The 57,427-nt window shown below is 53.8% G+C and carries 55 protein-coding genes (2 of these 55 cut by a window edge); 26 read left to right on the plus strand and 29 right to left on the minus strand.

Features of this window, described 5'->3' with window-relative positions; genetic code table 11:
• The 4 genes from ACLJR2_RS10765 to ACLJR2_RS10780 form a co-directional block, all read right to left on the minus strand.
• Positions 1-359, minus strand: partial view of a PTS sugar transporter subunit IIA gene (locus ACLJR2_RS10765; RefSeq protein ID WP_001216659.1) — the 5' portion only. Its footprint begins 91 nt before the window's first position; 359 of the gene's 450 nt are visible here — the first part of the coding sequence; its start codon is at positions 357-359; its stop codon lies off the left edge, out of view.
• Positions 360-558: 199 nt separating this feature from the next.
• Positions 559-1,212, minus strand: a complete 654-nt coding sequence (nfsB, locus tag ACLJR2_RS10770; protein WP_000355877.1) for an oxygen-insensitive NAD(P)H nitroreductase — start codon at positions 1,210-1,212, stop codon at positions 559-561.
• A gap of 96 nt (positions 1,213-1,308) precedes the next feature.
• Complete coding sequence (locus tag ACLJR2_RS10775) at positions 1,309-1,677, minus strand: MmcQ/YjbR family DNA-binding protein (RefSeq protein ID WP_000348993.1); 369 nt, start codon at positions 1,675-1,677, stop codon at positions 1,309-1,311.
• Positions 1,677-2,258 carry a TetR/AcrR family transcriptional regulator gene (locus ACLJR2_RS10780; protein ID WP_000113609.1) on the minus strand — a complete coding sequence of 194 codons (582 nt, stop codon included), beginning with the start codon at positions 2,256-2,258 and terminating at the stop codon, positions 1,677-1,679. Before ACLJR2_RS10780 ends, ACLJR2_RS10775 begins: the two co-directional genes overlap by 1 nt.
• Positions 2,259-2,546: 288 nt before the next feature.
• Here ACLJR2_RS10780 and ACLJR2_RS10785 point away from each other — a divergent pair, with 288 nt between their 5' ends.
• Positions 2,547-2,888, plus strand: coding sequence for a RamA family antibiotic efflux transcriptional regulator (locus ACLJR2_RS10785; RefSeq protein ID WP_000155633.1), 342 nt, complete (start codon positions 2,547-2,549; stop codon positions 2,886-2,888).
• A 5-nt stretch (positions 2,889-2,893) separates the two neighbouring features.
• Here ACLJR2_RS10785 and ACLJR2_RS10790 read toward each other — a convergent pair whose 3' ends face one another.
• The 4 genes from ACLJR2_RS10790 to ACLJR2_RS10805 form a co-directional block, all read right to left on the minus strand.
• Positions 2,894-3,142, minus strand: a complete 249-nt coding sequence (locus ACLJR2_RS10790) for a DUF1158 family protein (protein WP_000682497.1) — start codon at positions 3,140-3,142, stop codon at positions 2,894-2,896.
• Positions 3,143-3,208: 66 nt separating this feature from the next.
• On the minus strand, positions 3,209-4,327 hold the full coding sequence (locus ACLJR2_RS10795; protein ID WP_001196916.1) for a YbdK family carboxylate-amine ligase: 1,119 nt from the start codon (positions 4,325-4,327) through the stop codon (positions 3,209-3,211).
• 11 nt (positions 4,328-4,338) lie between these two features.
• A complete protein-coding gene (gene entD, locus ACLJR2_RS10800) occupies positions 4,339-5,043 on the minus strand; it encodes an enterobactin synthase subunit EntD (protein WP_001260563.1) in 705 nt (234 codons plus the stop codon).
• Positions 5,044-5,089: 46 nt separating this feature from the next.
• Positions 5,090-7,345: a TonB-dependent siderophore receptor gene (locus tag ACLJR2_RS10805; protein ID WP_001034966.1), complete on the minus strand. Its 2,256-nt coding sequence runs from the start codon at positions 7,343-7,345 to the stop codon at positions 5,090-5,092.
• 188 nt (positions 7,346-7,533) lie between these two features.
• Here ACLJR2_RS10805 and fes point away from each other — a divergent pair, with 188 nt between their 5' ends.
• The 4 genes from fes to wzz(fepE) all read left to right on the plus strand — a co-directional run bounded on the left by fes (position 7,534) and on the right by wzz(fepE) (position 14,264).
• Positions 7,534-8,748: an enterochelin esterase gene (gene fes / locus ACLJR2_RS10810; protein ID WP_000656600.1), complete on the plus strand. Its 1,215-nt coding sequence runs from the start codon at positions 7,534-7,536 to the stop codon at positions 8,746-8,748.
• A gap of 30 nt (positions 8,749-8,778) precedes the next feature.
• Entirely contained in the window at positions 8,779-8,997 is a 219-nt protein-coding gene (locus tag ACLJR2_RS10815; RefSeq protein WP_000396006.1) for an MbtH family protein, read from the plus strand.
• Positions 8,994-12,878, plus strand: a complete 3,885-nt coding sequence (entF, locus tag ACLJR2_RS10820) for an enterobactin non-ribosomal peptide synthetase EntF (RefSeq protein ID WP_001534006.1) — start codon at positions 8,994-8,996, stop codon at positions 12,876-12,878. The genes ACLJR2_RS10815 and entF overlap by 4 nt, the downstream gene beginning before the upstream one ends.
• 249 nt (positions 12,879-13,127) lie before the next feature.
• Positions 13,128-14,264 (plus strand): LPS O-antigen length regulator Wzz(fepE), encoded by a 1,137-nt coding sequence (gene wzz(fepE), locus ACLJR2_RS10825; protein WP_001139579.1) that lies wholly within the window; start codon positions 13,128-13,130, stop codon positions 14,262-14,264.
• A 51-nt stretch (positions 14,265-14,315) separates the two neighbouring features.
• Here wzz(fepE) and fepC read toward each other — a convergent pair whose 3' ends face one another.
• From fepC to fepD, 3 genes are read right to left on the minus strand one after another with little or no spacing between them, the layout of a single operon-like run.
• On the minus strand, positions 14,316-15,110 hold the full coding sequence (fepC, locus tag ACLJR2_RS10830) for an iron-enterobactin ABC transporter ATP-binding protein (RefSeq protein WP_000140620.1): 795 nt from the start codon (positions 15,108-15,110) through the stop codon (positions 14,316-14,318).
• Positions 15,107-16,096 carry an iron-enterobactin ABC transporter permease gene (gene fepG / locus ACLJR2_RS10835; protein WP_000480053.1) on the minus strand — a complete coding sequence of 330 codons (990 nt, stop codon included), beginning with the start codon at positions 16,094-16,096 and terminating at the stop codon, positions 15,107-15,109. The genes fepC and fepG overlap by 4 nt, the downstream gene beginning before the upstream one ends.
• Positions 16,096-17,103, minus strand: coding sequence for a Fe(3+)-siderophore ABC transporter permease (gene fepD, locus ACLJR2_RS10840; RefSeq protein WP_001277869.1), 1,008 nt, complete (start codon positions 17,101-17,103; stop codon positions 16,096-16,098). Before fepD ends, fepG begins: the two co-directional genes overlap by 1 nt.
• A gap of 110 nt (positions 17,104-17,213) precedes the next feature.
• On the opposite strand from fepD, the gene entS reads away from it, so the two are divergent.
• Positions 17,214-18,458, plus strand: coding sequence for an enterobactin transporter EntS (gene entS / locus ACLJR2_RS10845; RefSeq protein ID WP_001081666.1), 1,245 nt, complete (start codon positions 17,214-17,216; stop codon positions 18,456-18,458).
• A 62-nt stretch (positions 18,459-18,520) separates the two neighbouring features.
• Here entS and fepB read toward each other — a convergent pair whose 3' ends face one another.
• Positions 18,521-19,477, minus strand: a complete 957-nt coding sequence (fepB, locus tag ACLJR2_RS10850) for a Fe2+-enterobactin ABC transporter substrate-binding protein (RefSeq protein ID WP_001238985.1) — start codon at positions 19,475-19,477, stop codon at positions 18,521-18,523.
• 308 nt (positions 19,478-19,785) lie between these two features.
• Here fepB and entC point away from each other — a divergent pair, with 308 nt between their 5' ends.
• From entC to ACLJR2_RS10885, 7 genes are all read left to right on the plus strand, one after another.
• Positions 19,786-20,961: an isochorismate synthase EntC gene (gene entC, locus ACLJR2_RS10855; protein WP_000367596.1), complete on the plus strand. Its 1,176-nt coding sequence runs from the start codon at positions 19,786-19,788 to the stop codon at positions 20,959-20,961.
• A gap of 9 nt (positions 20,962-20,970) precedes the next feature.
• Positions 20,971-22,581, plus strand: coding sequence for a (2,3-dihydroxybenzoyl)adenylate synthase EntE (entE, locus tag ACLJR2_RS10860; protein ID WP_001222447.1), 1,611 nt, complete (start codon positions 20,971-20,973; stop codon positions 22,579-22,581).
• A 13-nt stretch (positions 22,582-22,594) separates the two neighbouring features.
• On the plus strand, positions 22,595-23,452 hold the full coding sequence (locus ACLJR2_RS10865; RefSeq protein ID WP_001007166.1) for an isochorismatase: 858 nt from the start codon (positions 22,595-22,597) through the stop codon (positions 23,450-23,452).
• A complete protein-coding gene (entA, locus tag ACLJR2_RS10870; protein WP_000145521.1) occupies positions 23,452-24,207 on the plus strand; it encodes a 2,3-dihydro-2,3-dihydroxybenzoate dehydrogenase EntA in 756 nt (251 codons plus the stop codon). Before ACLJR2_RS10865 ends, entA begins: the two co-directional genes overlap by 1 nt.
• A 2-nt stretch (positions 24,208-24,209) precedes the next feature.
• Complete coding sequence (entH, locus tag ACLJR2_RS10875) at positions 24,210-24,623, plus strand: proofreading thioesterase EntH (RefSeq protein ID WP_000637966.1); 414 nt, start codon at positions 24,210-24,212, stop codon at positions 24,621-24,623.
• 181 nt (positions 24,624-24,804) lie between these two features.
• Positions 24,805-26,910 (plus strand): pyruvate/proton symporter CstA, encoded by a 2,106-nt coding sequence (gene cstA / locus ACLJR2_RS10880; RefSeq protein WP_001043108.1) that lies wholly within the window; start codon positions 24,805-24,807, stop codon positions 26,908-26,910.
• A gap of 63 nt (positions 26,911-26,973) precedes the next feature.
• Positions 26,974-27,171 (plus strand): YbdD/YjiX family protein, encoded by a 198-nt coding sequence (locus ACLJR2_RS10885; protein ID WP_000460619.1) that lies wholly within the window; start codon positions 26,974-26,976, stop codon positions 27,169-27,171.
• A 35-nt stretch (positions 27,172-27,206) separates the two neighbouring features.
• On the opposite strand, the gene ACLJR2_RS10890 is transcribed toward ACLJR2_RS10885, so the two are convergent.
• A complete protein-coding gene (locus ACLJR2_RS10890) occupies positions 27,207-28,295 on the minus strand; it encodes an oxidoreductase (RefSeq protein ID WP_001016868.1) in 1,089 nt (362 codons plus the stop codon).
• Between the two features lie 126 nt (positions 28,296-28,421).
• On the opposite strand from ACLJR2_RS10890, the gene ACLJR2_RS10895 reads away from it, so the two are divergent.
• Positions 28,422-29,582: a pyridoxal phosphate-dependent aminotransferase gene (locus ACLJR2_RS10895; RefSeq protein ID WP_001533997.1), complete on the plus strand. Its 1,161-nt coding sequence runs from the start codon at positions 28,422-28,424 to the stop codon at positions 29,580-29,582.
• On the opposite strand, the gene ACLJR2_RS10900 is transcribed toward ACLJR2_RS10895, so the two are convergent.
• The 4 genes from ACLJR2_RS10900 to dsbG all read right to left on the minus strand — a co-directional run bounded on the left by ACLJR2_RS10900 (position 29,583) and on the right by dsbG (position 33,538).
• Positions 29,583-30,200, minus strand: coding sequence for an IbrB-like domain-containing protein (locus tag ACLJR2_RS10900; RefSeq protein ID WP_001164755.1), 618 nt, complete (start codon positions 30,198-30,200; stop codon positions 29,583-29,585).
• A complete protein-coding gene (locus ACLJR2_RS10905; protein ID WP_000118142.1) occupies positions 30,173-31,408 on the minus strand; it encodes a phosphoadenosine phosphosulfate reductase in 1,236 nt (411 codons plus the stop codon). Before ACLJR2_RS10905 ends, ACLJR2_RS10900 begins: the two co-directional genes overlap by 28 nt.
• Positions 31,409-31,572: 164 nt before the next feature.
• The gene (gene citR, locus ACLJR2_RS10910; RefSeq protein WP_000002503.1) at positions 31,573-32,475 is read right to left on the minus strand and encodes a DNA-binding transcriptional repressor CitR; all 903 of its coding nucleotides are present in this window, start codon (positions 32,473-32,475) and stop codon (positions 31,573-31,575) included.
• A 316-nt stretch (positions 32,476-32,791) separates the two neighbouring features.
• A complete protein-coding gene (gene dsbG, locus ACLJR2_RS10915) occupies positions 32,792-33,538 on the minus strand; it encodes a thiol:disulfide interchange protein DsbG (RefSeq protein ID WP_000597127.1) in 747 nt (248 codons plus the stop codon).
• A gap of 440 nt (positions 33,539-33,978) precedes the next feature.
• Here dsbG and ahpC point away from each other — a divergent pair, with 440 nt between their 5' ends.
• The 6 genes from ahpC to ACLJR2_RS10945 all read left to right on the plus strand — a co-directional run bounded on the left by ahpC (position 33,979) and on the right by ACLJR2_RS10945 (position 40,835).
• A complete protein-coding gene (gene ahpC, locus ACLJR2_RS10920; RefSeq protein WP_000052802.1) occupies positions 33,979-34,542 on the plus strand; it encodes an alkyl hydroperoxide reductase subunit C in 564 nt (187 codons plus the stop codon).
• Between the two features lie 241 nt (positions 34,543-34,783).
• Positions 34,784-36,349 carry an alkyl hydroperoxide reductase subunit F gene (gene ahpF / locus ACLJR2_RS10925; protein ID WP_000887644.1) on the plus strand — a complete coding sequence of 522 codons (1,566 nt, stop codon included), beginning with the start codon at positions 34,784-34,786 and terminating at the stop codon, positions 36,347-36,349.
• A 332-nt stretch (positions 36,350-36,681) separates the two neighbouring features.
• A complete protein-coding gene (locus ACLJR2_RS10930; RefSeq protein WP_000377441.1) occupies positions 36,682-37,242 on the plus strand; it encodes a molecular chaperone in 561 nt (186 codons plus the stop codon).
• The gene (locus ACLJR2_RS10935; RefSeq protein WP_000064329.1) at positions 37,235-39,514 is read left to right on the plus strand and encodes a molybdopterin-dependent oxidoreductase; all 2,280 of its coding nucleotides are present in this window, start codon (positions 37,235-37,237) and stop codon (positions 39,512-39,514) included. The genes ACLJR2_RS10930 and ACLJR2_RS10935 overlap by 8 nt, the downstream gene beginning before the upstream one ends.
• Positions 39,511-40,068: a 4Fe-4S dicluster domain-containing protein gene (locus ACLJR2_RS10940; RefSeq protein WP_001250381.1), complete on the plus strand. Its 558-nt coding sequence runs from the start codon at positions 39,511-39,513 to the stop codon at positions 40,066-40,068. Before ACLJR2_RS10935 ends, ACLJR2_RS10940 begins: the two co-directional genes overlap by 4 nt.
• Positions 40,068-40,835: a dimethyl sulfoxide reductase anchor subunit family protein gene (locus ACLJR2_RS10945; protein ID WP_000417104.1), complete on the plus strand. Its 768-nt coding sequence runs from the start codon at positions 40,068-40,070 to the stop codon at positions 40,833-40,835. Before ACLJR2_RS10940 ends, ACLJR2_RS10945 begins: the two co-directional genes overlap by 1 nt.
• Positions 40,836-40,902: 67 nt before the next feature.
• On the opposite strand, the gene uspG is transcribed toward ACLJR2_RS10945, so the two are convergent.
• Entirely contained in the window at positions 40,903-41,331 is a 429-nt protein-coding gene (uspG, locus tag ACLJR2_RS10950) for a universal stress protein UspG (protein WP_000278499.1), read from the minus strand.
• Between the two features lie 222 nt (positions 41,332-41,553).
• Here uspG and ACLJR2_RS10955 point away from each other — a divergent pair, with 222 nt between their 5' ends.
• Positions 41,554-42,792, plus strand: a complete 1,239-nt coding sequence (locus ACLJR2_RS10955; protein WP_000646117.1) for a zinc-dependent alcohol dehydrogenase — start codon at positions 41,554-41,556, stop codon at positions 42,790-42,792.
• An 82-nt stretch (positions 42,793-42,874) separates the two neighbouring features.
• Here the strand turns inward: ACLJR2_RS10955 and rnk are convergent, their stop codons facing one another.
• The 9 genes from rnk to citC form a co-directional block, all read right to left on the minus strand.
• On the minus strand, positions 42,875-43,285 hold the full coding sequence (gene rnk / locus ACLJR2_RS10960) for a nucleoside diphosphate kinase regulator (protein WP_000089748.1): 411 nt from the start codon (positions 43,283-43,285) through the stop codon (positions 42,875-42,877).
• A 234-nt stretch (positions 43,286-43,519) separates the two neighbouring features.
• Positions 43,520-44,326 (minus strand): ribonuclease I, encoded by an 807-nt coding sequence (gene rna / locus ACLJR2_RS10965; protein ID WP_001092585.1) that lies wholly within the window; start codon positions 44,324-44,326, stop codon positions 43,520-43,522.
• 109 nt (positions 44,327-44,435) lie between these two features.
• Positions 44,436-45,899, minus strand: coding sequence for a citrate/succinate antiporter CitT (gene citT, locus ACLJR2_RS10970; protein WP_000059040.1), 1,464 nt, complete (start codon positions 45,897-45,899; stop codon positions 44,436-44,438).
• 37 nt (positions 45,900-45,936) lie between these two features.
• Positions 45,937-46,833: a triphosphoribosyl-dephospho-CoA synthase CitG gene (gene citG / locus ACLJR2_RS10975; protein ID WP_000982656.1), complete on the minus strand. Its 897-nt coding sequence runs from the start codon at positions 46,831-46,833 to the stop codon at positions 45,937-45,939.
• Positions 46,814-47,356 (minus strand): citrate lyase holo-[acyl-carrier protein] synthase, encoded by a 543-nt coding sequence (gene citX, locus ACLJR2_RS10980; protein ID WP_001238274.1) that lies wholly within the window; start codon positions 47,354-47,356, stop codon positions 46,814-46,816. The genes citG and citX overlap by 20 nt, the downstream gene beginning before the upstream one ends.
• A 3-nt stretch (positions 47,357-47,359) precedes the next feature.
• Entirely contained in the window at positions 47,360-48,889 is a 1,530-nt protein-coding gene (gene citF, locus ACLJR2_RS10985; RefSeq protein WP_000192323.1) for a citrate lyase subunit alpha, read from the minus strand.
• 9 nt (positions 48,890-48,898) lie between these two features.
• Entirely contained in the window at positions 48,899-49,807 is a 909-nt protein-coding gene (gene citE, locus ACLJR2_RS10990; RefSeq protein ID WP_000622345.1) for a citrate (pro-3S)-lyase subunit beta, read from the minus strand.
• The gene (citD, locus tag ACLJR2_RS10995) at positions 49,804-50,100 is read right to left on the minus strand and encodes a citrate lyase acyl carrier protein (protein ID WP_000700679.1); all 297 of its coding nucleotides are present in this window, start codon (positions 50,098-50,100) and stop codon (positions 49,804-49,806) included. The genes citE and citD overlap by 4 nt, the downstream gene beginning before the upstream one ends.
• Entirely contained in the window at positions 50,097-51,173 is a 1,077-nt protein-coding gene (gene citC / locus ACLJR2_RS11000; RefSeq protein WP_000467878.1) for a [citrate (pro-3S)-lyase] ligase, read from the minus strand. Before citC ends, citD begins: the two co-directional genes overlap by 4 nt.
• Positions 51,174-51,557: 384 nt before the next feature.
• On the opposite strand from citC, the gene dpiB reads away from it, so the two are divergent.
• Positions 51,558-53,219, plus strand: coding sequence for a sensor histidine kinase DpiB (gene dpiB / locus ACLJR2_RS11005; protein WP_001146826.1), 1,662 nt, complete (start codon positions 51,558-51,560; stop codon positions 53,217-53,219).
• On the plus strand, positions 53,188-53,868 hold the full coding sequence (gene dpiA, locus ACLJR2_RS11010) for a two-component response regulator DpiA (RefSeq protein WP_000138781.1): 681 nt from the start codon (positions 53,188-53,190) through the stop codon (positions 53,866-53,868). Before dpiB ends, dpiA begins: the two co-directional genes overlap by 32 nt.
• A gap of 53 nt (positions 53,869-53,921) precedes the next feature.
• On the opposite strand, the gene dcuC is transcribed toward dpiA, so the two are convergent.
• A complete protein-coding gene (gene dcuC / locus ACLJR2_RS11015; protein ID WP_000958619.1) occupies positions 53,922-55,307 on the minus strand; it encodes an anaerobic C4-dicarboxylate transporter DcuC in 1,386 nt (461 codons plus the stop codon).
• A 379-nt stretch (positions 55,308-55,686) separates the two neighbouring features.
• Between dcuC and pagP the strand changes: the two genes are divergently transcribed.
• On the plus strand, positions 55,687-56,259 hold the full coding sequence (gene pagP, locus ACLJR2_RS11020; protein WP_015632833.1) for a lipid IV(A) palmitoyltransferase PagP: 573 nt from the start codon (positions 55,687-55,689) through the stop codon (positions 56,257-56,259).
• 187 nt (positions 56,260-56,446) lie between these two features.
• Positions 56,447-56,656: a transcription antiterminator/RNA stability regulator CspE gene (cspE, locus tag ACLJR2_RS11025; protein WP_000034826.1), complete on the plus strand. Its 210-nt coding sequence runs from the start codon at positions 56,447-56,449 to the stop codon at positions 56,654-56,656.
• Between the two features lie 57 nt (positions 56,657-56,713).
• Here cspE and crcB read toward each other — a convergent pair whose 3' ends face one another.
• Complete coding sequence (gene crcB, locus ACLJR2_RS11030; RefSeq protein WP_000939753.1) at positions 56,714-57,097, minus strand: fluoride efflux transporter CrcB; 384 nt, start codon at positions 57,095-57,097, stop codon at positions 56,714-56,716.
• Between the two features lie 90 nt (positions 57,098-57,187).
• Here crcB and ACLJR2_RS11035 point away from each other — a divergent pair, with 90 nt between their 5' ends.
• Positions 57,188-57,427, plus strand: partial view of a deaminated glutathione amidase gene (locus ACLJR2_RS11035; RefSeq protein WP_000495788.1) — the 5' end (the start) only. It continues 549 nt past the right edge of the window; 240 of the gene's 789 nt are visible here — the first part of the coding sequence; the start codon lies at positions 57,188-57,190; its stop codon lies beyond the right edge, outside the window.

Genomic DNA, 57,427 nt, shown 5'->3' on the forward strand with positions numbered 1-57,427 from the left:
GCCGCATTGGTGGCGTAGGTAATGGCCGCGTCTGTGCTTTCTTCTTCACAGAGTAAAAACTCCAGCAGCAGGGTCATGTTGACGCCAGCCACCACAAAAACGTGACGGTGACGCATCAGCACTTTCGCGGCGCTATTGTTGATGCTGCCGCCGAGCAGATCGGTAAACACCACCACTTCTTCGCCGTTGGCCTGCGCGATCAGATTTTCGAGGGTTTGTTCAAGCTGCTCCGTGGTGACAATATCGCCATCGTAGGCGCAAACCGGTGTCACGCCGTGTTCGTCGCCAATCAGCAGCGATAGACTGTTAATAAGTCCGCGGGCAAAAGGGCCATGGCTGGCTACATAAACATGTCTCACCCGTTTTCTCCTTCATCCAGATAGGGGGTATCCAGATATGGCAAACGGCGTGCCAGTTTTAAATATTATTTATTTTCAATAGGTTGAAAGAGGAAGTTAACACTAGCGATGTAAAACCTGGCACTTCGCGCCATTGATCATTGAGGAACCTGGCAGAAAGGTGAAAAAAGCCGGACGGGCGTCCGGCTTAGGCAGGGGATTAAACTTCCGTCAGTGTGGTTTCAAGCGGCAGACGTGATTTCGGCAGCCCGGCGTTGAAATCCTCGACGCTATGATGGCCGACCGGCACCACGACCAGACTGGTATAGCCTTTTTCTTTCAGACCAAATTCAGCGTCGAGCACCTCGGCGTCGAAACCTTCAATGGGGACGGCGTCGAGACCCATCGCGGCGACGCCCAGCAGAAAGTTGCCGACGTTCAGATAAACCTGCTTCGCCATCCACTGGTGGTCATCTTTCAGCGAGACGCGGTGCATATCGGCGAAAAAGCGGCGACCTTTATCATTTGCCGCTTTAGCTTCCGGCGTAGCGAAACGGCCATCGGCATCTTCCTGATCGACCACCCGTTGCAGCCAGGCGTCGTCCATCGCGGTTTTCGCGCAGAACACGACGACATGGGAGGCGTCCAGCATTTTGCGTTCGTTGAACGTGTAGTTTCCGGCAGCGGATTTTGCTACGCGCGCTTTGCCCTCTTCCGTACTGGCGACAATAAAGTGCCACGGCTGGGAATTGGTGCTGGAGGGGCTGTACAGTAGTAGTGTTTTTATTTTATCCGCTTCTTCGGCGGTCAGTTTTTTGCTGGGATCGAACGCCTTGGTGGAGTAGCGCTGTAAGGCGACAGAAACGATATCCATAAATGCTCCTGGTTGGTTTAGTACCCTTTTGTATCAGCAGGGTACCGGGTTATCGGTAAAAAGATAAGGGAGGAAAATGCGGAAACGGTTATTGCATCAGCGCGGCCGCAGGCGCAGTTGCTCTCTTTTAGGCAGCCCGTCTACGACCAGATTCCATGAGTCATTTATCAAATCGTTGAGTAGCGAGACGGTGATATCCTCGCCCGCATAGACTGAAATCCAGTGTTTCTTATTCATGTGATAGCCAGGCGCAATGCTGGGGTAAATTTGTTGATTTACCAGGGATTTTTGGGGATCCGACTTCAGGTTCACTACTGGGCGACAGTGATGTTCAGTGAACAGCATGAATATTTTGCCGCCGACTTTAAACACATCGTACTGTGGGCCGAAAGGCCAGCAGTGTTCGGTAAAAGACAGTTCCAGCGCAAAGCGTTTTGCACAGGCGTGCAGTGTTTGACCGTCCATTATTGCTCCTCGCGAGTCAGCGCGCGCCACATGGCTTCGAATCCCAGCGCAATATATTCGCCAGCGCGAGCGGGATCGCGCGCGGCGAAATCCATTGTTGTTTCAGCCAGCGCCAGAAAAAGGCCGTCGCCGAAGGCGCGGTACTCATCCGACATAAATACCATCAAAACGGAACGATGACATAAATCGCGCAATTCGGGGAACATATCGTCGGCCCGTTGTTCCGTCTCTTTGGTGAGCTTTTCGCTGACGGCCAGTTGACGGATCGCCCGATGGCGCGCGGGATGGTTCAGACCCCAACTGATGTAACTGTTCCAGATAAAACGGGTCATCATTTTGGCATCGGTAATGGATCGATCCAGCTCCATTATCATTGACTGGCAGAGATCCTGCTTTAAATGCAAATACAACGTGTTAATCAGCTCATCTTTGGTCGCGAAATAGCGAAACAATGTTCCTTCTGCAACACCTGCGTTACGCGCAATCACCGCCGTTGAGGCGGCGATACCGGATTGCGCTATCGCCTGGGTTGCCGCTTCCAGTAATGCTTGTTTTTTGTCTTCACTCTTCGGACGAGCCACTACACGTTACCCTTATGTCTGGAAAAACATGATTGAATCATGCCCGTTGTCGCGTCGCAACGGTGAATGTCAACCTTTGAAAAGTACCTTGACGGCGTATCTTTGCTTTCTATAATGAGTGCTTACTCACTCATAATCAAGGGCTGCCGCATGAAGTGGTAGAAAAGCATATTGCAGGCCATGCGATAAGCTGTCTCACAATTTGTGTGGTTATTACTATGCTTATTGCTGTTGCCGTAAATGTGCGGTGCGGGAGCCGCTGACGAGTTTGATAGAGGGGAGAGCACGATGACCATTTCCGCTCAGGTTATCGACACGATTGTCGAGTGGATTGATGATAATTTGAATCAGCCGTTACGTATTGATGATATTGCCCGTCATGCGGGGTATTCCAAGTGGCACCTGCAGCGCCTTTTTATGCAGTACAAAGGGGAGAGTCTGGGGCGCTACGTGCGTGAACGGAAGCTAAAACTGGCGGCGCGCGACCTGCGCGACACCGACCAGAAGGTGTATGATATTTGTCTCAAGTATGGTTTTGATTCGCAGCAAACCTTTACGCGCATTTTTACCCGCACGTTCAACCTGCCGCCAGGCGCTTATCGTAAAGAAAAGCATGGCCGTACGCATTGAAATGTTTAATCGGCCAGCGAAAACCAGCGCCGCCAGATAAAGCGAATAACATAATATTCCAGCGCGCCGAGCAACAGAAACCATAAACAAAACAACAAAGTATAAAGCTGGTTGAGATCCATAAGATGAAAGATCCCGACCAGTTTTTGCGCCAGCGCAAGGCCGAGCGAAGGGGCGGGCAGCAGCAGGCTGGAGAGCAACGCCATCAGCAAAATACCGGCAGCGGTCATCAATGATTCAAGCGGGTGTTTCATGGCTTTGTTAAACGTAAGTTAAAACGCCATTGTCCGGGATATCGCCTGGTAAGGCAAATATGCTGTCTACTGTCCCGCCCAGATTTCACAATGTTTTTGTACCAGACCTATCAGCGATCCGCCGTCGGCAATAAACTCCCGCATATATTGCGCTTCGTTACCGCCTTTTTTCACCTGCAGACGTAGCGCGTCAATGGCGCTGTCGGCGCCCAGCTTGCGCGCAGAGGGGGTAACGTTGTCCAGCAGACGCAGCGTATCATCTGCCAGGCGACGGCGGTCGCCGGTATAGACATCGGTTAGCACGCCCTCCAGACCATAGCGGCAAGCCTGAAAACGGTTGAATTTATATAACAGATAGTCTTGTTCCTGCGGTTTAAAGGGATGCTCGGTCAGCAGCCAGTGCGCGGTCGCCTGAATCAACCCTGCCATATTGATGGCATGATCAAGGGTGAGCGGCGTATCCATCACCCGAACTTCTACCGTGCCAAAGGCCGGGCTGGGGCGGATATCCCAGTGCAAATCTTTGATGCTGTCGATCATCGTGGTGTAAGACAGACGGCGAAATAGTCCGGCAAACTCTTGCCAGTTACTGACCCACGGCATGGGACCGTTATCGGGAAAAGCGGAAAAAATATTCAGGCGCGCGCAGGCAAAACGGGTGTCAGATCCTTGCATATAGGGGGACGCGGCGGAGAGCGCAATAAAGTGCGGCACAAAATGCGACAGCCCGTGTAAAAGATAAATCGCATCGTCGCCGTTCGCGCAGCCGACGTGGACATGCTGGCCGAAAACCGTCGCCTGTTGAATTAAGTAGCCGAAATTTTCCAGCGTGCGTTGATAGCGCTCATTATCACAGACCTCCTGACGCTGCCATTTTTGAAAAGGGTGCGTACCGCCGCCGCAAATGCCGAGATGGTGTTCCGACGCCGCCTGTAAAATAACGTGCTGCATGGCAGAAAGTTGGGCCGCCGCCTGGTCAATATCGCGGCAGACGCCCGTGGCCATCTCCAGCATACTTTCGGTGATATCGTGCTTAATTTCTCCCGCAGTAAGTTGGGGCTTAACGGTGTCGATCAGCGTAGAAGAGTCCTGACTTAAATCGTAGCCAGGTGGATTGATCACCTGCATCTCCAGCTCAATACCAAGCGTATAAGGTTCAGAAACGTGAAAATCATTCAGCGCCATAGCGATCTCATTTATCGGGGGATTGCGCTAAGTATAGAAGCGGGAGCGCTCCTGTCGTGGGGAAAGCGCGTTATTGCAGAAACAAGAGTAATAACGCTATTGCCACGTTGAAACCATTCTGTACGGACGGTACGTTCAGCCATCGTGGCGGCAAAGGCTGGCAGCAGATATAACGAGATGTGCGTGGCGGTAAGCGAGGTAACTTTTGCGCTATCGAATCCCGGGAGCGTGACGCAGTCTGAAAAGGCTTTATAAACGCTCTCTTTGGCGGAGAAAGCCAGCGTCAGGGCAAGCGGAAAAGGGAGCGAGCTCGCCTGGAGAATTTGGCGCTCATCGCTATCAATAATGGACGGCGCCAGCTCTGTCGCCGTGTGCTGACTCATGATTTTTTCTATATCAATGCCGATACGCTGTCGGGATATGACGGCCAGCGCTGTTGACGCACAGTGGCTGATGCTGCCAAATAGGCCGTCCGGCCATAGCGGCTGTCGCTTGTCGCCAATACCGGGCACTGTCCTGACGCCCACCTCGCGTAGCGCATGAACGGCGGCGATGCGGCCTGCCAGATGTTCAGCTTTACGCTTGCGTCCGGCAGACCGGAGCCGATCGTGATGAGGCAGCCATAACAGATCGTGTTCGTGAAAGCTGCTCGCATCAAAGTCGACGATATGCAGCCTGTGTCCGGCAAAGGGAAGGGGAAAATGAGATGTCCGCATCGTTTTTTGCTAATTCCCTCCCCGAATGAGGGAGGGAAGGTTGCCATCAGAAATGGGTATTAATGCTCATATACCACGTACGTCCCGGTTCGTTATAGGTGTACGCGCCAGCACCCGCCATATAAGCGCCAGTTTGAGTATCCCTGACGGTTTGCGCGTTACCTTCACGCCACAGACGTTTGTCAAAGAGGTTATCCACGCCACCGGTCAGGCTGACATTTTTGGTCACGTCCCAGGTCGCGCTCAGGCCAACAATACTGTATGGGCTGACCGCTTGCTTATCTGTCCCGGTAACGGGGTTACCTTGATAATCATATTTCTTCGGCTCTTGTTTGCCGTACCAGGTGAAGGTCGATTGCAGAGAAACGTCCTGACGTACCTGCCAGCTCAGGGTTGAGTTAAGCGTGTACTGTGGAATAATCGACAGGCGTTCGCCGGTCTCTTTGTTTTTGCTCTGCAGCATATACGTAACGTTATTCGTCCAGTTGACGGTGTCGCTAACCGGTACGTTTAACGTGCCTTCCAGACCTTCAACGACCGCTTTCGGCACGTTCTCCCACTGATAAACATCCGTTTTGCCGTTGTTGATACGCTGCAACGGCACCGTACCCGCTTCAATCTTATTGCGGTAATCATTGCGGAACCAGGTGATGCCGGCCAGCCAGCCATCGCGTTTAAATTCCAGACCGATCTCTTTATTGATGCTGGTTTCGGCTTTCAGATCATCGTTACCCATCATATAGCAGCCGATGCCGGTACCCGCGCCAGTCGCGTAGCAACCCTGACCTTTACTGTACAAAATATAGTTTGGGTTAGTCTGGTACAGACTCGGGGCTTTATAAGCGCGGGCGATTCCCATTTTCAGGGTAAAGTCATCCCCCAGACCTTGCGACAGGTTCAGCGATGGGCTCCAGTTATCCCCCACAATACTGTGATGATCGAAACGTAGCCCCGGCGTCAGCATGGTGCTATCGGTCAGTTCCATGTTGTTTTCAGCAAACAGAGAGAAAATTTCCGCTTTTGAATAGGGGCTACGATTGGTACTGCTGTAACCCGGGATATTTCCCCCCATAAAGGTTTGCGAGTTGGAGAGCTCGTCTTTCATACGCTGTTGGGCCCATTCGGTACCCAGCGTCAGGTTTTGATTTACCAGCAGATCGAAAGGAAGGCTCACTTCGCTGTGTAGGGTGACGTCATTCAAATCGGCATCGGCATATTTTTGCGATGCTTTGGGATCGAAAATTCCTTCGGTGCCGCCTGCCAGGCCTTCCGGCATCCGGGAGTTACGGGTATGTTCGTATTGCACCCAGTTACTGGTGGTTACGCCATTATCCCAGCCGCCGTTCCAGGTCAGAGAGTAGTTCTGCCGATAGAGGCGGTTCGTCTCTTTTCCGTAATTATCTTTCACCAGCTGGTTCGTATTGGTGTTCTGAGTATCGCCGGCATAGAGGTTGCCCTGGCGACTGTAACCGGCCTCCAGTTCCAGAGACTGAAGCGGAGCAAAATCCCAACGAACCACGCCGTTGATATCTTTGTTAATGACCCCCTCGCGTCCTGCCGGTAGCGTGTCGGCGTAACTCCCGGTACGTTCAGACTGATGCCCCTGGTTAATATTACGCGCATCAGCCTGCGTTTTGTCGAGGTTGCCATACAGACGGAAGCTGAAATCCCCGCCCAGCGGGCCGTTCAGGCTAAAGTTAGTGCGTTTGGTCGCGCCTTCGTCTTTATGTTCCGGCGCGTTGAAATAGGTATTCCAGGAACCGTGCCACTCGCTACCGCCTTTTTTGGTAATGATATTGACCACGCCACCCGCCGCGCCGTTACCGTAGCGTGCGGCGGCAGGGCCACGCAGCACTTCAATGCGTTCGATCATCTCCGGCGGCACCCACGCGGTATCGCCGCGGGTATCGCGTTCGCCGCGCCAGCCCAGGCGCACCGAGTTACGGCTGGTGACGGGTTTACCGTCTATCAGGATGAGGGTGTTTTCCGGCCCCATGCCGCGAATATCGATTTGGCGGTTATTCCCGCGCTGACCGCTGGTGGAGTTGCCGGTCAGGTTTACGCCTGGCATGGTGCGGATGATTTCTGACACGTCGCGCGCGGGCGGATTTTTGCGGATCTCATCGGCGGTGATGGTGGATACGCCTGGCGCCTGTAGGTTTTGCTGGGCAGCGGTCACCACGATGGTGTCTTCATTGGTGAGCGCAGCGCTATCGGTTTTTTCTTCCGCCATCACGGGCAGAGCGGCCCCGTAAATCCCTAAATTGACCAGTAAGGTCAGGGAATGAATCTTCTTGTTCATTGTATATCCTGCTTTTCTTTAGCCACATAAGCCAAAGCGCCCGTCAAAGGCATTGGCCGGGTGGTGAAATTGTGTTCGCGCGTCCCATAGCGCGACAATACGCTATTGCAAATGCAAATAGTTATCAATAATATTATCAATATATTTCACCTTTTATATACAAAATTCATAATAAACACAGGGTTATAATGAAAGAGGCGCTGGCAACGGGAAGTGAGGCCTGGTGGAGGACGAAAACCGGGCCGGAATGGATACGGGAAAAAGACGGAAATTATCGGGTCACTTTTTGGTGGCGCGACCCGCAGGGAAACGAAACACACTCCCCGATACGGCGTGTCTGGGTCTACATCACTGGCGTAACCGATCATCATCAAAACGCGCAGCCTCAGACGATGGCGCGTATTGCCGGAACGGATGTCTGGCGCTGGAGCACGGCGCTTAGCGCTAACTGGCGCGGCAGCTACTGTTTTATTCCTACCGAGCGCGATGACGTTTTTGCTGCTTTTGCGCCGGGCGAAACGCCCGATCGGAACGTGCTGCGTGAAGGCTGGCGACAGCTATTACCGCAGGCGATTGCCGACCCGCTTAATTCCCAAAGCTGGCGGGGAGGACGTGGTCATGCGGTTTCAGCGCTGGAAATGCCGGATGCGCCCCTTCAGCCGGGGTGGGATCGTCCTGAAACGCCGTACTCGCCGCCTTTGATGATGCAGTGGCATAGCGAACGTCTGGGTAACTCCCGCCGCGTATGGATATTGACGACCGGAGACGAGGCGCCGGAGGAAAGACCGTTGGCTATTCTGCTGGACGGTCAATTCTGGGCGGAAAATATGCCCGTCTGGCCCGCGCTCGCCTCGCTGACTCATCAACGCCTGCTTCCTGGTGCCGTCTACCTGCTGATTGACGCGATTGATACTCAACACCGCAGCCAGGAGTTGCCCTGCAATGCCGACTTCTGGCTGGCGGTGCAGCAGGAACTGTTGCCGCAAGTCAGAGCCGTGACGCCTTTTAGCGATGATGCCGGGCGAACGGTGGTCGCCGGACAGAGTTTTGGCGGCCTGTCGGCGCTGTATGCCGGCCTGAACTGGCCGACGCGTTTTGGCTGTGTACTAAGCCAGTCCGGATCGTTCTGGTGGCCTCATCGCATCACCCCGCCGGAGGGGGAAGTCATTACCCGGCTGAAAACCGGCGCATTATGCGCGCGCGGACTGCGTATCGTACTGGAAGCCGGCGTGCGTGAGCCGATCGTGTTTCAGGCAAATCAGGCGCTTTATGCCCAACTGAACACCTCGCAGCAGTCCATTTTCTGGCGTCAGGTTGACGGCGGACACGATGCGCTTTGCTGGCGCGGCGGGCTAACGCAAGGGCTGATGCTGCTTTGGCAGCCGCTTATCGACACGCTTTAACCGGGCACATGTCCATGACAGGAGTTGAGTATGGAGTTCAGTAATCCCTTCGATAATCCGCAGGGACAGTTTTACATCCTGCAAAATGCGCAGCGTCAATTCAGCCTTTGGCCAGCGGCATGTGCGCTTCCCGCAGGCTGGGACGTGGTATGCGAACCGCAATCGCAGGACGCGTGCCAGCAGTGGCTTAATACGCGCTGGACAACACTGAATCCGGCGCATTATGCCGATAAGCAGGAGGCGAAATGACGCAGCGTTTACCGTTAGTCGCCGCCCAGCCGGGGATCTGGATGGCGGAAAAACTCTCTGATTTACCCTCCGCCTGGAGCGTGGCGCACTATGTGGAACTGAACGGCGAGCTGGATGCCGCCTTGCTGGCAAAAGCGGTAGCAGTAGGGATGCAACAGGCGGATACGCTACGGATGCGTTTTACCGAAGAGAACGGCGAGGTCTGGCAATGGATAGATCCTGAGCACACCTTCGGCGAGCCCCCGATTGCCGATTTACGCGACCAGCCCGATCCGCGTTACGCGGCGCAGGCGTTAATGCAGGCGGATTTACGGCAAAACCTGCGCGCAGATAGCGGTAAGCCGCTGGCGTTTCACCAGTTAATCCGCATTGATGATACCCGCTGGTATTGGTATCAGCGCTATCACCATTTGCTGGTGGATGGCTTTAGCTTCCCGGCGATAACCCGCCAGATTGCGGCGATTTATCGCGCCTGGCAGAGCGACGCCCCTACGCCGGAGTCGCCTTTTACCCCCTTTGCGGATGTGGTCGAGGAATATCAGCGCTATCGCCAGAGCGAGGCCTGGCAGCGTGACGGCGCCTTCTGGGCGCAGCAGCGCCGCGAGCTGCCGCCGCCGGCGTCAATTTCTGCCGCGCCGTTGCCGGGACGGTCGGCGAGCGCGGATATTCTGCGTATGAAATTGAGCGCGCCGGAGGGGGCGTTTCGCCAACTGGCGGCGCACATGCCTGAGATACCGCGAGCGGATCTTGCCCTGGCGCTGGTGACGTTGTGGCTGGGACGATTATGCGGGCGAATGGATTATGCCGCCGGATTTATCTTTATGCGGCGGATGGGATCGGCGGCGTTAACGGCGACCGGGCCTGTCCTTAACGTGTTGCCGCTGGCGGTTAACCTTCATGCGACGGAAGATCTGCCAACGCTGGCGAAGCGTCTTGCGGCGCAGTTAAAGAAGATGCGCCGCCACCAGCGTTACGACGCCGAACAGATTGTACGCGATAGCGGGCGAGCCGCAGGGGAGACGCCGCTATTTGGCCCGGTGCTCAACATAAAAGTATTTGATTATTATCTGGATCTTCCTGGCATACAGGCGCAAACCCATACCCTGGCGACGGGGCCGGTTAACGATCTTGAACTGGCGCTTTTTCCGGATGAAAACGGCGGTCTGGATATTGAATTGCTGGCGAATGCACAGCGTTACGATGACGCCACGCTCTCCCGCCATGCCTTACGATTGATGGCGCTTATCACTCAGTTTGCGGATAACCCGGCGCTGCGCTGCGGCGATGCGCAAATGCTGCTGGCGGAAGAACAAACGCAATTAACACACCTTAATAATACGGCGGTAACGATTCCCGCCGCCACGCTTAGCGATTTGGTGGCGCAGCAGGCGCAAAAAACGCCAGAGGCTTTCGCGTTGGCAGATGCGCATTATCGCTTTACCTACCGTGAAATGCGTGAACAGGTTGTGGCGCTGGCGTACGCGCTGCGGGAACGCGGCGTTCAGCCTGGCGATAGCGTGGCGGTGGCGTTGCCGCGGTCGGTTTTCCTGACCTTAGCGCTGCATGGCATTGTCGAGGCGGGCGCCGCCTGGCTGCCGCTGGATACCGGTTATCCTGACGATCGGCTGCGAATGATGCTGGAAGATGCGCAGCCGAAACTGTTAATTACGACTCAGGCGCAGCTGGCGCGCTTTCACGATATTCCGGGGATGGAATATTTGTGTTATAGCCAACCGCTACCGGTCAGTGACGCCACTCCGCTGGGGCTGTCGTTACCGCATCATACCGCTTACATCATTTTCACCTCTGGCTCGACGGGCAGGCCGAAAGGGGTGATGGTGGGACAAACGGCGATAGTCAACCGGCTGCTGTGGATGCAGGATCACTATCCGTTGACGGCGGATGATGTAGTAGCGCAAAAAACGCCGTGCAGTTTTGACGTCTCAGTATGGGAGTTTTTCTGGCCGTTTATCGCCGGGGCGAAACTGGTGATGGCCGAGCCGGAAGCGCACCGCGACCCGCTCGCGATGCAGCGGTTCTTTGCGCAATACGGCGTCACGACCACTCATTTTGTGCCGTCGATGCTGGCGGCCTTTATTGCCTCGCTCACGCCAGCGTCGGCTGGGAAAAGCTGCGCTTCCTTAAAGCGCGTTTTCTGTAGCGGCGAGGCCCTGCCGACGGCGCTGTGCCGCGAATGGGAGACGTTAACCAACGCGCCGCTACACAATCTGTACGGGCCAACGGAGGCCGCGGTGGATGTGAGCTGGTATCCGGCCTGTGGCGATGAGCTGGCGGCTGTTGACGGCAACAGTATCCCGATTGGTTATCCCGTCTGGAATACCGGTTTACGTATTCTCGATGCGCATATGCAGCCGGTGCCGCCGGGCGTGGCTGGCGATCTCTATCTTACCGGTATCCAACTGGCGCAGGGCTATCTGGGGCGTCCGGATCTTACCGCCAGCCGTTTTATCGCCGATCCTTTTGCGCCAGGCGAACGGATGTACCGTACCGGAGATGTGGCGCGCTGGCTGGATTCCGGCGCGGTAGAATACCTGGGGCGCAGCGACGATCAGCTCAAAATTCGGGGGCAACGTATTGAACTGGGCGAGATTGACCGCGTCATGCAAACGCTGCCGGATGTTGAACAGGCGGTAGCACATGCCTGCGTCTTTAATCAGGCGGCGGCGACGGGCGGGGATGCCCGGCAACTGGTCGGCTATCTGGTGTCGCACTCCGGTTTGCCGCTGGATTTACCGGCGCTGCAGGAAAAATTACGCCAAAAACTTCCCGCGCATATGGTGCCGGTTGTGTTGTTGCAACTTGCCAGCTTGCCGCTTAGCGCTAATGGCAAGCTGGATCGTAAAGCCCTGCCGCTGCCGGACCTGACGCCGCGCGTGAAAGGGCGTGCGCCGCAGTCCGCAACGGAGATTGCTGTCGCCGCGGCGTTTTCCCGCCTGCTGGGCTGTGAGATTAACGACGTTGAAAGTGATTTCTTTGCGCTGGGCGGACATTCGCTGCTGGCGATGAAACTGGCCGCGCAGCTAAGTCAGACGTTTAACCGCCAGGTGACGCCGGGGCAGGTGATGGTGGCGTCTGACGTGGCGCAGTTAAGTAAGCTGCTCGATACTGACGATGACGAACGCTCGCGCAATCTGGGGTTCGGGCCGCTGTTGCCGCTGCGTGAAAGCGATGGTCCAACGTTATTTTGTTTCCATCCGGCGTCGGGGTTCGCCTGGCAATTTAGCGTATTATCACGCTATCTCAGCCCGTCGTGGTCGATTATGGGGATTCAGTCGCCGCGCCCCGCTGGCCCTATGCAAACCGCAACTACTCTTGATGAGGTATGTGAACATCATCTGGCGACATTGCTCGCCCGGCAGCCGCATGGCCCTTATTATTTATTAGGCTATTCGCTGGGCGGGACGCTGGCGCAAGGGATCGCCGCCCGGTTGCGCGCACGCGGCGAAACGGTGGCGTTTTTGGGGTTACTGGACACCTGGCCGCCGGAAACGCAAAACTGGCGGGAAAAAGAGGCGAATGGCCTCAATCCGGACGTATTGGCGGAAATTGAACGTGAACGCGCTGCGTTTGTCGCCGCGCAGCAGGGAAATGCCTCCGAAGCCTTATTTACCGCCATTGAAGGCAATTATGCGGATGCCGTCCGTTTGCTGACGACGGCGCATAGCGTACCGTTTGATGGACATGCTACGCTCTTTGTGGCGGATAAAACGGTGCCGGAAGGCGTATCGCCTGAACAGAGCTGGTCGCCGTGGATAGCGTCTTTGGCTATTTATCGCCAGCCGTGCGCGCATGTAGATATTATTTCTCCCTCCGCTTTTGAAACTATCGGGCCCATCATCAGCGAACTTATTAATAAATAACGGGCGTTGTTTCTGCCTTTAACAAATTAAATCCTGAAACCCATAATAATTACTAATTATTATGGGTTTTTTATTGCAACTATTAATTCTTTTAACATAAGTGATACATGCTACAGGCAAGTTTAATTCCGAATATTTAGCTTTTCGGGCACTGGCGCGTAAAGATTGTTTCGGATAATTCTGACTTGCTGTTAGAATCTCTGACAGGAATGTGTTCTTTCATTGGATAAAGTTTTCAGGTCATACGGCATGCCATCTCTTAATGTAAAACAAGAAAAAAATCAGTCATTTGCAGGTTATTCACTGCCGCCCGCCAACAGTCATGAAATCGATTTGTTTAGCCTTATAGAGGTGTTATGGCAGGCGAAACGTCGTATTCTTGCTACCGTTTTCGCCTTTGCGTGCGTGGGGTTGCTTCTGTCCTTTCTGCTGCCGCAAAAATGGACCAGCCAGGCGATTGTCACACCGGCGGAGTCGGTACAGTGGCAGGGGCTGGAGAGAACGTTGACCGCGCTGCGCGTGTTGGATATGGAGGTAAGCGTTGATCGGGCCAGCGTATTTAATCTGTTTATTAAAAAGTTTAGCTCGCCCTCGCTGCTGGAAGAATATCTTCGTTCTTCTCCGTATGTCATGGATCAATTAAAAGGCGCGCAAATAGACGAGCAGGATCTTCACCGGGCGATTGTCCTGCTGAGCGAAAAAATGAAAGCGGTGGACAGCAATGCCGGCAAGAAAAATGAAACGTCGTTATTCACGTCGTGGACATTGAGTTTTACCGCGCCGACGCGGGAAGAAGCGCAAAAAGTGCTGGCTGGCTATATTCAGTACATCTCTGATATCGTCGTGAAAGAGACGCTGGAAAATATTCGTAACCAGCTGGAAATCAAAACCCGCTATGAGCAGGAAAAGCTGGCGATGGATCGGGTGCGTCTCAAAAACCAGCTTGATGCCAATATTCAACGTCTCCATTATTCGCTGGAAATCGCCAACGCCGCTGGCATTAAGAGACCGGTTTACAGCAATGGTCAGGCGGTAAAAGATGATCCGGATTTTTCTATTTCCCTCGGCGCGGATGGTATTTCCCGCAAACTGGAAATTGAAAAAGGGGTAACGGACGTGGCCGAGATTGACGGTGATTTGCGTAACCGTCAATACCATGTTGAACAACTGGCGGCAATGAATGTGAGCGACGTGAAGTTTACCCCGTTTAAATATCAACTGTCGCCGTCTCTGCCAGTGAAAAAAGATGGCCCGGGTAAAGCGGTCATTATTATCCTGGCGGCGTTGATTGGCGGTATGATGGCCTGCGGCGGCGTATTACTGCGTCACGCGATGGTCTCGCGTAAAATGGAAAACGCGTTGGCGATAGATGAACGGTTAGTCTGATTTACCCAAAAGCCGGATAGCGATATCCGGCTTTGTCATCTGTGTGGACGACTATCGCCGTCCCAGCGGTACCACCAGCGGCGTACCGGCAACCGGATCGTCGATAATCATACAGCGCAGCCCATAGATTTTTTCGATAAGCTCAGCGGTAACAATCTCTTTCGGCGCGCCCTGTGCGACAATGTTACCTTCGCGTAATGCAATCAAATGCGTGGCGTATCGGCAGGCCTGATTCAGGTCATGCAGGACGGCGGCGAGCGTATAGCCTTTTTCGCGGTTGAGATCGCTTAACAACTCCAGCAAATCAATTTGATGGCTAATATCCAGCCACGTTGTCGGCTCATCCAGCAGCATGATGGACGTTTCCTGCGCCAGCACCATGGCTATCCACGCCCGCTGACGTTGGCCGCCGGACAGAGTGTCTACACTTTGCGCCGCCAGTGAGGTGATACCTGTTGCACGCATGGCACTGGCGACGGCATCGGCATCTTCCTTACGCCAGCGGGTAAATAACGGCTGATGCGGATAACGCCCTCTGGCGACCAGCTCTTGTACGGTGATATCGCCCGGCGTAGTGGCGTTTTGCGCCAGCAATCCGATGCGCCGCGCCACCTCTTTACTGGCGTAACGCTGTATCTGTTCGCCATCCAGCCAGACATGGCCGTCAACAGGCGTCATCAGACGGCTTAGCGTGCGTAGCAACGTTGACTTGCCGCAGCCGTTAGGGCCGATGATGGCGGTAAAATGGCCGTCCGGAATCGAAACATTAAGGTTTTTTGCGACGGTATAGCTGCCATAACCCAGCGTTAACTGGTCGCCGCGCAAACGGGCTACGGATTCGGTCATTTTTTGCGGGACTCCTGAATTAACAAGACGATAAGGTAAATACCGCCGAGGCTGACGGTGACCACGCCCACTGGAAGCTGATAAGGCATAAACAGTTGCTGCGCGCACGCATCGGCGGCCAGTAGTAACAACGCGCCGCACAGCGCCGACTGGGTTAATCCCCAGCGCGCTGTGCCGCTAAGACGGCGGGCGATGTGCGGCGCGACAAGGGCAATAAACGAGATGGGGCCAGCCAGTGCCGTTGCCGCAGCGGTGAGCGACACCGCCACCAGCATCAGCATCAGGCGTGACCGCTCCACGCTAACACCCAGCGCGCAGGCGCTGTCATCGCCCATCTCCAGCAGCCGCATACGACGCACCAGTAGCGCGGCGCCTGTCAGCATTACAATAATCAGCGGCGCCGAAGGCCAGGTTTTTGCCCATGTCAGACCGTTGAGCGACCCGGCGTTCCATAAGCCGGCGGTGAGCGCCGTTTCCAGCGACGCCTGCAACAGAAGCCAGGTATTAAAGGCGACTAACATCGCGCGGATGCCGATACCGATGATAATCAGCCGGAAAGTTTCAATCCCGTTACGCCAGGCGAGCAGCCAGACAATCAATGACGTGACGATACCGCCCGCCATTGCCGCCAGCGCGATCGCGGTAAGATGCTGGCCAAACAGGACCATTGCGACCAGTACGCCGCTCCAGGCGCCAGTATTAAAGCCCATCACATCAGGGCTGCCTAGCGGGTTACGCATCAACGACTGAAAAATCGCGCCACTGACGCCAAGCGCAGCGCCAATCAGCAACGCCATTAATACGCGCGGTAGTCGCCATTCGGTTACGACAAGGGTGATGTTACGCGGCGCGTCGCCCAGCAGCGCGGCAATAATCTGCCCGGTCTCAAGAGGCACGGCGCCGCTTTGCAGGCTCCATAAGCCAATGGCGAAGCAGCCAGCCGCCAGAATCAGGCAGCTTACGATAAGCCGACGAGAAAGAAACATCACAGGCCGCCTCCGTTCGATTTACGGCGTACCAGAAAGATAAGTACCGGCGCGCCGATAAATGCACTGACGACCGATACGCGGAGTTCGCCCGGCACCAACAGACGACCAATAATATCGGCAAAAAGCAGCAGAGCAGGGGTTGCCAGTAGCGTCACTGGCAGCGACCAGCGGTGGTCTGCGCCCACCAGCCAACGCGCCATATGCGGCATCATCAGACCAATAAAGGCGATAGGGCCGACCAGCGCCGTTGCGCTGCCGCACAAGACGGTAATCGCCAGTAAACCGATAAGTTGGGTGCGTGCCACTTTACTCCCCAGCGCCGTCGCAGTATCGCTGCCGAGGCTCAGGCTATTCAGCGCACGGCTCAGAAATAGCGCCACGATCCCAGCGATAACCACGGGCGCAAGCGCGACTTTCAACGTTTGCAGGCTGCGAATGTCCAGCGATCCCGCCTGCCAGAAGCGAAGCTGATCATAAACCTCTGGATTTAACAGCGCGATGCCGCTGGTCAATCCTTCCAGTACCGCGCCAAGCGCCACGCCCGCCAGTGTCAGGCGGACTGGGCTTAACTGGCCGCCGCCCTGACTACCGGTGAAGGCGACAATCAGCGATGCGATAAGCGCGCCGCTAAATGCCATGAAAAGCTGTTCCAGCGGCGTGGAGAAACCAAACAGCGCCGCGCCCAGTACAATGGCGAAGCTGGCGCCGTTGTTAACGCCCAGAATCCCCGGGTCGGCGAGCGGGTTGCGAGTGAGTGTTTGCATGAGCGCCCCGGCGAGACCCAACGCGCCGCCTGCCAGTAATCCGGCCAGCGTACGCGGCAAACGCGCATCCAGGACGATGGTGCAATCGGCGCTTTGGCATACGCCGGTGAACGCCTCCAGCACGGCGGCGGCGGGCAGCGGTTTCGCGCCAATGACCAGGCTTAAAACCGCGGCGAGACTCAGTAATAACAACAATCCGGGCACGGCAAACGCGCGCGTCACGGAAAACGAGCATGACATAGTAACTTCCCTGATAATGATAGTAATTATCGTTATCTATCTTATTTGGTTATGTTAGCATGTGCAGCCATTGAATGGATATTTAAAAAAACTCGCATTAAGGCGTTGTAATGAATCGACAATCCTGGCTGCTCAATCTCAGCCTGTTGAAGACGCACCCTGCATTTCGCGCAGTATTTCTGGCCCGTTTTATCTCTATTGTCTCGCTGGGGCTGCTTGGCGTGGCGGTTCCGGTACAGATCCAAATGATGACGCACTCCACCTGGCAGGTAGGGCTGTCGGTAACGTTAACCGGCGGCGCCATGTTTATTGGCTTAATGGTGGGCGGTGTGCTGGCCGATCGCTACGAACGTAAAAAGGTGATTCTGCTGGCGCGCGGTACTTGCGGTATTGGCTTTATTGGCCTGTGCGTGAACGCGCTGCTGCCGGAACCATCATTGCTGGCGATATATCTCCTTGGCCTGTGGGACGGCTTTTTCGCGTCTCTGGGCGTGACCGCGTTACTGGCGGCGACGCCAGCGCTGGTCGGAAGAGAAAATCTGATGCAGGCCGGCGCGATTACCATGCTGACGGTACGTCTGGGATCGGTTATTTCCCCGATGTTGGGGGGCATATTGCTTGCCAGCGGCGGCGTAGCCTGGAACTATGGGCTGGCGGCCGTCGGGACGTTTATTACGCTATTGCCGCTACTGACGCTGCCGCGACTGCCTGTCCCTCCGCAGCCGCGGGAAAATCCATTTATCGCGTTACTGGCGGCATTTCGTTTTTTGCTCGCCAGTCCGCTTATCGGCGGTATTGCGCTGCTTGGCGGTCTGGTGACGATGGCAAGCGCGGTACGCGTCCTCTATCCGGCGCTGGCGATGAGCTGGCAGATGTCGGCGGCGCAAATCGGTTTGCTGTATGCGGCAATTCCGCTGGGGGCGGCCATTGGCGCGCTGACCAGCGGACAACTGGCGCATAGCGTTCGTCCGGGGCTCATTATGCTGGTTTCGACAGTCGGTTCTTTTCTGGCGGTGGGGCTGTTCGCCATCATGCCGGTCTGGATCGCAGGTGTTATCTGTCTGGCGCTGTTTGGCTGGCTTAGCGCCATCAGTTCGTTATTACAATACACCCTGCTGCAAACCCAGACGCCGGAAAATATGCTGGGGCGAATGAATGGCCTGTGGACCGCGCAAAACGTCACGGGAGACGCTATCGGCGCGGCGCTGTTAGGCGGTCTTGGCGCAATGATGACGCCGGTCGCTTCCGCGAGCGTGAGTGGATTCGGGCTGGTGATTATCGGTTTGCTGCTGCTGTTAGTGCTGGGCGAGCTACGTCGTTTTCGCCAGACGCCGCCGGTTAGCGATGCTGGCTGATGAAGAGGCGTTTATCCGACTGACAAAATCTGTCTGGTCAGTCGGATAAGACTCCGATAAGGCTAAAACAGGGCGGCCAGCCGGTTAAGCAACAATGTTGCGCTGTAATAATCCAGACGGAACGTCTCCGTACCCAGGGCATAGACACGCTTATTTTGCACCGCTGGCAGGTGCGCCAGCAGCGGATTGGCGTAAAGGGCCGCGACATCTTTGTTGTCGCCGGCAAACAGGAAAAGAGATTCGCCGTTTAACCCGGCGGCCAGATTTTCACCGCCAAGCTGAATGATATCGTGGCGCTTACCCTGGCTTTTGCTGGTTTGCAGTCCTCGGGGCAATGTCGCCAGCGTAAAGCCTAACTGCGTCAATAGCTTGCCTTGTGCTGATTCTGGCGTCCACAGATTGGCGCTATGCGCGGCAGGGGTATACACCAGCGCGCTAACCGGCTGCGGCGGCAGGGCGATTCGCTGTTTAACCGTCGTCAGTTGTGCCTCAAATTCCGCTATTCGCGCGGCGGCCTGTTTCTCCTGGCCGGTGATCTCGCCAAGCTGCGTGAGCAAACTCTGCCAGCTTTTATCGTCATAATTGATGACGAGCGTCGGCGCGATAGCGGAGAGCTGATCGTAAAGCGCCAGCGCGGAGTCGCCGCCGGTGGCGCTAATCAAAATGAGATCCGGCATTTGCGCGGCGACCGTTTCGGCATTCGGTTCGCCGATATACAGCCGGGCGACATGGCGAGCCTTTGCTACGTCGCTCCACTGGCGCATGAACCCTTGATCGTCGGCAAAGCGGTTATTCGGCGTAGTGGCTCCGCTGGCGACGACGGGCGCATCAATCGCCAGCAGCGAGCCTGTTAACGTCACGCTGGTAGAGACGATACGCGCGGGTTTGTGGTCCAGAGTATGAACGCCGCGGCTGTCCTGGATTTGCCGGGGCCAACCGGCGTCCTGGGCTAAGGATATTCCTGAAATTGATATACCAACCACTAAAAGCAGCCAACGATAAAAGGCGGGGAGTCTCACAATAGCGTCCTGTTATTAATAAAGTTAATGCTTCTCATTTTCATGTCAGCGGCAGCGAGATGCAAGCCTTAGTGCCATTTAAGTCATGACCAGAGTTGACAGAGCGACGTTTTACTCTTAGGTTAGCGCACTAAAAATAGAAATAATAATCATTATTATACACAAAATCATTCAAGAAGAATCGCAACGGCAAGGGAAGAAATCCCCGCGAGCATAGATAACTGTGTGACCGGGGTTTCTGAGCGCAGCCAACAAAGAGGCAGCTTGAAAGATGAAGTGTATATAAGCCTTTATCATTGGAGGATGATATGGATATGTCACTGGCTGAGGACGCTCAGGAGACAATGGCAACGCTTGCTCCCGATCGCTTTTTCTTCATGTCGCCGTATCGCAGTTTTACCACTTCCGGGTGTTTCGCCCGTTATACCGAGCCTGCGGTTGCCGGCGATTCGCCGGATAGCCCTTTCCAGCAGAAATTGCGCCAGCAGTTTGCCGAGGCCAAATCGCAGGGCATCGCCAACCCTATCCTGGTGGGGGCGATCCCCTTTGATACCCGTCAGCCGTCGTCGCTATTTATCCCGATGGCGTGGCAGTCCTTTTCCCGCCAGCAAAAGCAGCGCACGGCGCGTTATTTTACTGACCATCAGCCGCTGACGGTGACGGCGCGAAAGGCGATTCCGGAGCAGGATGCTTTTGAAGCGATGGTCGCACGCGCGGCTATGCTGACCGCCACGCCAGACGTCGATAAAGTGGTGCTTTCCCGGTTAATAGATATCACCACTGATGTGGCGGTGGATAGCGGAGCATTGCTGGAGCGGCTGGTTGCGCAGAATCCAGTTAGTTACAACTTCCATGTGCCACTGGCTGATGGCGGCGTTCTGCTGGGCGCCAGCCCCGAATTGCTGCTACGCAAGGAGGGCGAGCGGTTTAGTTCGCTGCCGTTAGCAGGCTCGGCACGCCGACAGCCCGATGACGTTCTGGATCGCGAGGCGGGAAACCGACTGCTGGCTTCACAAAAAGATCGCCATGAACATGAGCTGGTGACGCAGGCGATGAAGCAGATCCTGCGCGATCGCAGCACGGAACTGCAATTACCTTCCTCTCCGCAGTTGATCACCACGCCGACGCTATGGCATCTCGGTACGCCGTTTGAGGGCAAGGCCAACGCCGGAGAAAACGCGCTGACGCTGGCCTGTCTGCTGCATCCAACGCCTGCGTTAAGCGGTTTCCCCCATCAGGTCGCGAAAAAGCTGATTGCTGAACTGGAACCGTTCGATCGTGAACTGTTTGGCGGCATTGTCGGCTGGTGCGACGCCGAAGGAAACGGCGAGTGGGTAGTGACGATTCGTTGTGCGAAATTGCACGGTAATCAGGTGCGCCTGTTCGCTGGCGCCGGGATTGTCCCTGCCTCTTCGCCAGTCGGCGAGTGGCGGGAAACCGGCGTCAAGCTCTCTACGATGTTGAACGTTTTTGGACTGCATTAAGGAACGATGATGCGTATACCTTTCACCCGTTGGCCGGATGAATTTGCCCGCCGTTATCGTGAAAAAGGCTACTGGCAAGACGTGCCGTTGACCGATATTCTGACCCGCCACGCTGACAGCGACAAGACGGCGGTCATTGAAGGCGAGCGCGCATTCAGCTATCGCCAGCTCAACCAGGCCGCAGATAATCTGGCCTGCAGTTTACGCCGTCAGGGCATCAAACCTGGCGAAACCGCTCTGGTACAACTGGGGAATGTACCGGAACTGTATATCACCTTTTTCGCCCTGTTGAAGCTTGGCGTAGCGCCTGTTCTGGCGCTGTTTAGCCATCAACGTACCGAACTTAACGCCTATGCGATGCAGATCGCGCCGACGCTGGTGATTGCCGATCGCCAACATACGCTGTTCGCCGGGGAGGACTTTCTCAACACGTTTGTGGCTGAACACCGCTCTGTGCGGGTGGTGTTATTGCGCAACGACGACGGCGATCACAGCCTGGACGCGGCGATGCGGCAGGCGGCGGAAGATTTCACCGCCACGCCATCACCTGCTGACGAAGTGGCCTACTTTCAGCTTTCCGGCGGTACTACCGGCACGCCAAAGCTTATTCCCCGTACCCATAACGACTATTACTACAGCGTGCGCCGCAGCAATGAGATTTGCGGTTTCAACGAGGAGACGCGTTTTCTGTGCGCGATTCCCGCCGCGCATAACTACGCCATGAGTTCGCCGGGCGCGCTGGGCGTCTTTCTTGCCAAAGGAACGGTAGTGCTGGCGACCGATCCCAGCGCCACGCTCTGTTTCCCGCTGATCGAAAAACACCAGATTAATGCCACAGCGCTGGTGCCTCCCGCGGTCAGTCTATGGCTACAGGCTATCCAGGAGTGGGGCGGCAATGCGCCGCTGGCGTCATTAAGGTTATTGCAGGTCGGCGGCGCGCGGCTTTCTGCGACGCTGGCCGCCCGTATTCCGGCTGAAATTGGCTGTCAGTTGCAGCAGGTCTTCGGCATGGCGGAAGGGTTAGTGAACTATACCCGGCTGGACGATAGTCCGGAACGGATTATCAATACCCAGGGAAGACCCATGTGTCCGGACGACGAAGTGTGGGTGGCGGATGCCGACGGGAATCCACTGCCGCCGGGCGAGATTGGTCGTCTGATGACGCGCGGCCCCTATACTTTTCGCGGCTATTTCAACAGTCCGCAACACAATGCCAGCGCCTTTGACGCCAACGGTTTTTACTGTTCCGGCGATCTGATCTCCATTGATCAAGACGGCTACATCACCGTTCACGGGCGTGAAAAAGATCAGATCAATCGGGGCGGCGAGAAGATAGCCGCCGAAGAGATAGAAAATCTGTTACTGCGCCACCCGGCGGTGATCCATGCGGCGCTGGTCAGCATGGAAGATGAACTGCTGGGGGAAAAAAGTTGCGCATATCTGGTGGTAAAAGAGCCGCTGCGAGCGGTACAGGTACGCCGTTTCCTGCGAGAGCAGGGCGTGGCGGAATTTAAATTACCGGATCGCGTGGAGTGCGTTGCGTCACTGCCGCTGACGCCGGTTGGTAAAGTCGATAAAAAACAATTACGCCAGCGGTTGGCGTCACGTTCACCGCTCTGAAGGAGAAAGAGAGATGGCCATTCCAAAACTACAGTCTTACGCGCTGCCCACCGCACTGGATATCCCGACCAACAAAGTGAACTGGGCATTTGAGCCGGAGCGCGCGGCGCTGCTCATCCACGATATGCAGGATTACTTTGTCAGCTTTTGGGGCCGCAACTGCCCAATGATGGACCAGGTGATTGCCAATATCGCCGCTCTGCGCCAGTACTGTAAGGAACATCATATCCCGGTCTATTACACCGCTCAGCCGAAAGAGCAAAGCGATGAAGATCGCGCGTTACTCAATGATATGTGGGGGCCGGGACTGACGCGCTCTCCGGAACAGCAGAAGGTGGTAGAAGCCTTAACGCCGGATGAGGCAGATACGGTGCTGGTGAAGTGGCGCTATAGCGCGTTTCACCGCTCGCCGCTGGAACAGATGTTAAAAGATACCGGACGCAATCAGCTCATCATTACCGGCGTGTATGCGCATATTGGCTGTATGACCACCGCTACCGATGCGTTTATGCGCGACATTAAGCCGTTTATGGTGGCGGATGCGCTGGCGGATTTCAGCCGGGAAGAGCATCTGATGGCGCTGAACTATGTGGCGGGGCGTTCCGGTCGCGTCGTCATGACCGAGTCGCTGCTGCCGACGCCGGTTCCTGCCAGTAAAGCGGCGCTGCGGGCGTTGATTCTGCCGTTGCTGGATGAGACCGACGAGCCGCTGGATGATGAAAACCTGATTGATTATGGCCTGGATTCAGTACGCATGATGGGGCTGGCAGCGCGCTGGCGTAAAGTACACGGCGATATCGACTTCGTGATGCTGGCGAAAAACCCGACCATTGACGCCTGGTGGGCGCTGCTTTCTCGCGGGGTAGAGTAATGACCGGCTTTGATTTTTCAGACAAAACGGTATGGGTGACCGGGGCGGGGAAAGGGATCGGTTACGCGACGGCGCTGGCGTTTGTCGACGCCGGGGCGCGGGTGATCGGCTTCGATCGCGAATTTACGCAAGAGAATTATCCCTTTGCTACCGAAGTCATGGATGTAGCGGATGCCGCACAGGTTGCGCAGGTGTGCCAGCGTGTGTTGCAAAAAACGACGCGGCTGGATGTGCTGGTCAACGCCGCCGGTATTTTGCGTATGGGAGCGACCGATGCGCTTAGCGTCGACGACTGGCAGCAGACGTTTGCGGTCAATGTGGGCGGGGCATTTAACCTGTTTTCGCAGACGATGGCGCAGTTTCGCCGTCAGCAGGGAGGGGCGATTGTCACCGTAGCCTCAGATGCGGCGCATACGCCGCGTATCGGTATGAGCGCCTACGGCGCCTCTAAAGCGGCGCTGAAAAACCTGGCGCTAACCGTAGGGCTGGAGCTGGCGGGCTGCGGGGTGCGCTGTAATGTGGTGTCGCCTGGTTCGACCGACACCGATATGCAGCGCACGTTATGGGTGAGTGAAGATGCCGAACAGCAGCGTATTCGCGGTTTCGGCGAACAGTTTAAGCTCGGCATACCGCTCGGTAAAATCGCCCGTCCGCAGGAGATAGCCAATACCATTTTGTTTCTTGCCTCCGATCTGGCCAGCCACATTACCTTGCAGGATATCGTGGTGGACGGCGGTTCAATATTGGGAGCCTGACGATGATCTGGAAACGGCATTTAACGCTGGATGAATTGAACGCTACCAGTCAGAACACGCTGGTGGCGCATCTGGGCATTGTTTACACCCGTCTGGGCGATGACGTGCTGGAGGCGGAAATGCCCGTCGATGCCCGCACTCATCAACCGTTTGGTCTGCTACACGGCGGCGCATCAGCAGCGCTGGCGGAGACGTTAGGATCAATGGCGGGTTATCTGATGACCCGCGACGGGCAGTGCGTGGTCGGGACCGAGTTAAACGCCACCCACCACCGCGCCGTCTCGCAGGGGAAAGTACGCGGCGTTTGCCTGCCGCTGCATCTGGGGCGGCAGAATCAAAGCTGGGAAATTACGCTCTTTGACGAGCAGGGGAGGCGCTGCTGTACCTGTCGCCTGGGAACGGCGGTAATGGGATAGTTCTGGCAAAGTAAAATGCAATTGCAGCATTAACGAAGAAAGGAAGTGATCTGGTTAACACTGTAATGTAAAAAATGGGTAACAATCCGGTTTTATCATGTTGTTGTGTTGTTAATTACGGTAAAGGTGTTATAGAAACAAAATGTAACATCTCTCTGGAACACCCAAACGGACAACAACTATGAATAAATCAGGGAAATACCTCGTCTGGACAGCGCTCTCAGTATTGGGTGCGTTTGCCCTGGGCTATATTGCGTTAAATCGTGGGGAACAGATCAACGCGCTATGGATCGTAGTGGCGTCGGTCTGTGTCTATCTTATTGCGTATCGTTTTTATGGGCTCTATATCGCCAAAAAAGTGCTGGCGGTTGACCCAACGCGTATGACGCCCGCGGTACGTCATAATGATGGTCTGGATTATGTCCCGACCGATAAGAAAGTGCTGTTCGGTCACCATTTTGCGGCCATTGCTGGCGCAGGTCCGCTGGTCGGGCCGGTACTGGCGGCGCAGATGGGCTATCTGCCGGGGATGATCTGGCTGCTGGCGGGCGTCGTGCTGGCGGGAGCGGTGCAGGACTTTATGGTGCTGTTCGTCTCGACCCGACGCGATGGGCGTTCGCTTGGCGAGCTGGTTAAAGAGGAGATGGGCGCGACGGCAGGGGTGATCGCGCTGGTGGCCTGCTTTATGATCATGGTGATCATTCTGGCCGTCCTGGCGATGATCGTGGTGAAAGCGCTGACCCATAGCCCGTGGGGAACGTACACTGTCGCGTTCACTATTCCACTGGCGATTTTTATGGGCATCTACTTGCGTTATTTGCGTCCGGGGCGCATCGGCGAGGTGTCGGTCATTGGGCTGGTATTCCTTATTTTCGCTATTATTTCCGGCGGATGGGTGGCGGCAAGCCCAACCTGGGCGCCGTACTTTGATTTTACTGGCGTGCAGCTTACCTGGATGCTGGTGGGGTATGGTTTTGTCGCGGCGGTACTGCCGGTCTGGCTGCTGCTCGCGCCGCGTGATTACCTCTCTACCTTCCTGAAAATTGGTACGATTGTCGGTCTGGCGGTCGGGATTCTGATCATGCGTCCGACGCTGACTATGCCGGCGCTGACCAAATTTGTTGATGGTACCGGACCGGTCTGGACGGGCGACCTGTTCCCGTTCCTGTTTATTACCATCGCCTGCGGCGCGGTATCCGGTTTCCATGCGCTCATCTCCTCCGGCACGACGCCGAAGATGTTGGCCAACGAAGGCCAGGCCTGCTTTATCGGCTACGGCGGGATGTTAATGGAATCTTTCGTCGCCATTATGGCGCTGGTCTCCGCCTGTATTATCGATCCGGGCGTTTACTTCGCGATGAATAGCCCGATGGCGGTACTGGCGCCAGCGGGGACAGCGGATGTCGTGGCTTCTGCCGCGCAGGTGGTCAGTAGTTGGGGTTTCGCTATCACGCCGGATACGTTACACCAGATTGCCAATGAAGTCGGCGAACAATCCATTATCTCCCGCGCAGGCGGAGCGCCAACGCTGGCGGTAGGGATGGCCTACATTTTACATGGCGCGTTGGGCGGCATGATGGATGTGGCGTTCTGGTATCACTTCGCCATTCTGTTTGAAGCGCTGTTTATTCTGACGGCGGTGGATGCGGGTACCCGTGCGGCGCGCTTTATGTTGCAGGATCTGTTGGGCGTAGTGTCGCCAGGGCTGAAACGTACCGATTCGCTGCCAGCGAACCTGCTTGCTACGGCATTGTGCGTGCTGGCGTGGGGGTATTTCCTCCATCAGGGCGTGGTCGATCCGTTGGGCGGTATTAACACCCTGTGGCCGCTGTTTGGCATCGCTAACCAGATGCTGGCGGGTATGGCGCTGATGCTTTGCGCCGTGGTACTGTTCAAAATGAAGCGTCAGCGTTATGCGTGGGTCGCGCTGGTGCCGACGGCCTGGCTGCTGATTTGTACGCTGACGGCGGGCTGGCAGAAAGCGTTTAGTCCGGATGCGAAAATCGGCTTCCTGGCCATTGCCAATAAGTTCCAGGCGATGATCGACAGCGGCAATATTCCGCCGCAGTACACCGAATCGCAACTCGCGCAGTTGGTATTCAATAACCGTCTGGATGCCGGGCTAACCATCTTCTTTATGGTGGTGGTCGTGGTGCTGGCGGTCTTCTCTATTAAGACGGCGCTGGCCGCTCTGAAGATTGATAAACCGACGGCGAATGAAACGCCGTATGAGCCGATGCCGGAAAATGTGGATGAGATCGTGACGCAGGCGAAAGGCGCGCACTAATCTTTTTTCATCAATAGCCCTCTCCAGAATAAGGAGAGGGCATTTGAATGACAGGTGACAACGATGTTCGATACGCTTTCAAAAGCCGGAAAATATCTGGGACAGGCCGCAAAAATGATGATTGGCGTGCCAGACTACGACAACTATGTTGAGCATATGCGCATAACGCATCCGGATCAGACGCCGATGACCTATGAAGAATTTTTCCGCGAGCGGCAGGATGCGCGCTATGGTGGAAAAGGCGGCGCGCGTTGCTGCTGAGGGTTGCCAGGCCTGATAAACGCAACGTCACCAGGCTATATTCTGAAAAATTCAACTTTTTCAAACGCCGCACGCAGGGTGTCTGGCGTTAACGTCACCGGTAAATAGTGGATGGATTCGACCGGGCGCAGGGTATGCGCGATTACCCTATCGATCTCGGCGGTGTTATGAATATCCACGTCCAGTTCGCTAAGCCGGGCCGGCAGATGAAATCGCCGGTACGCTGCAATCAATTGCGCCAGCACGTCATCTTGTCCCAGTAGCGCGCTTTGCACCAGAATGCCATAAGCCACTTTCGTTCCGTGCAGGAATTTTTCCGTTTGCGGCAGGACGGTCAGACCGTTGTGTACCGCATGGGCGGCGGCGACACGGGTATAGCGTTCTCCGAGGCCGCCGACCATACCGCCGCCAGCGATAATCGCATCCACCACGTCGCAAAATGCCTGGGTCAGCCGACGCTGCTGTTTATCCGCTAATGCTTGTTCGCTGCTGTCCAGCAGGAGATCGCGAATAGCGCACGCGCTGTTAATGCCCAGTCTTACGGTCAAAGGTAACGTTTCAGGCTGCGGCGCAAGCACAACGGCTTCATACCATTTCGCCAGCGTATCGCCAATGCCAGCTAACAGATAGTCATCGGGCGCCTGGAGAATAATGCGCGGTTCGACCAGCACCAGAAAATTGGCATCATCAAAAATTTCGAACTGTAACGCCTGTCCCGCGTCGTTATACCAGACGGAAAGCGGTGTCCAGGCGGCGCAGGTTGCCGCGATGGTCGGGATAGCGACAAACGGCAGCGCCAGACGGCGGGCGAGCGCTTTGGCGGTATCGAGCAGCGCGCCGCCGCCAACGCCTATTACCACCTGACGATCGTCGTTGCAGGCGTGCGCCAGTTGGGCAACATGGCGTTCGCTACAATGGCCGGTAAACTGCAGATGTTTTGCGCCAGCACGTTCAAACGCTTCCGGCAGGTAAGGCCGGGCGGCGGCAATCGCGCGTTCGCCGTACACCCAAACGGCGTGGGAAAGCTGTTCCGGCGTGAAAAAGTCTGTCAGTCTTCCGAGGCTTCCGGCATGGGAAAAATAATTCGCCGGGCCGGTAACGACGCGGATTTCAGTGTGGTTCATGTTGTGTTGTCCTTAGGGTCTTCTCACCGCTGTTATTATATTTAGACATCTAAACGTCTTGATTGCCAAATACTAACACCCTGTGATAGTGTGTCAATAACCACATCACTGGCGGGTATGAAGATAATGAGAAATAACCCACTGATTCCAAAAAGCAAATTACCCAATCTTGGCACCACGATTTTTACGCAAATGAGCGCGCTGGCGCAGAAACATCAGGCAATAAATTTATCGCAAGGCTTCCCTGATTTTGATGGTCCTTCTTATTTGCACGAGCGGTTGGCTTATCATGTCGCGCAGGGCGCGAATCAATATGCGCCGATGACGGGCGCGCAGGCGCTGAGGGAGGCCATAGCCGATAAAACGGCGGAAATATATGGTTATCGACCCGATGACGTCAGTGATATCACCGTCACGGCGGGCGCGACAGAAGCGTTGTACGCGGCGATTACCGCACTGGTGCGGGCAGGGGATGAGGTTATCTGTTTCGATCCCAGTTACGACAGCTATGCCCCGGCCGTGGCGCTTTCCGGCGGCGTGTTAAAACGCATAGCGCTTACGCCGCCGCATTTTCGCGTCGACTGGCAGGCGTTTTCGGCGTTGCTTAGCGAGCGCACGCGGCTGGTGATCCTCAATACGCCGCATAATCCCACCGCTACCGTCTGGCGTCAGGAGGATATCGAGGCGCTGTGGCAGGCTATCGGCGAGCGGGGAATTTATGTGTTAAGCGATGAAGTGTACGAACATATTTGTTTTGCCGTCGAAGGTCATGCCAGCGTATTGGCGCACCCTCAGTTACGAGAGCGGGCGGTTGCCGTTTCATCGTTTGGTAAAACCTTTCATATGACGGGATGGAAGATTGGTTACTGCGTTGCGCCTGCGGCCATTAGCGCCGAAATACGCAAAGTTCATCAGTACCTGACGTTTTGCGTCAATACACCGGCGCAACTGGCGTTGGCGGATATGCTGCGCGCCGCGCCGGAACACTATCGCGCGTTACCCGATTTTTACCGGAAAAAACGCGATGTGCTGGTTAACGCGCTGGCGCAAAGCCGATTAAAAGTGCTGCCCTGTGAAGGTACCTATTTTCTGTTAATCGATTACAGCGCAGTGTCGACGCTAAATGACATTGAGTTTTGTCAGTGGCTAACCGAAGAAGTCGGTGTCGCCGCTATTCCGCTCTCTGTCTTTTGCGCCGCCCCTTTCCCGCATCAGCTTATACGTTTATGTTTCGCTAAACAGGAATCAACGCTGCTGGCCGCCGCAGAGCGCCTGTGTAAACTGTAGTTATTTAACCGTCCACGCTCTGGAGAATCGACGGTCTGCAAAAAGCTCCTGCAGGCCGTTGATCTGTTTCAGGCGCAGGACTTCATCGGCGTCCATACCTAACTCCTGGCCGATTTTGCTCTCGTCCCAGCCTAGCAGAGAAAGTTCGCGCACGATTTCTGACATGGCGTGGATCTGGTGACGCCCGCGCGCGCGGTTATGCCGAATGGTTGCCGCCATGCGTTCGTGACGTTCTCTGTCCAGACACGTTATCGGCAGGTAGCCTTTCAGACGCCTTTTCAGGGCCGCTTTTCCTTTGCCCAGCTCATGACGGTGAAAACCGTCCACAATCTCGTACTCCTCGGCATCGGCCTTTACCACCACGATCGGCTGAGTAAACCCATCTTGTTCAATCGATTTAAGCAGCAGTTTTTTCTCCGGCGGCGCAACGTTATTCGGGTTGTAGTCATTAGGCGAAATATGATCGTTTTTCACCCACAGGACACAATCGACAGGCTCATCGCGAAAAGGACTAACGCTATGTATCGCCATTCTAAATTCATTAATGGCGGCGATCCTCTCCTCTTCAGGCAGTTCAGAGAGAAAGTGAGTTATTTCGGTTGTGAGTCGGTGTTGCATAAGATCCCCCATTCCTGGCGTTTAGCTTTCATACGTTCGTTATAACGCTGGTAATTCTTAGGTTTTGTCGGACTGAATGACAGCGCCCGGCACCAGTAATCATTGTTCAGTAATACTTTGCAGATCCGTCGCCACGACGGAATATCGCGCGATCCGATATCGCCATGCTGCGTCTGTGGAATAGTGTTCATGCCTTTTTTCTTATACCACTGCAAATAAACGGCGATTTTATTACGGTAATGTTCGGCAGTGACTTCAGGCATACTGTGTAGCAGGAGCAGCGCGTACTCTTCCCAGTTAAGGTGATCGGGTTTTAAAATTTTCCGGTGGCCATAAAAATGGCTGTCTTGTCCGGCGTATATTCCTCCGCTGAGTGCGCCGCTGACTCTGGCGCACATGGCCGCCCAGCGCTCAGGTTCGATAACATGATACAGCCATAACCCCTGTCGTTGTTCCGGACCGAACGGTTCGCAAATACGCATGTAGCGGGGTGGTACGCCAGCCTGATACATCAAATTATACAAAGGGTTACAGGGTTTACCTGTTTTGGCGAACCAGGTCCAGATATCTGCGGTTTTCCAGTCATAGATGGGATAGATATACCAGGTGTGCCCCTTAGGGGCTAACGTGGTCCAGGGCTTATCGTCGGCAAAGCGCAGCTTATGCGAGTTAGCGATAGCGGCAAATCGGTTATAGGATTCGTCGGAACGAATACCGACCAGCATAGCGGCAGGACGTTTTTCTGAAAACCAGTCGGCAAAATCGCGAACGAACTGTTCAAAGGTCATGCCTTGTTGATAAAAGGAAAAAAAGGCCGGATCGGTAATCGCATCTTCTGGCGGTTGTCGTACCCAGTCGGTACCCGGCTGCCAACACTGCCACTCCGGCTGGTATTGTGAAAGGGAATTTTGTGTGGTTAAGGGTAATGCGACCCAATAAAAACGCTCAATAACGTCCGCGTAATATTCACGTAATGATTCAATATAGGCGATGGTACAGGAGAATTGCGCTTCCCAGTCAATGAAGAGAACATGGATCTTTTTATTCATTTTGCGCGCCAACGTTGCCGTCAGGTGCAGCATAAGTCCTGAATCTTTACCACCAGAAAATGAGACGCAGACCCGGGGTAAGGTTTCCAGGGTCCACATTATACGCTCTTGAGCCGCTTCCAGAACATTTTGCTCAAGCGGAACTTTATAAACCGACATCTCTGGATAGTCTCCGATGTGTTAACTAGAGTATATTCGAATAATTAACATAAAGGATAAGCGGATTAGATGAACTTGCAATGCTTTATTATATTTATTAAATAAATACATTATATAAATATATACATTGAATTTATATTAACACCTGTTATCTGACCTTCTTATTAATGCTTTTTTGTGATGTGCTCAATGAGCTCAGCAAATCCACTATTATTCAGCGAAGCTCTATTATACATAAGATAGAGCTGTACGGGAGCAATGGTAAAAGGTGTAGTGACTTTTTTAAGTTTTATAGAGGAAGAGTAATAGTCAACAAGTGATTCTGGTAAAAAACCAATAAGCTCCGTGGAGCTGATGGCGTTGGCGATGGTCATCAGCGATTTGCTTCTGAAACCAATTATTCTTTCCCCCAGCGTATCATCGATAAGTGAATGATACTCTTTTATACCGCTTGCCCGGGCGACGAGTTGCGTAAATGACTCTTGTAGAATTTCATCGATAGTGGCGGTGTCGCCTAGTCGGGGATGGTTTTCACTGCAAACCAGGATACATTCCATCCTATTAAAGTGAGTACAAACAATAGAACGATTATTGAGTGGGGCCATTGAAACCACAATATCTGCTTTGCGGTAGGCAAGAAGATCTTCAGGCAGTTCGTCAGTGGTCAAAATGTCGTGATATTCAATTTCAACCTGTGGATCTTTGCGGATATATTTAACTAATTTCATCACATATTGGGTGATCAACAGCTGTGGGCTGTAGATAATAAACTTTTTCTTCAGGCTGGACTGATTCATTATATTAATAGTTTGTTCCAGGCTGTTAAGGTTATTTTCTAAATGATAATGTAAATTAATGCCTGTTACGGTAGGCGTAATTCCTTTACCTGAACGAATAAATAGAGGGTCGTTGAATTGCGTGCGCAGGCGTTGCAATGACTGGCTTACGGCAGAAGGTGTAATATAGAGTGTTTCTGCTGCTTTGCTAATGCTTAAATGTTGATAGATACATTCAAATATAACCAACAAGTTAAGATCAAATTTTTTCAGGTCGTAAAGGTTAGCCATAGTATCTTCCCGGCATTATCATGGTATCTTCCATGATTATGACTTAATCTCAATAATTTACCAGAATTATGTTTATTAAACTTAATGTAGAGTTTATTTAAACTAAAATACCACAGTTATGAATATTTTAGCGAGTAAATAATCACAGTAAAGGCGGACATAACGTACACTTTTATAATCACGCCGTTAGTCTAAAAAGGCTGTGCCGGATGACATGCTGGTCTGGCGTCGCGTTAATGCCAGGAAGAGGTTGGCCCGACAAACGCAGCGCTATCGGGCGGGGTACGGTTAAGCTTCTGCCTTGCTAATTTCTGCGTTAAGGCTGCTCCATCATGGCGTCCAGTTGCGCTTTTTCCGGTAAACCCACAACCTGTTGCAAAATCTTATCTTTATTCATGTAATAAATTGCTGGCGTCGCGTTAGCGCCAAGATCGTCCATTAACTGCTGATTCTGATTAATGACTTTCATCTGCGCCGGGGGGATGGACGCCGGAACCTCCAGCTTCATCTTTCCTGCGGAGGCTTCATAGTCATACCAGGTTTTCGCCGGGTCTTTCGCGGCTAAAATCGCTGCGGCTGTGGCCGGGCTTTCCGGTTTAATCACCCCGACCAGTAACGTACGTAATTGTACCTTGCCGGATTCGACCCACGGGCGAGCTTGTTGCCAAAACTGCTTACAATAGGGGCAGAAAGGGTCGGCGAAGACATACAGCACCACCGGCGCGTCTTTTTTACCGTCGAGTATCCATGACGCTTTTTCCATTTTCTGCCACATTTCACGTCCGGCCGGTGCATAGATCTCTTTTTCTATCAGGGCGTTGCTAAGATTTTCACCTTTTTCATTATACATATAGCCGGAAATCGCGTGTTTACCGTCCGGCGTCAGGTAAATCGTGACGCCCATATCCTGATACTTTCCGAGATAGCCCTTCATGCCCCCCGGCGCCTCGAAGGATTTCAGGATTGTTATGCCCTGTTTTTCAATGGCTTTAACCGGCGCAGGCAGTTCTTCCGCGTGGGCGAGAATGGGCAGCATAGCAAGCAGCAATGTACGTTTAATCATATTTTTTCCTTTTAAGATCAAAGCGAAAAGAGTATTAATGATGATGCCTATCACAGACATAGGTAAGAGCTGGCGTGCCGGGATTGCCCTTTCTATGCTGGGGTGATGTAATCCTTTTCGCTGTTACAGCCTTTGTTAAGGTAATGTAGAGCGCAACACTTAGCCAGCATATACGCTATGGATTTCGAGTTGCAGACAATACGTCTGTAATTTGCAAGACGAGTCGTACTGGCTCTGAAGTTACCTACGGGTAGTTCAGGTAATGGGGCCGCCTGTCAGGCGGCCTTTTTACTTTAGATGGCTGACAGGGCGCAGTGTTCACAATGTCGCCCGAATCGGGTTGTTAGTTAACGCTTATTGATTTGATAATGGAAACGCATTAGCCGAATCAGCAAAATTTCGTTAACTTACTCCTCAACGAAAACACGGAGGAAGTATAGATGTCCTTAATTAACACCAAAATCAAACCTTTCAAAAACCAGGCGTTCAAAAACGGTGAATTCATTGAAGTCACCGAGAAAGATACCGAAGGCCGCTGGAGCGTCTTCTTCTTCTACCCGGCCGATTTTACCTTTGTTTGCCCGACTGAACTGGGTGACGTTGCCGACCATTACGAAGAACTGCAGAAGCTGGGCGTAGACGTTTATTCCGTCTCAACCGATACTCACTTCACGCACAAAGCATGGCACAGCAGCTCTGAAACTATCGCAAAAATCAAATATGCGATGATCGGCGACCCGACTGGCGCCCTGACCCGTAACTTCGACAACATGCGTGAAGATGAAGGTCTGGCAGACCGTGCGACCTTTGTTGTTGACCCGCAGGGTATCATCCAGGCGATCGAAGTTACCGCTGAAGGTATCGGCCGTGACGCGTCTGACCTGCTGCGTAAAATTAAAGCAGCACAGTATGTTGCCGCTCACCCAGGCGAAGTATGCCCGGCGAAATGGAAAGAAGGTGAAGCGACTCTGGCTCCATCTTTAGACCTGGTCGGTAAAATCTAAATTTCCGTCGTCTTTCACGCCATAGCTGCGTTGGCGTCGCCTGCTCACCCCGGTCACTTACTTCAGTAAGCTCCCGGGGATTCTCAGGCTAGCCGCCTTACTCTGACGTGAAATACTTTGGAAATTGTTTCAGTCATGGGCGCACCCGCGCCCATTTCATTTCAGCACCATGACGCAAGTTGCATTAATGCAGTCCCGCGAAGTCGGCTTGCATGATGATGTTTTCAGAGAGGGAAGAAGAATGCTCGACACAAATATGAAAACCCAGCTCAGGGCTTACCTTGAGAAACTGACCAAACCTGTTGAGCTGATTGCCACGCTGGATGACAGCGCTAAATCGGCGGAAATCAAGGAACTGCTGGCTGAAATCGCCGAGCTGTCCGACAAAGTCACATTTAAAGAAGACAATACTCTGCCGGTGCGCAAGCCGTCTTTCCTGATTACGAATCCAGGTTCTCAGCAGGGGCCGCGCTTTGCCGGTTCTCCGCTGGGCCACGAATTTACCTCGCTGGTTTTGGCGCTGCTGTGGACCGGCGGTCATCCGTCAAAAGAAGCGCAGTCGCTGCTGGAGCAGATTCGCGATATTGACGGCGATTTTGAATTCGAAACTTATTATTCACTCTCCTGCCATAACTGCCCGGACGTAGTGCAGGCGCTGAACCTGATGGCGGTGCTGAACCCGCGTATTAAACATACGGCAATTGATGGCGGCACCTTCCAGAACGAAATCACCGAACGTAACGTGATGGGTGTTCCGGCGGTATTTGTTAACGGTAAAGAGTTCGGCCAGGGACGTATGACTCTGACCGAGATTGTCGCTAAAGTGGATACTGGCGCAGAAAAACGCGCGGCGGAAGCGCTGAACAAACGCGATGCGTATGACGTACTGATTGTCGGCTCCGGCCCGGCGGGCGCGGCGGCGGCGGTCTACTCGGCGCGCAAAGGCATCCGTACCGGTCTGATGGGCGAGCGCTTCGGCGGTCAGGTGCTGGATACCGTGGATATCGAAAACTATATCTCGGTGCCGAAAACCGAAGGCCAAAAACTGGCGGGCGCGCTGAAAGCGCATGTCAGCGATTACGACGTTGACGTTATCGACAGCCAGAGCGCAAGTAAACTGGTTCCGGCCGCGACAGAAGGCGGCCTGCATCAGATTGAAACGGCGTCCGGCGCAGTCTTGAAAGCGCGCAGTATCATCATCGCCACCGGCGCGAAATGGCGCAATATGAATGTGCCGGGCGAGGATCAGTATCGCACCAAAGGCGTCACCTATTGCCCGCACTGCGACGGTCCGTTATTTAAAGGGAAGCGTGTGGCGGTCATCGGCGGCGGCAACTCTGGCGTTGAAGCGGCTATCGATCTGGCAGGTATTGTAGAACATGTTACGTTGCTGGAGTTCGCGCCGGAGATGAAGGCGGATCAGGTGCTACAGGACAAAGTGCGTAGTCTGAAAAATGTCGATATCATTTTGAATGCGCAAACGACAGAAGTGAAGGGCGACGGTTCGAAAGTGGTGGGGCTGGAGTATCGTGACCGTGTCAGCGGCGATATTCATAGCGTCGCGCTGGCAGGCATTTTTGTGCAGATTGGTCTGTTGCCGAATACCCACTGGCTGGAAGGCGCGCTTGAGCGTAACCGCATGGGCGAGATCATTATAGACGCCAAATGTGAAACCAGCGTTAAGGGCGTCTTCGCCGCAGGCGATTGTACCACCGTTCCTTACAAACAGATTATCATCGCCACAGGCGAAGGGGCGAAAGCCTCGTTGAGCGCCTTTGATTATCTGATTCGTACCAAAATCGCATAAAAAGAAGTAAGCACACCTGCAAGGTCAGTTAACTGGCCATCGTAAATGGCCCGATAGTGTAAGCTATTCGGGCCTGCGGTGTTTATGCCCGGGGAACGCCGCCGGCTAAAACACGTTCTTCATTATCAATACTCTGAAACCGTCTGTTAATAACAGACGGTTTTTTATTTCAACGGTCTTCTGTTTTTAAACTTTGAAACAATAAAAAAGTCTTCTACGGATTTAACTGGAATTTTTCTGTTTTTTTATCAAAGAAAGATTAAGCGCTTCCGTTAACATGCCCATTCTTTTTTCTTGATTTATATTGCATTTGTATGTGAGGTTATTTATTCATGGATTCAATCTATGAATCACTGACGGAATTAGAAAAAACAGGGCTTACATTGCGTGATTTTTTTAATTCTCATGATAGTCGTTCACTGAAATCTGCCTACGTGAGATTAAATCCCACTGCTGCGGTAAACCTTACCGATCGGGCGTGGCTGGAGGCGGAGTATGACTTTAATGCGCTATTCGTCGGTCCTGGCAAGCTGCTGGCTGCGCCTTTCGCTTCAGTGTATCTGGAAGATGATGCGCTGGTGATGGGAAAGGCGACGCTGGAGATACGGGAGTTTATGGCAGCGTTGGGATTATCGGTTAATCAGGGGAGCAATATTCCTGACGATCATATTTCCTGCGTGCTGGAATTGACCACACTATTACTGGCTAATACCCGGCAAACGTCACAATACCGATCTACTCTCACTCAATATATCAATAACTATTTAACAAAGTGGGTGCCATTATATATCGAAAAAATAAAAACTCATGCACAAACGACCACGTTATATACGGTGGCGGACATCTTATTTTATTGGCTTGATGAATTAAAACGAGAGTATCAATATGAGTAATGAGACAGGACATCTGAACAGACGTTCTTTTTTAAAGGGGATAGTGGCACTAGGCGCCGTTGCGGCTTTACCCGGAGGATTACTCACCTCCCGATGCGCGCTTGCGCAGCCGCCTGTTCCCTTTAACCCTAAAACGTACAAAATTTATCGTAACGCGTGTCCGCGTAACTGCTATGACACCTGTAGCCTCAAGACGTGGGTAAAGGACGGGGTCATTACTTTCGTGGAAGGTGCGCCGGAATCAACATTTACTCACGGTACCCCTTGCGTCAAAGGGTTAAGCTATCCGCGCCGGGTTTATAGCCCCGATCGTATTAAATATCCCATGACGCAGGACGTTCGCGGTAGCGGCAACTGGCGTCGCATCTCATGGGAAGAGGCGATGCAGCGCATTGCCGCCAAAATGCTGGAGATTAAGAAAAAAGACGGTTCTATGCTCGGTCTGGCGCTGACCAAATATTCCGGTAAGTTTGGCGTGCTGAACTATGCCGTTGAAGGGATGATGTCCTCGCTTGGCTACACCACCCGTTTTGCCGGTACGCCGTGCTGGCCTGCCGGTATCGACGCGCAAAACTACGACATGGGCGACATGTGGTGTAACGACCCGGAAGATATGGTGAAAGCGAAATACATCATTATCTGGGGCGCTAATCCGGCCTGGTGCTCAATGCACAGTATGAAGTACATCTATCAGGCGCGCGAGAAAGGGGCGAAGGTCGTGGTTATCGACCCGCTGCTGTCGCAGACTGCCGCCAAAGCCGATCTCTACCTGCGCGTACGGCCAGGCTCAGACGGCGCGCTGGCGCTGGGGATGGCGCGCCACCTGGTGGATAAAGGCCTGGTGGATCAGGATTTTGTCAACAACGATGCTCACGGCTATCCGGAATTTGAAGCCTATCTGCGCAATAACATCACCGTGGAGTGGGCGGCAGAAATCTGCGGCCTGTCTGCGGATGTCATTCGCCAGCTGGCGGAAGAGTTTACGGCGGTTAAGCCGGCCACGGTCTGGATTGGTTACGGGATGCAGCGTCATGTCAACGGCGGCGCCAACGTTCGCGCTATCGACGCCTTTGTCGCTATGACCGGCAACATCGGTGTCGAAGGCGGCGGCGCGCGTTATGGTCATCTGCACACCTGGGGCTTTAACTACAACGCCATGCTGCAGAAGCCGCCGGTGGGCGCTATTGGCATACCGGGAGCGGCGGGCACCACCAGTGAATTCGGGGCTGCCGCTGGCAGCGACGCCGTGCAGTACTCCGATCGCTCTCTGAATATCAACCAGACGGCGCAGGGGATTCTGGAGGCCAACGATCCGCCGGTTCGTATGCTGTGGGTCGCCTGTAAAAACCCGTTTGCCCAGGATTTCGATCGCAGCAAGATGAAAAAAGCGTTTGAAAAACTGGAAATGGTGGTCTGCGCCGATCAGTTCTTCAACGAAACGGTGCAACACGCTGATATCGTGCTGCCCGTTACCACCGCGTTTGAAGAGTGGAACGTGGATGCTTCTTACTGGCACTACTGGCTTTCCATTAATCAGCCGGCGATTAAGCCGATGTATGAAGCAAAATGCGACCTTAAAATCGCGACCATGCTGTCGCGCACCATTAATAAGATGGCGCCGGGTTCCTGTACCTTCCCGCAAGAGTTCGATCACAAGCGCTGGCTGGATCAGGAGTTCAACGACGGTATGGCGAAAATGTTCGGCATCTCGTCCTGGGACGATCTGCTGGACGGGCCAAAAAAAGCGATCCTGCCAAGCTCTGCCGCCTGGTACGATCGCAAGTTCAAAACGCCGTCAGGCAAGTATGAATTTAAATCTGAACTGGCGGAGAAAAACGGCCATACCGCGCTGCCGGAATACAAACCGGAAGCCGAGAGCAAACTGCCTTTCCATCTGTTTACGCCGCACGTGCAGTTTGGCCTGCACTCGCAGTTTATCAACCTGGACTGGATGCAGGTGTTCTACCCGGAACCGTTCGTTTATATCCATCCTTCTTCCGCACAGAAAAAAGGCATCAGCGAGAACGATCTGGTCAAAGTTTTCAATGGCACCGGTGAAGTTGAGCTGCGGGCAAAAGTCACCACCAACGTGCCGGAAGATTTTCTGGTGATGTATGAAGCGTGGTTCCCGAAACGGCAGTATAACGTGCAAAACGTCGTGGCCGATACGCCTGCTGATATGGGGCTGATGAAAACTGGCGCGCCGGGCGCCGCTATCCACAGTCAGTTTGCTGACGTTGTATTGATCGGTAAAGGGGAATCCGTAGCATGAGACGTGCGTTTTTAGTGAATAGCGATAAGTGCATCGGCTGCCGCGGCTGTGCTATGGCGTGTAAAAGCTTTAACCAACTGGAGCCGGATCGCTTCTGGCGCTACGTTTATCCGTTGGATAAAGACATCTATCCACATGAAGAGCGGGCGTTTTACTCGCTGGCCTGTAACCACTGCGAACATCCGGCCTGCGTCGCCGCCTGTCCGGTCGAAGCCTATACCAAACGTGAAGATGGCGTGGTGGTGCATAACCCTGAGCGCTGCATCGGCTGTAAAAACTGTATTCGTAACTGTCCTTATGGCGCGCCGCGTTTTAATGAAGAGACGCGTAAAGCGGAAAAATGCAGTATGTGCTACGAGCGTCTTGATATCGGTATGAATCCGGCGTGCGTAAACGCCTGCCCGGTGGGCGCCTTGTCGATTATCGATTTGGATGCCGATCCTGTGCCCGATAATGCAGTGCAGTATCCGCCAGGGTTCCCGCATATGCCACAGCTCAATCCAGGAACGCGCTTTATTCTGGCGCGCCAGCCTAAGCAGCCGGAGGACAAGTAATGGAAAAATATGAACTGCCGCTGGTGTTTTTTACGGTATTAAGCCAGATGTCTGTCGGGATGGCTTTGGTACTGACATGGCGTACGCTGCGTGGTGAAGTGGAAGGCCAGCGTTTCTATTGGTTGGCCACCGGGCTGGTGCTGGCATTGGCGTCTATTGCCGCGATTCTGCATCTGGCGCATCCCGATCGCGCTTATAATGCGCTGATTAACCTGCGACATGCCTGGTTAAGTCGGGAAATCCTTGGCGCCACGTTGTTTGGCGCAGCGGTCGGCGTAACGTTCCTGGCAAAGGGACATAAAGCGATGGCTCTTATCGCCTCCGTGTTCGGCGTGTTACTGGTGGCGGTGCAGGGGATGACCTACGCCGCGCCAGCGATGGTAGCTATCGCTAATGGATTTACCATGCTGTTATTTTTTATTACGGTATGGGTCATGGGTTGCGCGGCGATTCCGCTGTTAAGACTCAGGCCTGCCGTTCCTGCGTTACGCCAGGGAATTGTGGTGTGTATCGCGGTACTTATCGCGGCGCCGCTGGTGTGGTTAAGCGGGGGAACGGTCATGCAGATGACGGCGCGTTCATGGCTGGCTTCCCCCTTTTATCTGGCAAGCCTGGTTTGCCTTGCGCTCGCTTTTGTCGCCAGCCGTCACGGTGATTCACGCCCGAAACTCCTGTTCGTCTTGTTATTCGTTGGCGTATTTCTGAGTCGGCTGGTCTTTTTTGGCGACACGGTGAGTACTATTGTGAATATCGGGCATTTGTACTAACGATGATGCAGTAAAAAGCCCTGCCAGGCGTGACCTGGCAGGGCGTGTCAGTTTTTAGCCACCAGGGTTAACGCACAACCAATACTGGCAGCGTCGCATGGCGCACCACGCTTGAGGCGTTAGACCCCAACAGGTGTGTCGTGATGGACGGATTACGCGAACCGATTACCACGACATCCGCATCCAGTTCTTCGCCCATCTCATTGACGACATCGCGCACGCTACCAAAGCGAACATGTGTTTTAATTCGTGAAGGATCGATACTGAAGTGTCCCACCATCGTTTGCAGACGCGTTTCCGCCTCATGCTGTAAATGTTCTTCAAAGCGACGCACGTCGGCGGCAAAGCGGTGCAGACTCATGCTCGCGGACCCAGGCAGTACATGCAACAGATGAATGACGCCATCCTGTTGCGCCAGAAACTCAGCGTGGCGAATAGCTTTATCGCTAAGTTCCATTTCAAAAACATCAACCGGCATAATGATTGTCTTATACATACCCGTTACTCCCTGTTAATCAATACTGAATTTATTCAAGCATATAATAATGTTTCTTTCTGCTATTTGTCTGGCAATTTTAAATATTGCGACAACCTGACGTTAAAAAAGTCGTGTATTTTCCAGGAAAAATCCTAAAGCCGCCTGTTTTTCCGGCAGTCTCTCCGGGATAGCTACCCTTTTATAGTCGAACGCAACATTCACCGTTACCCCGGAGGCTGCATGAAAGCATTGACGTATCACGGTCCACATCACGTAAAGGTTGAAAACGTACCCGATCCCGGCATTGAGCAGCCTGACGATATCATTTTGCGTGTTACCGCCACCGCGATTTGCGGATCTGATTTGCATCTCTATCGCGGCAAGATCCCACAGGTAAAACATGGCGATATTTTCGGCCATGAGTTTATGGGCGAGGTGGTGGAAACAGGACATGATGTGAAGAATATTCGAAAAGGGGATCGGGTCGTTATCCCGTTTGTCATTGCCTGTGGTGACTGCTTTTTCTGTCGGCTACAGCAATATTCAGCGTGTGAAAACACTAACGACGGACACGGCGCGGCGATGAATAAAAAACAGATCCCGCCACCGGCGGCGCTGTTTGGGTATAGCCATCTGTATGGCGGCGTTCCCGGCGGACAGGCCGAATATGTTCGCGTGCCAAAAGGTAATGTCGGTCCATTTAAGGTGCCGCCGCTGTTATCTGACGATAAGGCGCTGTTTCTTTCTGATATTTTGCCTACCGCCTGGCAGGCGGCCAAAAATGCCCAGATTCAGCAAGGTTCCAGCGTGGCGGTTTTTGGCGCAGGGCCGGTAGGATTACTGACTATCGCCTGTGCGCGACTGCTGGGCGCGGAGCAGATCTTCGTCGTTGATCACCACGCCTGGCGCCTGCGTTTCGCCGAAGAACGTTACGGCGCGATACCGATCAACTTCGATGATGAGAACGATCCGGCGGAAAAAATCATCGAGCAGACGGCAGGACACCGCGGCGTGGACGCGGTAATTGATGCCGTAGGCTTTGAAGCGAAAGGCAGCATGACGGAGACGGTGCTGACGAACCTTAAACTGGAAGGCAGCAGCGGCAAAGCGCTGCGACAATGTATCGCGGCGGTCAGACGCGGCGGCGTGGTCAGCGTGCCCGGCGTGTATGCCGGTTTTATTCACGGCTTTTTATTCGGCGACGCCTTTGATAAGGGGCTAACTTTTAAAATGGGTCAAACCCATGTTCACGCGTGGCTGGGGGAACTATTACCGCTTATTGAAAAAGGGTTGCTGAAGCCGGAGGAGATTGTCACGCACTATATGCCGTTTGAAGAGGCGGCGCGCGGCTACGAAATTTTCGAAAAACGCGAAGAAGAGTGCCGGAAGGTTATCCTGGTGCCGGGAGCGACGTCGGCACAAGCGGCGCAGAAACAGGCGACGGGAGCCATCAACCCGATGCCAGGCGGCGTTGTCTGAAGCAGGCAAAAATGAAAGGGCTAACGGAAAGAGGATGCGCAGGCATCCTCTGTGTAAACGCATTAACGCTTATGCAGATGGTTTAACGCAGGAAGTCGCCCGCGGCTTCAGGCTGATATTCGAGTTCCAGCACTTCGAGATGGGTGGAGGCGCCGCCCGGCAGTTCCCAGTGAATGGTGTCGCCGACGCGCAGTCCCAGCAACGCCGCGCCGACGGGCGCCATTACCGAAAGCTGGGTACTGCTGTCCGTCATATTGGCGGGGTACACCAGCGTCCGCACGCGTGTTTCACCATCGCTCAAATTGCGGAATTTAACGCGGCTGTTCATGGTAACGACATCGTTCGGCATCTCTTGTGGCGAACACATTTGCGCGCGATCCAGTTCGGCGTTGAGCGCGTCGGCAATCGGCAGATCCGCATACGCAGGCTGTTCCAGAAGACGATCAATACGTTCGGCGTCAAGGTCGTTAATGATAATAGTGGGTCTGGACATTTCTTACTCCATGTCATCGATACTGCGAGTAGTGCAGGTAAATGGTCCCAAAAGAAAACCCTCACCGTCTGGCGGCGAGGGTTTAACTCTCATGATGATACTGAGACTTACCCCGTCTTTGAAGTGATTTAGTTCACATTCGGGTAAATCCTCAAACGTCATAGCCCTGAGTGAATTTTAGTCTACATTCGGGCGTGTTCTCAAATGTGGCTACGGTTTTAAACCTCTGCTTCGTCAATAGCCGGCTTTATCGATAATAAACTGTTTCCCGCAGTTGCCGGGATGCGGTTGCGGCAGGAATGAGGCAGAGGAGAGCGGCGCGTTAATCATCGACGCCTTTAATGAAAACTGAATCTCTGTTAAATAGGCGGGATTGCCATGGCAGTTTACTTTAACGGCTTTGACATTATCCTGGCCCCACATTTGTGCGACGACGCTATCAAACTCAGCGCGGCTAACGGTTTTGCCGTAATTATCCGCCAGAAACTGCCCCAGCGCGCTGTCTTTTATCGCCTTATCCAGCCGTATCATGGTGCCGAAATAGGCATTGGGATCAAACCCGAAACAGGCGCCATGTTTGGCATATTCGTAGCGCTCCAGACAGGAATTCCCCCCCGCGCCGGGCATCACTTCCTTAAGCGCTGCCGCAATGTCAGGCGAAAGTCCGGGGGCGGGGGCGGAGCATTTCCGGCTGGCCTTGACTTCAGGCAGATTCGGGATTGGCCGCGTCGCACAACCAAAGCGCTGCCAGCGTCTCTGGTCAACACCGCGTGCGGCGATAGATTTGGGTAATCCTGGCCACAGGCCGTGGACGGTCAGAAAGTCTGCTTTGTTGGCTGGCTCTTTTTGCAGACGGCACTCATCGGGTTCCCGATGGCGGCGTTCATGCTGGCTTTGACAAAAACCGGTTTGCCAGGAAAGCGCCAGCACATAGTCAGTGAAATCACCGTACTGTTGCGCCTGAAGTTCGTCGGCGTTGGCGGCAAAAATTGGGGTTAAGAGGACAGCCAGCAGCGGACTGTAATGCCATATTGTGTTCATGATGAATTCGATAATTTATACACATTATGAATGTTACCCATTTAATCATAAAAAATGCCGCTCAGGTGAACCTGAACGGCATCATTTTTAACCTACGTTGGTGTAATGTTTAATTCCACATTGCCAGAATCGGCCAGCCCACCAGCAACAGCATAGCGATATAGATAACGCCAAAGATTGCGCCAAGCCGCCAGTAGTCTCTGGATTTCACGTAACCGCAGCCGTAGATAATCACACCAGGGCCGGTGGCATACGGCGTCAGACAGCCCATAATACCGATAGACAGCACCAGCAGAATACACAGTTGTTCCATCGGAACGCCCGGAATGCCTTTACCCACCGCCAGAATGACCGGCAGCATGGTCGCAGTGTGAGCGGAAAGACTGGCGAACAGATAGTGCGCGAAATAGAACACCAGTACCAGTACAATGACGGTTGCATCCGGCGAGAAACCTTCCAGATGCGTACTCATGGTATTGGCGAACCAGTCAATAAAGCCGGAGCGGGTTAAGCCATTGGCCATGACCACCAGCGTAGCGAGGTTCACCAGGGTGTTCCAGGCGCTGTTGTAGCGCGTAATGTCTTTCCACGGTACAACATGCAACGCCAGCATCAGCGAGACGGCCAGCAGACCCACGGCAGTGGCGTTGATGATTTTTCCACCAAAAACCCACAATCCTAAGCTAAGCAGCACCAGGCCAATCAGCGTCCACTCTTTGCGGGACAGACGCCCCATGTTTTTTAACTCGCCGCCAGCCCAGGCCGCGACTTCCGCACTGTGGGTCACTTCAGGTTTATAAAGCACATAGGAGAGCCACGGCGCAACGATCAGTAAAATAATCCCTACCGGCAGAAAGCTGAGAAACCACTGCAGCCAGCTAATCTGGACGCCGGCGATCTTGCTGACGAACTCCAGACCTAACACGTTTGGTGCCGCACCAGTGACAAACATCGAAGAGCTCAGGCTGGTACTGATCACCATCATCCACATCAAATAACCGCCGATGCGGCGTGCGGAAGGATCGTTTGGAAACGATTTAAACAGCGGCGGCAGGTTCTTGATGACCGGGAAGACAGTCCCGCCGGTACGAGCCGTATTGGAGGGAGTAAACGGCGCCAGCAAAATATCGATAATGACAATCGCATAGCCGAGCGTCAGCGTGCGTTTACCCATGAATTTTACCAGAAACAGCGCAATGCGGCGCCCCAGCCCGGTCACTTCGTAGCCCAGCGCGAAAATAAACGCGCCGAAAACCAGCCAGACCGTGGTGCTGGAGAAACCGGCAAGCCCCCATTTCAGCGCCTGTTTACTGGCGTTAAACGCCGGATCGGCCAGTTCTGAAGCGTCAAATAGCAGGTAATTGCTGCCGATAACGCAAATGGTTACGGCGATAAAACTGATCGCTGTCGCCGGGATCGGCTCCAGGATCATACCGACAATCATCGCGACGAAAACCGCAAAATAGTGCCAGGCCTGCGGCGGCATACCATCTGGAACAGGAATTAGCAACATGACGCCCATCACCACTAATGGGGCCAACAACTTCCATATATTATCTTTGGATAAAGACATAAATGACTCTCCGGAAAGGATATTTTCTATAATTGTGTTAATGATTAACTTGCGAAATTTGCGCTAAAAACCAGGTCACGATCAGCAGATCGGCGCTACCGCCTGGGCTGAGATTGCGTTCAAAGCATTGCTGATCGAACCGGTGGAGATAAACGAGATCGTCAGGCGTCCGTATGCCGCCCTGCTGTAATAAGACCGCAGCCTGCTGCTGTAACCAGCGCAGACCGTCCGCCCCGCCGCGCGACGCGACGTTGGTATCGCCGTTAAGCGACATCAGCAGCAGTAAGGTATCAAGCAGCGCCAGTTCGGGATCGCGCCCCTGCGCCAGCAATGCGCGGTAGTGCGGCAACGCGTGGCGGATGACCAGCGGATAGCCCGCTTCCGCTTCACCGCGCGCGCCGGTTAATCCCAGTTGCTGATACAGCCGCTGGCCTGCGGTGAGCTGTAGGTTGTTCTGGCGCAGTTCGCGCGTGGTCAGGCCGCGGCAAAAATCGGCGGCGGTAGCGCAGAGTGTTTCTGCGGCGATCGGCTGGCGTAGCTGATACAGGCGGCCAATGGCGGCGCACAGTAACCCCAGCGAGAAAATGCTGCCTTTATGGGTATTGACGCCCGCCGTTGCGCGAAACATCGCTGCTTCACAGGCCATCCCCAATGGACGCAGGCCCGCCAGAACTGACTCTGGTGGCAGGCGCGTGCAGCTGGCGCCATATTCCATAAAGCGCGGCAGCCAGTGTCGAATCGCCTCCGCGCTGCGGTGAAAATCCGCCAGCGCCATATCTTTGTGCGCGCCGCAGTTTAGTCGGTCTACCAGACCGGGTTTTGGCGATAAATTTACCTCGGTCAGCATAGCGCGCCAGGCCAAATCGGCCCAGGCGTCATACAGCGACTGAGGCTGAATGGAGGCGTTAGTCGGGTTAGCGGGAATCGGCATCATGCAGCAGCGCCTCCATATGAATCAGTAAATCAGTCAGCGCGTGGGTTTTACCCCGCGCGCATTCAGCCGCGCTTTGCCCGCACAGCAGACAGCGGCGAGCGGGAAGCGCGAAATGGCGGCGGGAGAGTATTTCGCCTTCCGCCGTCAGGACATCGATATCCCACAGGCGCCCCAGTGGATAACGCTGTTCAAGCGTGATAGTCGCCTGTTTGAGCGCCTGAGCGGGCGCGTCAATCGCCAGCAGCCCTTCCGGCCCGCTGGCGGAAGCCAGTGCAGCCTGCTCCCGGATGGTCCAGCCATACTCTTCTGCCAGCGTGTGCAGGGCAGTCACGCCGTGATTAAAGATCCGGCGGGTTAACGCGCTGTCTTTCATCGGGCCTGGCGCCACCACGGTAAAGGAGACCAGTGGAGTGGCGTGGCGCGTTAGCCAGGCACGCTGTCTTGCTTGTCTCTCATCCCGGCTGGCGAGCAGCTCAGGAATAGAAACGTCGTGACAGGCGGCGAGTTCCGGAAGCAGGCGCATGGCTTATTCCTTCACCTGATGCACCACATCGATCACTGAACCGTCGCGATAACGCACGACAGCAATCACGCGGTCAGTGAATTCGATAGGGCGGGGCTGACCGGTAAGCAGTTGCGCGCGTTCGCGCAGCCACTCAATCGATACCACTTTCATTCCCGCTGCTTTCAGGCGTTCAGCCAGCTCCGGACGCGCCGGATTGACGGCGATACCGTGATCGGTGACCAGAATGTCAACGCTGGAGCCTGGTGTGACGCAGGTGGTGACGTTATCAACCAGCGTTGGGATGCGACCGCGCACCAGCGGCGCGACGATGATGGACAGCGCCGCCGCGACGGCGGTATCGCAGTGACCGCCGGACGCGCCGCGTAGAACGCCGTCGGAGCCGGTCAGCACGTTAACATTGAAGTGGGTGTCGACTTCCAGCGCGCTCAGTACCACCACGTCCAGACGGTCGACGGAAGCGCCTTTAGAGCCCCAGTTGGCGTACTGGTTAGCGCTGATTTCGATATGGTTCGGGTTGCGGGCCAAAGATTGCGCAGCGTTACGATCGAAGCTCTGCACGTCAAGCAGTTTGCGGATTAAGCCCTTTTCATGCAGGTCGACCATGGTGGCGGTGATGCCGCCCAGCGCGAAATTAGCCACAATGTTGCGGCTACGCATTTTGTCTTCCAGGAAGCGGGTGACCGCCAGCGATGCGCCGCCAGTACCGGTTTGCAGGGAGAAACCTTCGTTGAAGTAGCCGGAGTGAGCAATGACTTCCGCCGCGCTGCGGGCGATCAGCAGTTCACGCGGATTAGTGGTCATGCGGGTCGCGCCAGCGCCGATTTTGTTTGCATCACCGACTTCTTCGATTTGCACGATCAGATCAACCTGATCCTGAGCGATGCTTGCCGGGTTATGCGGATACGGCAGCAGTTGCTCCGTCAGCATCACGACCTGCTTCGCGCTGTCGGCATCCACCATCGCGTAGCCCAGTGAACCGCAACAGGCTTTGCCGGTATAACCGTTAGCATTACCGAATTCATCGCAGGAGGGCACGCCAAGAAACGCAACATCAATATTGAGTTCGCCGCTTTGTACCAGATGCACACGACCGCCGTGGGAGTGAATCTGAACCGGCTCAGCCAGCAGGCCGCGAGAAATTTCTTCCGCCAGCGGGCCGCGCAGGCCTGACGTGTAGATGCGGCTGACCACCCCGTTACGAATGTGTTCAACCAGCGGCGCATGGCAGTCGCTCAGCGAACTGGAGGCCAGGGTCAGGTTTTTGAAGCCCATCTTCGCGATGGTTTCCATCACCAGGTTAATCGTCAGATCGCCGCCGCGAAACGCGTGGTGAAAAGAGAGCGTCATGCCGTCGCGTAAACCGGAACGGCGGATGGCCTCTTCCAGGCTGGCGCACAGTTTGTGGTCGCGCGGTTTTTGCGCTTGTAGATCCAATTTTGCCGCACTTTGGTAAGCGCTCAGTTCGCTTTCAGCGTGACGGCTCCAGGCTGCTACGCGATCCTGGCGTTGAGATTCATTTTTCTGCGTCATTTTTTTGCCTTATTCTTCGCGAATACCGGAAAGTTCTGCACGGGAGAGCACCAGACGGGCGCGTTCAATCACCGGGCTGTCGACCATCTTGCCGTTAAGGGAAACGACGCCGAGACCTTCGCGGGCGGCGGCTTCTGCGGCTTCAACGACCAGACGCGCATGGGCGACCTCTTTACGCGTCGGCGCATAAAGGTTGTGCAGCAGTTCGATCTGGCGGGGGTTGATCAGTGACTTACCGTCAAAGCCCAACTGTTTAATGTGGGCGGATTCTTGCAGGAAACCGGCTTCGTTGTTGGCGTCGGAATAGACGGTATCGAAGGCCTGAATGCCAGCGGAACGCGCGGCCTGCAAAATGGCGCACCGGGCGAACAGCAGTTCGGTGCCTTCCGGAGAGCGTTCGGTGCGCAGGTTGCGAACATAGTCTTCCGCGCCCAGCGCAATCCCGATCAACCGTTCAGAGGCGTGGGCGATTTCTACCGCGCGGGTAATACCCAGCGGCGATTCCACGGCGGCTAACAGGCCGGTACTGCCCGGTTCGCGACCGCAGGCGTTTTCAATGCGCAGAATTTCGTTTTCGATATCAATGACGTCCTGCGCGGTGTCGGTTTTCGGTAAACGCACCACGTCCGCGCCGCCGCGCACGACCGCTTCCAGATCGTTGACGCCCCATTCGGAGTCCAGTGCATTCACGCGGACGATGGTTTCGACGTCACGGTAAAGCGGGTGTTGCAGCGCGTGATATACCAGACGGCGCGCCGCGTCTTTTTCGCGTAATGCAACGGAGTCTTCCAGGTCGAACATCAGCGCGTCGGCCGGGTAGATAAACGAATTGCTCACCATCGCCGCGTTGGCGCCCGGTACGAATAACATACTGCGGCGGGTGCGGGTTTTACGTTGTTGCAGAGAAGCGGAAATCATTGGCGATCCTCCCAGGGCAGAGCGGCAATACCGCTGGCGCGCGCCAGTAGCGTTTCCAGTCGGGCGCGCAAAATGCAGTCCAGAGCGCCTTTATCATCGACGTTCAGTTGTACGCCGCGCACGTCGTAGCGAGAAAGCACCTCCAGGATGGTGGCGCGAATGGCCTCGCCAAACTGTTTTTCAACGCTACTGTTGATTTGCAGGTCAATATCCTGCGTATCGAGCGGCGCAATGCGTATCATCACATCGCCGGACTCAAGCGTGCCTGCGACGGCTAGCTGGTTTATTTTCATTTTTCACCTGTTGCTAATACGGGGGACTTTTGACGGGCTGCCGCGCTGCCCGGATGGCGTTCGACCATACCCTGCAAATAGCGCAGGGTGGCGTCGGGAACCAGCGGCGCGATAGCCGTGAGATCGTGTTTAACCAGCAGCTTGCGTACCCAGGAGGCGGATATCGGCGTTTCCTGGAAGCAAAGACGCTCTATTTCCACCAGCGTAATGGGTGGGGCGGGAAGCGTTGGCGTCTCCAGCCAGAAACGCATATCAAGGTTGTACTGGGCGGTAACGGTGCAAAACGGCTCCGTACCGACAAAGCGGTGTGTGATGCCAAGCGCGGGCGCCAGGTACTGGCGGAAAATCTTCAGGTCGATTTCGGTATAACAGTGATTAATAACGCTCTGCTCTTTAATGAAATAGCAGGGGAACGTCGCACGAGAAATAATGTATTCGGAGCCGCGGTGAACGGTTAAGCGCGGGATATCGGTAGTCCCTTTAAGGACCAGATCGAGTCGGTCTTCATAGGGAAAGCGTGATGTATCTTCTTTGACCAGGAACAGATGCAGCCAGTCGCACTGCGCAGCCGCCTGTTGGATCAGATAGCGATGGCCGTGCGTGAAAGGATTGGCGTTCATCACAATACAGCCAATTTTCTTTCCCTCATGACGCAATGTCGCCAGCGATTCCGCATACCGTTTCAACCGGGTCGCGCTATTTTCCATTAAGACCATCACGCCAGGGACGCTGGCTATCGTCGAAAAGCTGCACTGTTTAAACAGCGCTTCGTATTCCGTTTTTGTATAAATAAAAAGATGGGTGCAGTGTCGTTCCCAGGCGAGATTAATCAATTCCGTTGCCAGCGTTAACGCTAAGCCTTCGCCGCGTACTGATTCGCTAATGGCCACGCATTTAATGATATTTCCGGCGATACCGCCGCAGGCAATAAGTCGGTCATGACGGGTGACGGTAATAAACACCTCTACAGTGGTATCGACGCTTAAATCATTCTCTTTGAGAAAGTGAGCGATCTCCGCCATTTTTTTATTTTCAGAGCGTTTTACCCGGGTGAATACATTATTGCCAAACATAGTAAGAAATATCCTGGTGATATGCTTGTTGCCACTTTTCTGTATATGTTGCGCTGTGTTGCAACTTGATAACTTTTTCTTTTCAGTCAGAGTGGGAGTTTTTTTATTACGAGTTATTTATTTTTCTCTCTGGCGTATACATCGTAAGGAGTATTTTGGTGGTAAATTTTGATTTATTTCACAAAGCGTTAGATGGTTTTTAAGTGTTTTATGGTTTTAAGTTTTTTAATTAATTTAATCGCCATTCAGGCGGTGGTTTTTAGTTGTTTAATTGATTTAATGTGGGGAATCTGTAACGATCGGTTTTTATATGCTTCAAGTTACTTAAAACATTTTTATTACATTTGCGTTAAATCCGCAGCGAAATGCCCATAAGGAACCTTAATGCCCTATCAGAAAAATAAAAAGCTGTTTCCTTTTTTTCGGCAACTCGCGTTTCCGTTGCGTATTTTTCTGCTCATTCTGGTGGTTTCTGTTTTCATCGTGGCGGCATTAGCACAATATTTGTCTGCCAGTTTCGAAGATTATCTGGCGTCCCATGTTCGTGACATGGCGATGAATCAGGCAAAAATTATTGCTTCTAACGACAGCATTATCGCCGCCGTAAAAAACCGGGACTATAAACGCCTGGCGATAATTGCGAATAAACTGCAGCGCGGGACGGATTTTGACTATGTGGTGATAGGCGATCGCCACTCGATCCGGCTTTACCATCCGAATCCGGAAAAAATTGGCTATCCCATGCAGTTTACGAAACCCGGCGCGTTGGAAAGAGGAGAAAGTTATTTCATTACTGGTAAGGGCTCAATAGGGATGGCGATGCGCGCCAAAACGCCTATCTTTGACAACGAAGGCAACGTGATCGGCGTTGTTTCAATTGGCTATCTGGTCAGTAAAATCGACTCCTGGCGGCTGGACTTCTTATTACCGATGGCGGGGGTTTTTGTCCTGTTGCTGTTGGTATTAATGCTGCTTTCCTGGTTTTTCGCCGCGCATATCCGCCGACAAATGCTGGGCATGGAGCCGAAACAGATTGCGCGCGTGGTACGCCAGCAGGAGGCGTTGTTTAGCTCGGTTTATGAAGGTCTGATCGCCGTTGATCCGGAGGGACATATCACCGCGATTAACCGCAATGCGAGAAAAATGTTGGGGCTGCCGTCGCCGGGGCGTCAGTGGCTGGGCAAGCTGATAGCGGAAGTCGTCAATCCGGCAGACTTTTTTACCTGCCAGATCGCAGAAAGACGCCAGGATGTGGTGACCAACTTCAATGGCCTGAGCGTCATCGCCAATCGTGAGGCTATCCGTTCCGGCGAAGAGCTGCTGGGCGCTATTATTAGTTTTCGCAGCAAAGATGAAATCGCGACGTTGAACGCGCAGCTAACCCAGATTAAACAGTATGTTGAGAGCCTGCGCACGCTACGCCATGAGCACCTGAACTGGATGTCGACTCTGAACGGCCTGCTGCAAATGAAAGAGTATGATCGGGTCAGAGAGATGGTGCAGGGTGAGTCGCAGGCGCAGCAGCAACTTATTGATAGTTTACGCGGCGCCTTCGCCGATCGTCAGGTGGCCGGTTTGCTGTTTGGCAAAGTTCAGCGCGCGCGTGAACTGGGGCTCAAGATGGTGATTGTTCCCGGCAGCCAGCTACATCAACTGCCGGAGGGGCTGGATAGTACGGAGTTCGCCGCCATCGTCGGTAATCTGCTGGATAACGCGTTTGAAGCGAGTTTGCGTACACAAGAAGGCGACAATACCATCGAACTTTTCCTGAGCGACGAGGGCGACGAGGTGGTGATAGAGGTCGCCGACCAGGGCTGCGGCGTTCCTGAAGCGCTGCGGGAAAAAATTTTTGAACAGGGCGTAAGTACCCGAACCGACGAACCCGGTGAGCATGGTATCGGGTTATATCTGATTGCAAGTTATGTGGGGCGCTGTGGCGGGGTCATTACACTGGAAGACAATGATCCTTGTGGCACCTTATTTTCTTTATTCCTTCCGAAAGTGAAAAAAAACGATGACAGAACCATTAACCCTATTGATCGTTGAGGATGAAACGCTGCTGGCGGAGATGCACGCAGAATATATCCGCCATATTCCTGGCTTTAAGCAGATATGGCTGGCGGGCAATCTGGCGCAGGCGAGAATGATGATTGACCGGTTCAAACCTGGATTAATTCTGTTGGATAATTATCTGCCGGATGGGAAGGGGATTACGCTGCTGCATGAATTAATGCAGTCGCGCTATCCTGGCGGCGTCGTGTTTACGACCGCCGCCAGTGACATGGAGACGGTAGCGGAAGCGGTACGTAGCGGCGCGTTTGATTATCTGGTTAAACCTATTGCTTATGAACGTTTAGGGCAGACGCTGACCCGTTATCAACAGCGCAGACGTATGCTGGCGAGCGTGGATAGCGCAAGCCAGAAGCAGATAGATGAAATGTTCAACGCCTATGCGCGCGGCGAACCGAAAGGGGATTTGCCGACAGGTATTGATGCCTTAACCCTTAATGCGGTGATGAAGTTGTTTGCCGATCCAACCGTACGCCACACGGCTGAAACGGTCGCGCAGGCCTTAACGATAAGCCGCACCACATCCCGACGCTACCTGGAATATTGCGCGAGTCAGCACCTGATTGTCGCAGAGATTATTCATGGCAAAGTGGGCAGGCCGCAGCGTATTTACCACGGCGGCTAAGCCTGGTTTAAGATGCCGGGGCGATGTTTTCCCTCGCCCCGGCTTACCGGCTATCAGCCGCCGGTAACGGCGGAAGAGGCGCCTGGCACCATAATTTCCGTGGCGATAATGACGATCAACAGACCGACGATGACTGGAACGGACGTGCGCTTCACCACTTCAAACGGTGATATTTTAGCCATCCCGGCGACAGCGACCACGACGCCGGAGACCGGCGAAATCGTGCGCCCCAGGTTTGAGGCTTGCAGCATTGGGATGGATAAATAGGCTGGGTTGATACCGGAGGAGTGCGCCAGTTTAGGGATCATCTCAACAAAGGCGTAAAAAGGCGCATTGCCTGAACCGGTGGTCATCGCGGCCAGCATGGTTAAAATCACTAAGACCAGCATCAGAATAATGCTGGCGGAGCCAAAAGAAGTGGCAATCGAGATCAGACTTTGGATAAAGCCAATGGTGCTCAGCCCCTGGGCGAAAACGCCCGCCGCGACCAGCAGCATCACAACGCCGGCAAACGCATCCGCCATGCCGCGATAAGCCACTTCCAGGCCGGAAAACACATTTTGCGTGTTGAAGCCGCGCACGAATTCCAGCACGGCGGCCAGCAGCATACAGATCACCAGAATGGTAATAATGTGCAACTGCGGCCCCCATTTACCGTCAAAAATCAGTACGCCGATAATGGGCGTGAACGGCAAAAGGGCATAAAACGCCGGGGCCGTGGTGGTAATCTCCGCCACGTCCAGCATCTCATGTGAAATGTTCTCTTTTTTATCCAGATAGCGTTGCCAGAAAAAGTGCGCAATCGCCATACCGATAATGGCGGCGATGGAAATCGGCAGCGTGGTTTTGAACGCAAAATCGATTAACGGCATCTCCGCCGCTTTTGCGGCTAAAACCACATCGCCAGACGTTGGCGAGAGGATGATGGCGGCCGGAGAGGCGCAAATAGCCGCCGCCGCGCCGCGGCTAATGCCGACGTTGACCATCACCGGGAAGAGAGTAGCCATGAGCAGTACGCCAAGCCCCGTCGCGGAAGAGACGGCCAGCGACATCAGGCAGGCGACAAAATAGGCGGCAATCATCAACAGGTAGGGCGAGTTTATGTACTGTAAAGGTTTCGACGCCAGCTTCACGACCATATCATTCGCGCCGATATGCGTCATATAGGCGGCAAAGCCGCACAGCATCATGATCATCATGCCAAGATCGCCGCCGCGACTCATAAGCAAAATTTTGATGTATTCAACAATATCTGTTGCGGTATAGCCGGTACTGGTTTCGCTGGCAGGTAATACCTTATGCCCCATCAGCGCGCTGATAATAAGCAGAACCAGACCGCCGACAAATAAAACGCCAGTGGCGGAATATCCCTTAATGATGTAGCGCGCTACACCCACAATAACGACGACTCCGATAAGGAGCTCTATAACTGTTAGCATTGTTTCCCCTGTCTTATCGACACCCAGAGTAAAAATAAAGAGCCACAAAAGTGGTATAAAAATGTACCGAATAAAGGATGGCGCCTTACTGATTAAAATCACGGCGCGGTTATTTTTTCATGTCATCGCTAAAGATGAAATATGCTTATACGAATTTTCTGTAGCGCTATAAGTATTAATTTATTGTTATTTTATTGTTTTATTTGTTGTGCTTTGTTTTGTGTTTTTTGTGAAAGCTTATTAAGGAGCGCGCGACGATTCTGAGTGCTAAATCAAACGCCGTTAACCCGATACTCTCTCAGATTATTCTCTGTTTATAGTTTGTTAAGATTTTATTCAGGTTAATGTTGTTATTATCACAGTCGAATTTTTGAACGGTATGGCTGTTGTGATGATTATCAGAAAGTATTTTCTTATTATTGTTCTCCTTGTTATGCCATGGCTGGCTATTCCTTCAGTCTCTGCGGCGGATAAAGGGTGGTTTAACACGTTTACCGATAACGTCGCAGAAACGTGGCGACAGCCTGAGCATTATGATTTGTATGTCCCCGCCATTACCTGGCATGCGCGCTTTGCCTACGATAAAGAGAAAACGGATCGCTATAACGAGCGGCCGTGGGGCGTTGGTTTTGGTCAGTCGCGCTGGGACGATAAAGGCAACTGGCATGGCCTCTATATGATGGCCTTTAAAGATTCATTTAACAAATGGGAACCCATAGGCGGTTATGGCTGGGAAAAAACCTGGCGACCGCTGGAAGACGATAATTTTCGTCTGGGACTGGGCTTTACCGCAGGCGTTACCGCGCGCGACAACTGGAATTATATTCCCATCCCTGTGCTGTTGCCTTTAGTGTCGATAGGCTATGGTCCCGCTACCTTTCAGATGACCTACATTCCGGGTTCGTATAACAATGGAAACGTCTATTTCGCCTGGATGCGTTTCCAGTTTTGATGGGGAAGGGCATGCTTCAGTTGTGAATTAAAAAGTCTTAAAAAACAATAGGTAGCTAGAGTTAGCTAAAAATTAACGCGATATTTATCACTTTTTCGCAAAGTTCGACTGGACAAAATGCATCACAATTGTTGTACTGGTATCCGACACAGCATTTGTGTCTATTTTTCATGTAAAGGTAATTTTGATGTCTAAGATTAAAGGTAACGTTAAGTGGTTTAATGAATCCAAAGGATTCGGTTTCATTACTCCGGAAGATGGCAGCAAAGACGTGTTCGTACACTTCTCTGCAATCCAGACCAATGGTTTTAAAACTCTGGCTGAAGGTCAGCGCGTAGAGTTCGAAATCACTAACGGTGCCAAAGGCCCTTCCGCTGCAAACGTAACTGCTCTGTAAGCATACGTCCGACAGCAAGATTTCAAAACCCGCCCTTTCGGTGGGTTTTTTTTGCGCTTAACGCGCCGCTGCGGCGGAAAATAGCCAGAATGCCAGCGCCGTCATGGCAAACGAACCCAACAGGTTAATCAGCACATTCAGCAGCGCCCAGCCAAAGCGCCCCTCTTGCAGCAAGAATACCACTTCAGCAGAAAAAGTAGAAAAGGTCGTCAGGCCGCCGCAAAAGCCGGTCGTAATGAGCACTTTCCACATCGGATCGATATGTGTCATGCGGTTAAACCAGGCGAACCCCATGCCGATAATAAACGCGCCAAGCAAATTTGCTGTTAGCGTACCGATGGGAATCGCCTGATGAAGCGGATTAAAACGCATACTTAGCATCCACCGGGCTACGCTCCCCGTTCCACCGCCGATAAAAACTGCTAAAAGAAGCTGTAACACTGCCGAATCCTTTATTTAATTGCTATACAGGAGGAGTGTAACGCCGAACACGCATAATTGGCGAGTCCTGACAGAGGTGTGGGAGGGGATATGTTCGTTGCAGCCGGGCAGTTTGTGGTGAGTTCTGTATGGGAAAAGAATGCGCAAGTTTGCGTTTCGTTAATGGCTCAGGCGGCGGACCGCGGCGTATCGCTTCTGGTGCTGCCGGAGGGGATATTAGCGCGAGATGACATCGACCTTGACCTGCCGATTCGCGCCGCGCAGCCGCTGGATGGCGCGTTTATGACGCGGCTTCAGGAAGAAAGCGCTCATAATAATATGACGACGATA

The sequence above is a fragment of the Salmonella sp. SAL03688 genome (genome assembly GCF_046551895.1).
Taxonomy (GTDB): Bacteria; Pseudomonadota; Gammaproteobacteria; order Enterobacterales; family Enterobacteriaceae; genus Salmonella; species Salmonella enterica.

Coding starts and splice junctions, on each gene's coding strand:
- nfsB (WP_000355877.1), bottom strand. CDS start 1,212: ATGGATATCGTTTCTGTCGCCTTACAGCGCTACTCCACCAAGGCGTTC.
- ACLJR2_RS10775 (WP_000348993.1), bottom strand. CDS start 1,677: ATGGACGGTCAAACACTGCACGCCTGTGCAAAACGCTTTGCGCTGGAA.
- ACLJR2_RS10785 (WP_000155633.1), top strand. CDS start 2,547: ATGACCATTTCCGCTCAGGTTATCGACACGATTGTCGAGTGGATTGAT.
- ACLJR2_RS10790 (WP_000682497.1), bottom strand. CDS start 3,142: ATGAAACACCCGCTTGAATCATTGATGACCGCTGCCGGTATTTTGCTG.
- ACLJR2_RS10795 (WP_001196916.1), bottom strand. CDS start 4,327: ATGGCGCTGAATGATTTTCACGTTTCTGAACCTTATACGCTTGGTATT.
- entD (WP_001260563.1), bottom strand. CDS start 5,043: ATGCGGACATCTCATTTTCCCCTTCCCTTTGCCGGACACAGGCTGCAT.
- ACLJR2_RS10805 (WP_001034966.1), bottom strand. CDS start 7,345: ATGAACAAGAAGATTCATTCCCTGACCTTACTGGTCAATTTAGGGATT.
- fes (WP_000656600.1), top strand. CDS start 7,534: ATGAAAGAGGCGCTGGCAACGGGAAGTGAGGCCTGGTGGAGGACGAAA.
- ACLJR2_RS10815 (WP_000396006.1), top strand. CDS start 8,779: ATGGAGTTCAGTAATCCCTTCGATAATCCGCAGGGACAGTTTTACATC.
- entF (WP_001534006.1), top strand. CDS start 8,994: ATGACGCAGCGTTTACCGTTAGTCGCCGCCCAGCCGGGGATCTGGATG.
- fepC (WP_000140620.1), bottom strand. CDS start 15,110: ATGACCGAATCCGTAGCCCGTTTGCGCGGCGACCAGTTAACGCTGGGT.
- fepG (WP_000480053.1), bottom strand. CDS start 16,096: ATGTTTCTTTCTCGTCGGCTTATCGTAAGCTGCCTGATTCTGGCGGCT.
- fepD (WP_001277869.1), bottom strand. CDS start 17,103: ATGTCATGCTCGTTTTCCGTGACGCGCGCGTTTGCCGTGCCCGGATTG.
- entS (WP_001081666.1), top strand. CDS start 17,214: ATGAATCGACAATCCTGGCTGCTCAATCTCAGCCTGTTGAAGACGCAC.
- entC (WP_000367596.1), top strand. CDS start 19,786: ATGGATATGTCACTGGCTGAGGACGCTCAGGAGACAATGGCAACGCTT.
- entE (WP_001222447.1), top strand. CDS start 20,971: ATGCGTATACCTTTCACCCGTTGGCCGGATGAATTTGCCCGCCGTTAT.
- ACLJR2_RS10865 (WP_001007166.1), top strand. CDS start 22,595: ATGGCCATTCCAAAACTACAGTCTTACGCGCTGCCCACCGCACTGGAT.
- entA (WP_000145521.1), top strand. CDS start 23,452: ATGACCGGCTTTGATTTTTCAGACAAAACGGTATGGGTGACCGGGGCG.
- entH (WP_000637966.1), top strand. CDS start 24,210: ATGATCTGGAAACGGCATTTAACGCTGGATGAATTGAACGCTACCAGT.
- cstA (WP_001043108.1), top strand. CDS start 24,805: ATGAATAAATCAGGGAAATACCTCGTCTGGACAGCGCTCTCAGTATTG.
- ACLJR2_RS10885 (WP_000460619.1), top strand. CDS start 26,974: ATGTTCGATACGCTTTCAAAAGCCGGAAAATATCTGGGACAGGCCGCA.
- ACLJR2_RS10890 (WP_001016868.1), bottom strand. CDS start 28,295: ATGAACCACACTGAAATCCGCGTCGTTACCGGCCCGGCGAATTATTTT.
- ACLJR2_RS10895 (WP_001533997.1), top strand. CDS start 28,422: ATGAGAAATAACCCACTGATTCCAAAAAGCAAATTACCCAATCTTGGC.
- ACLJR2_RS10900 (WP_001164755.1), bottom strand. CDS start 30,200: ATGCAACACCGACTCACAACCGAAATAACTCACTTTCTCTCTGAACTG.
- ACLJR2_RS10905 (WP_000118142.1), bottom strand. CDS start 31,408: ATGTCGGTTTATAAAGTTCCGCTTGAGCAAAATGTTCTGGAAGCGGCT.
- citR (WP_000002503.1), bottom strand. CDS start 32,475: ATGGCTAACCTTTACGACCTGAAAAAATTTGATCTTAACTTGTTGGTT.
- dsbG (WP_000597127.1), bottom strand. CDS start 33,538: ATGATTAAACGTACATTGCTGCTTGCTATGCTGCCCATTCTCGCCCAC.
- ahpC (WP_000052802.1), top strand. CDS start 33,979: ATGTCCTTAATTAACACCAAAATCAAACCTTTCAAAAACCAGGCGTTC.
- ahpF (WP_000887644.1), top strand. CDS start 34,784: ATGCTCGACACAAATATGAAAACCCAGCTCAGGGCTTACCTTGAGAAA.
- ACLJR2_RS10930 (WP_000377441.1), top strand. CDS start 36,682: ATGGATTCAATCTATGAATCACTGACGGAATTAGAAAAAACAGGGCTT.
- ACLJR2_RS10935 (WP_000064329.1), top strand. CDS start 37,235: ATGAGTAATGAGACAGGACATCTGAACAGACGTTCTTTTTTAAAGGGG.
- ACLJR2_RS10940 (WP_001250381.1), top strand. CDS start 39,511: ATGAGACGTGCGTTTTTAGTGAATAGCGATAAGTGCATCGGCTGCCGC.
- ACLJR2_RS10945 (WP_000417104.1), top strand. CDS start 40,068: ATGGAAAAATATGAACTGCCGCTGGTGTTTTTTACGGTATTAAGCCAG.
- uspG (WP_000278499.1), bottom strand. CDS start 41,331: ATGTATAAGACAATCATTATGCCGGTTGATGTTTTTGAAATGGAACTT.
- ACLJR2_RS10955 (WP_000646117.1), top strand. CDS start 41,554: ATGAAAGCATTGACGTATCACGGTCCACATCACGTAAAGGTTGAAAAC.
- rnk (WP_000089748.1), bottom strand. CDS start 43,285: ATGTCCAGACCCACTATTATCATTAACGACCTTGACGCCGAACGTATT.
- rna (WP_001092585.1), bottom strand. CDS start 44,326: ATGAACACAATATGGCATTACAGTCCGCTGCTGGCTGTCCTCTTAACC.
- citT (WP_000059040.1), bottom strand. CDS start 45,899: ATGTCTTTATCCAAAGATAATATATGGAAGTTGTTGGCCCCATTAGTG.
- citG (WP_000982656.1), bottom strand. CDS start 46,833: ATGATGCCGATTCCCGCTAACCCGACTAACGCCTCCATTCAGCCTCAG.
- citX (WP_001238274.1), bottom strand. CDS start 47,356: ATGCGCCTGCTTCCGGAACTCGCCGCCTGTCACGACGTTTCTATTCCT.
- citF (WP_000192323.1), bottom strand. CDS start 48,889: ATGACGCAGAAAAATGAATCTCAACGCCAGGATCGCGTAGCAGCCTGG.
- citE (WP_000622345.1), bottom strand. CDS start 49,807: ATGATTTCCGCTTCTCTGCAACAACGTAAAACCCGCACCCGCCGCAGT.
- citD (WP_000700679.1), bottom strand. CDS start 50,100: ATGAAAATAAACCAGCTAGCCGTCGCAGGCACGCTTGAGTCCGGCGAT.
- citC (WP_000467878.1), bottom strand. CDS start 51,173: ATGTTTGGCAATAATGTATTCACCCGGGTAAAACGCTCTGAAAATAAA.
- dpiB (WP_001146826.1), top strand. CDS start 51,558: ATGCCCTATCAGAAAAATAAAAAGCTGTTTCCTTTTTTTCGGCAACTC.
- dpiA (WP_000138781.1), top strand. CDS start 53,188: ATGACAGAACCATTAACCCTATTGATCGTTGAGGATGAAACGCTGCTG.
- dcuC (WP_000958619.1), bottom strand. CDS start 55,307: ATGCTAACAGTTATAGAGCTCCTTATCGGAGTCGTCGTTATTGTGGGT.
- pagP (WP_015632833.1), top strand. CDS start 55,687: ATGGCTGTTGTGATGATTATCAGAAAGTATTTTCTTATTATTGTTCTC.
- cspE (WP_000034826.1), top strand. CDS start 56,447: ATGTCTAAGATTAAAGGTAACGTTAAGTGGTTTAATGAATCCAAAGGA.